General features: G+C 60.0%; 54 protein-coding genes and 3 tRNA genes (1 of these 57 cut by a window edge). 37 read left to right on the forward strand and 20 right to left on the reverse strand.

From position 1 onward, the window contains the following. The first annotated feature begins 183 nt into the window (after window positions 1–183). A complete protein-coding gene (gene sugE / locus WA302_RS19310; RefSeq protein WP_004929669.1) occupies window positions 184–501 on the forward strand; it encodes a quaternary ammonium compound efflux SMR transporter SugE in 318 nt (105 codons plus the stop codon). Here the strand turns inward: sugE and blc are convergent. From blc to frdA, 5 genes are all read right to left on the reverse strand, one after another. Next, entirely contained in the window at window positions 495–1,028 is a 534-nt protein-coding gene (gene blc / locus WA302_RS19315) for an outer membrane lipoprotein Blc (RefSeq protein ID WP_049295093.1), read from the reverse strand. The two genes, sugE and blc, sit on opposite strands and share 7 nt — an antisense overlap. A gap of 84 nt (window positions 1,029–1,112) precedes the next feature. Next, entirely contained in the window at window positions 1,113–1,472 is a 360-nt protein-coding gene (gene frdD, locus WA302_RS19320; RefSeq protein WP_004929672.1) for a fumarate reductase subunit FrdD, read from the reverse strand. Window positions 1,473–1,484: 12 nt separating this feature from the next. After that, window positions 1,485–1,877 (reverse strand): fumarate reductase subunit FrdC, encoded by a 393-nt coding sequence (gene frdC / locus WA302_RS19325; RefSeq protein WP_025305010.1) that lies wholly within the window; start codon window positions 1,875–1,877, stop codon window positions 1,485–1,487. A 14-nt stretch (window positions 1,878–1,891) separates the two neighbouring features. Next, entirely contained in the window at window positions 1,892–2,626 is a 735-nt protein-coding gene (locus WA302_RS19330; protein ID WP_004929676.1) for a succinate dehydrogenase/fumarate reductase iron-sulfur subunit, read from the reverse strand. Then, window positions 2,619–4,415, reverse strand: coding sequence for a fumarate reductase (quinol) flavoprotein subunit (gene frdA / locus WA302_RS19335; RefSeq protein ID WP_049209616.1), 1,797 nt, complete (start codon window positions 4,413–4,415; stop codon window positions 2,619–2,621). The genes WA302_RS19330 and frdA overlap by 8 nt, the downstream gene beginning before the upstream one ends. Before the next feature lie 385 nt (window positions 4,416–4,800). On the opposite strand from frdA, the gene epmA reads away from it, so the two are divergent. Continuing rightward, a complete protein-coding gene (gene epmA / locus WA302_RS19340) occupies window positions 4,801–5,778 on the forward strand; it encodes an elongation factor P--(R)-beta-lysine ligase (protein ID WP_025305012.1) in 978 nt (325 codons plus the stop codon). Between the two features lie 67 nt (window positions 5,779–5,845). Here epmA and mscM read toward each other — a convergent pair whose 3' ends face one another. The 3 genes from mscM to rsgA form a co-directional block, all read right to left on the reverse strand. After that, window positions 5,846–9,193: a miniconductance mechanosensitive channel MscM gene (gene mscM / locus WA302_RS19345; protein ID WP_049205242.1), complete on the reverse strand. Its 3,348-nt coding sequence runs from the start codon at window positions 9,191–9,193 to the stop codon at window positions 5,846–5,848. A 13-nt stretch (window positions 9,194–9,206) separates the two neighbouring features. Next, on the reverse strand, window positions 9,207–10,100 hold the full coding sequence (gene asd / locus WA302_RS19350; protein ID WP_025305014.1) for an archaetidylserine decarboxylase: 894 nt from the start codon (window positions 10,098–10,100) through the stop codon (window positions 9,207–9,209). Between the two features lie 76 nt (window positions 10,101–10,176). Beyond that, window positions 10,177–11,226: a small ribosomal subunit biogenesis GTPase RsgA gene (gene rsgA / locus WA302_RS19355; RefSeq protein ID WP_004929686.1), complete on the reverse strand. Its 1,050-nt coding sequence runs from the start codon at window positions 11,224–11,226 to the stop codon at window positions 10,177–10,179. A gap of 245 nt (window positions 11,227–11,471) precedes the next feature. On the opposite strand from rsgA, the gene orn reads away from it, so the two are divergent. From orn to WA302_RS19375, 4 genes are all read left to right on the forward strand, one after another. After that, the gene (gene orn, locus WA302_RS19360; RefSeq protein WP_004929689.1) at window positions 11,472–12,017 is read left to right on the forward strand and encodes an oligoribonuclease; all 546 of its coding nucleotides are present in this window, start codon (window positions 11,472–11,474) and stop codon (window positions 12,015–12,017) included. Window positions 12,018–12,209: 192 nt separating this feature from the next. Continuing rightward, window positions 12,210–12,285 (forward strand) — tRNA-Gly (locus WA302_RS19365). A 66-nt stretch (window positions 12,286–12,351) separates the two neighbouring features. Continuing rightward, window positions 12,352–12,427: transfer RNA gene (locus WA302_RS19370), tRNA-Gly, on the forward strand. Between the two features lie 54 nt (window positions 12,428–12,481). After that, window positions 12,482–12,557: transfer RNA gene (locus WA302_RS19375), tRNA-Gly, on the forward strand. A 311-nt stretch (window positions 12,558–12,868) separates the two neighbouring features. Here the strand turns inward: WA302_RS19375 and queG are convergent. Beyond that, the gene (gene queG, locus WA302_RS19380) at window positions 12,869–14,008 is read right to left on the reverse strand and encodes a tRNA epoxyqueuosine(34) reductase QueG (protein ID WP_197759415.1); all 1,140 of its coding nucleotides are present in this window, start codon (window positions 14,006–14,008) and stop codon (window positions 12,869–12,871) included. Between queG and nnr the strand changes: the two genes are divergently transcribed. From nnr to WA302_RS19460, 16 genes are all read left to right on the forward strand, one after another. Beyond that, window positions 14,007–15,521, forward strand: a complete 1,515-nt coding sequence (gene nnr / locus WA302_RS19385) for a bifunctional ADP-dependent NAD(P)H-hydrate dehydratase/NAD(P)H-hydrate epimerase (protein ID WP_261456581.1) — start codon at window positions 14,007–14,009, stop codon at window positions 15,519–15,521. The two genes, queG and nnr, sit on opposite strands and share 2 nt — an antisense overlap. Window positions 15,522–15,531: 10 nt before the next feature. Beyond that, entirely contained in the window at window positions 15,532–16,002 is a 471-nt protein-coding gene (gene tsaE / locus WA302_RS19390; protein ID WP_025305017.1) for a tRNA (adenosine(37)-N6)-threonylcarbamoyltransferase complex ATPase subunit type 1 TsaE, read from the forward strand. 7 nt (window positions 16,003–16,009) lie between these two features. Beyond that, complete coding sequence (gene amiB / locus WA302_RS19395) at window positions 16,010–17,821, forward strand: N-acetylmuramoyl-L-alanine amidase AmiB (RefSeq protein ID WP_049294707.1); 1,812 nt, start codon at window positions 16,010–16,012, stop codon at window positions 17,819–17,821. 22 nt (window positions 17,822–17,843) lie between these two features. Beyond that, entirely contained in the window at window positions 17,844–19,727 is a 1,884-nt protein-coding gene (gene mutL, locus WA302_RS19400) for a DNA mismatch repair endonuclease MutL (RefSeq protein ID WP_197836446.1), read from the forward strand. Further along, a complete protein-coding gene (gene miaA, locus WA302_RS19405; protein ID WP_025305020.1) occupies window positions 19,720–20,661 on the forward strand; it encodes a tRNA (adenosine(37)-N6)-dimethylallyltransferase MiaA in 942 nt (313 codons plus the stop codon). The genes mutL and miaA overlap by 8 nt, the downstream gene beginning before the upstream one ends. A gap of 114 nt (window positions 20,662–20,775) precedes the next feature. Further along, entirely contained in the window at window positions 20,776–21,084 is a 309-nt protein-coding gene (gene hfq / locus WA302_RS19410; protein ID WP_004933678.1) for an RNA chaperone Hfq, read from the forward strand. A gap of 98 nt (window positions 21,085–21,182) precedes the next feature. Further along, window positions 21,183–22,463, forward strand: a complete 1,281-nt coding sequence (gene hflX, locus WA302_RS19415; protein WP_004933675.1) for a ribosome rescue GTPase HflX — start codon at window positions 21,183–21,185, stop codon at window positions 22,461–22,463. Between the two features lie 68 nt (window positions 22,464–22,531). Further along, window positions 22,532–23,782, forward strand: a complete 1,251-nt coding sequence (gene hflK, locus WA302_RS19420) for an FtsH protease activity modulator HflK (protein WP_025305021.1) — start codon at window positions 22,532–22,534, stop codon at window positions 23,780–23,782. A gap of 3 nt (window positions 23,783–23,785) precedes the next feature. Beyond that, on the forward strand, window positions 23,786–24,790 hold the full coding sequence (gene hflC / locus WA302_RS19425) for a protease modulator HflC (RefSeq protein ID WP_004933669.1): 1,005 nt from the start codon (window positions 23,786–23,788) through the stop codon (window positions 24,788–24,790). Between the two features lie 63 nt (window positions 24,791–24,853). Continuing rightward, on the forward strand, window positions 24,854–25,054 hold the full coding sequence (locus WA302_RS19430; RefSeq protein ID WP_004933666.1) for a DUF2065 domain-containing protein: 201 nt from the start codon (window positions 24,854–24,856) through the stop codon (window positions 25,052–25,054). Between the two features lie 98 nt (window positions 25,055–25,152). Next, window positions 25,153–26,451 (forward strand): adenylosuccinate synthase, encoded by a 1,299-nt coding sequence (locus WA302_RS19435; RefSeq protein ID WP_025305022.1) that lies wholly within the window; start codon window positions 25,153–25,155, stop codon window positions 26,449–26,451. Between the two features lie 233 nt (window positions 26,452–26,684). After that, window positions 26,685–27,110 (forward strand): nitric oxide-sensing transcriptional repressor NsrR, encoded by a 426-nt coding sequence (gene nsrR / locus WA302_RS19440; RefSeq protein WP_025305023.1) that lies wholly within the window; start codon window positions 26,685–26,687, stop codon window positions 27,108–27,110. 59 nt (window positions 27,111–27,169) lie between these two features. After that, on the forward strand, window positions 27,170–29,644 hold the full coding sequence (gene rnr, locus WA302_RS19445) for a ribonuclease R (RefSeq protein WP_197836445.1): 2,475 nt from the start codon (window positions 27,170–27,172) through the stop codon (window positions 29,642–29,644). Window positions 29,645–29,705: 61 nt separating this feature from the next. Continuing rightward, window positions 29,706–30,437, forward strand: coding sequence for a 23S rRNA (guanosine(2251)-2'-O)-methyltransferase RlmB (rlmB, locus tag WA302_RS19450; RefSeq protein ID WP_197836444.1), 732 nt, complete (start codon window positions 29,706–29,708; stop codon window positions 30,435–30,437). A 116-nt stretch (window positions 30,438–30,553) separates the two neighbouring features. Then, the gene (locus WA302_RS19455) at window positions 30,554–32,182 is read left to right on the forward strand and encodes an isovaleryl-CoA dehydrogenase (protein WP_264383781.1); all 1,629 of its coding nucleotides are present in this window, start codon (window positions 30,554–30,556) and stop codon (window positions 32,180–32,182) included. Between the two features lie 66 nt (window positions 32,183–32,248). Then, window positions 32,249–32,647: a DUF350 domain-containing protein gene (locus tag WA302_RS19460; RefSeq protein WP_016929354.1), complete on the forward strand. Its 399-nt coding sequence runs from the start codon at window positions 32,249–32,251 to the stop codon at window positions 32,645–32,647. On the opposite strand, the gene WA302_RS19465 is transcribed toward WA302_RS19460, so the two are convergent. Next, window positions 32,644–32,919: a DUF1471 domain-containing protein gene (locus WA302_RS19465; protein ID WP_025305027.1), complete on the reverse strand. Its 276-nt coding sequence runs from the start codon at window positions 32,917–32,919 to the stop codon at window positions 32,644–32,646. The genes WA302_RS19460 and WA302_RS19465 overlap by 4 nt on opposite strands. A gap of 123 nt (window positions 32,920–33,042) precedes the next feature. Then, window positions 33,043–33,351 (reverse strand): biofilm peroxide resistance protein BsmA, encoded by a 309-nt coding sequence (gene bsmA, locus WA302_RS19470; protein WP_025305028.1) that lies wholly within the window; start codon window positions 33,349–33,351, stop codon window positions 33,043–33,045. A 127-nt stretch (window positions 33,352–33,478) separates the two neighbouring features. Between bsmA and yjfP the strand changes: the two genes are divergently transcribed. Both yjfP and WA302_RS19480 read left to right on the forward strand, forming a co-directional pair. Next, a complete protein-coding gene (gene yjfP / locus WA302_RS19475) occupies window positions 33,479–34,231 on the forward strand; it encodes an esterase (RefSeq protein WP_025305029.1) in 753 nt (250 codons plus the stop codon). Between the two features lie 123 nt (window positions 34,232–34,354). Then, on the forward strand, window positions 34,355–34,729 hold the full coding sequence (locus WA302_RS19480) for a hypothetical protein (protein ID WP_099817061.1): 375 nt from the start codon (window positions 34,355–34,357) through the stop codon (window positions 34,727–34,729). A 99-nt stretch (window positions 34,730–34,828) separates the two neighbouring features. Here WA302_RS19480 and WA302_RS19485 read toward each other — a convergent pair whose 3' ends face one another. Next, window positions 34,829–35,095, reverse strand: a complete 267-nt coding sequence (locus WA302_RS19485) for a DUF1471 domain-containing protein (RefSeq protein WP_043139300.1) — start codon at window positions 35,093–35,095, stop codon at window positions 34,829–34,831. Window positions 35,096–35,549: 454 nt separating this feature from the next. Between WA302_RS19485 and rpsF the strand changes: the two genes are divergently transcribed. The 5 genes from rpsF (at window position 35,550) to WA302_RS19510 (ending at window position 37,463) form a co-directional block, all read left to right on the forward strand. Further along, window positions 35,550–35,948, forward strand: coding sequence for a 30S ribosomal protein S6 (gene rpsF, locus WA302_RS19490; RefSeq protein WP_004933634.1), 399 nt, complete (start codon window positions 35,550–35,552; stop codon window positions 35,946–35,948). An 8-nt stretch (window positions 35,949–35,956) separates the two neighbouring features. After that, window positions 35,957–36,274, forward strand: coding sequence for a primosomal replication protein N (gene priB / locus WA302_RS19495; protein WP_049233092.1), 318 nt, complete (start codon window positions 35,957–35,959; stop codon window positions 36,272–36,274). Between the two features lie 4 nt (window positions 36,275–36,278). Next, window positions 36,279–36,506: a 30S ribosomal protein S18 gene (gene rpsR, locus WA302_RS19500; protein WP_000135199.1), complete on the forward strand. Its 228-nt coding sequence runs from the start codon at window positions 36,279–36,281 to the stop codon at window positions 36,504–36,506. 39 nt (window positions 36,507–36,545) lie between these two features. Further along, a complete protein-coding gene (rplI, locus tag WA302_RS19505; protein ID WP_004933629.1) occupies window positions 36,546–36,998 on the forward strand; it encodes a 50S ribosomal protein L9 in 453 nt (150 codons plus the stop codon). Between the two features lie 111 nt (window positions 36,999–37,109). After that, the gene (locus tag WA302_RS19510) at window positions 37,110–37,463 is read left to right on the forward strand and encodes a DUF488 domain-containing protein (RefSeq protein ID WP_025305032.1); all 354 of its coding nucleotides are present in this window, start codon (window positions 37,110–37,112) and stop codon (window positions 37,461–37,463) included. Window positions 37,464–37,466: 3 nt separating this feature from the next. On the opposite strand, the gene WA302_RS19515 is transcribed toward WA302_RS19510, so the two are convergent. Next, window positions 37,467–38,138, reverse strand: a complete 672-nt coding sequence (locus WA302_RS19515) for an OapA family protein (RefSeq protein ID WP_060433981.1) — start codon at window positions 38,136–38,138, stop codon at window positions 37,467–37,469. A 267-nt stretch (window positions 38,139–38,405) separates the two neighbouring features. Between WA302_RS19515 and fklB the strand changes: the two genes are divergently transcribed. Next, window positions 38,406–39,026, forward strand: coding sequence for an FKBP-type peptidyl-prolyl cis-trans isomerase (gene fklB / locus WA302_RS19520; RefSeq protein WP_004933618.1), 621 nt, complete (start codon window positions 38,406–38,408; stop codon window positions 39,024–39,026). Window positions 39,027–39,069: 43 nt separating this feature from the next. Here fklB and ytfE read toward each other — a convergent pair whose 3' ends face one another. Together ytfE and WA302_RS19530 are read right to left on the reverse strand one after the other, a co-directional pair. Beyond that, entirely contained in the window at window positions 39,070–39,735 is a 666-nt protein-coding gene (ytfE, locus tag WA302_RS19525) for an iron-sulfur cluster repair protein YtfE (protein ID WP_025305034.1), read from the reverse strand. Window positions 39,736–39,848: 113 nt separating this feature from the next. Then, window positions 39,849–41,801, reverse strand: a complete 1,953-nt coding sequence (locus WA302_RS19530) for a bifunctional 2',3'-cyclic-nucleotide 2'-phosphodiesterase/3'-nucleotidase (RefSeq protein ID WP_164063739.1) — start codon at window positions 41,799–41,801, stop codon at window positions 39,849–39,851. 255 nt (window positions 41,802–42,056) lie between these two features. Here WA302_RS19530 and cysQ point away from each other — a divergent pair, with 255 nt between their 5' ends. Then, window positions 42,057–42,797 carry a 3'(2'),5'-bisphosphate nucleotidase CysQ gene (gene cysQ, locus WA302_RS19535; RefSeq protein WP_004933611.1) on the forward strand — a complete coding sequence of 247 codons (741 nt, stop codon included), beginning with the start codon at window positions 42,057–42,059 and terminating at the stop codon, window positions 42,795–42,797. 1 nt (window position 42,798) lies between these two features. Here cysQ and WA302_RS19540 read toward each other — a convergent pair whose 3' ends face one another. Then, window positions 42,799–43,356 carry a YtfJ family protein gene (locus WA302_RS19540; RefSeq protein WP_025305036.1) on the reverse strand — a complete coding sequence of 186 codons (558 nt, stop codon included), beginning with the start codon at window positions 43,354–43,356 and terminating at the stop codon, window positions 42,799–42,801. Window positions 43,357–43,686: 330 nt separating this feature from the next. Here WA302_RS19540 and WA302_RS19545 point away from each other — a divergent pair, with 330 nt between their 5' ends. Next, window positions 43,687–43,893, forward strand: coding sequence for a DUF1107 domain-containing protein (locus tag WA302_RS19545; RefSeq protein ID WP_004933604.1), 207 nt, complete (start codon window positions 43,687–43,689; stop codon window positions 43,891–43,893). 69 nt (window positions 43,894–43,962) lie between these two features. On the opposite strand, the gene WA302_RS19550 is transcribed toward WA302_RS19545, so the two are convergent. Further along, window positions 43,963–45,294 carry a hemolysin family protein gene (locus tag WA302_RS19550; protein ID WP_004933603.1) on the reverse strand — a complete coding sequence of 444 codons (1,332 nt, stop codon included), beginning with the start codon at window positions 45,292–45,294 and terminating at the stop codon, window positions 43,963–43,965. A gap of 180 nt (window positions 45,295–45,474) precedes the next feature. After that, entirely contained in the window at window positions 45,475–46,116 is a 642-nt protein-coding gene (gene msrA, locus WA302_RS19555) for a peptide-methionine (S)-S-oxide reductase MsrA (RefSeq protein ID WP_043139288.1), read from the reverse strand. Between the two features lie 304 nt (window positions 46,117–46,420). Between msrA and tamA the strand changes: the two genes are divergently transcribed. The 3 genes from tamA to WA302_RS19570 are packed head-to-tail and all read left to right on the forward strand — an operon-like array spanning window position 46,421 to window position 52,304. Then, window positions 46,421–48,139 (forward strand): autotransporter assembly complex protein TamA, encoded by a 1,719-nt coding sequence (tamA, locus tag WA302_RS19560; RefSeq protein WP_169540592.1) that lies wholly within the window; start codon window positions 46,421–46,423, stop codon window positions 48,137–48,139. Next, window positions 48,136–51,954: an autotransporter assembly complex protein TamB gene (gene tamB, locus WA302_RS19565; protein WP_060433988.1), complete on the forward strand. Its 3,819-nt coding sequence runs from the start codon at window positions 48,136–48,138 to the stop codon at window positions 51,952–51,954. The genes tamA and tamB overlap by 4 nt, the downstream gene beginning before the upstream one ends. Window positions 51,955–51,956: 2 nt before the next feature. Next, window positions 51,957–52,304 carry a gamma-glutamylcyclotransferase family protein gene (locus WA302_RS19570; protein WP_025159589.1) on the forward strand — a complete coding sequence of 116 codons (348 nt, stop codon included), beginning with the start codon at window positions 51,957–51,959 and terminating at the stop codon, window positions 52,302–52,304. Between the two features lie 53 nt (window positions 52,305–52,357). Here the strand turns inward: WA302_RS19570 and ppa are convergent, their stop codons facing one another. After that, entirely contained in the window at window positions 52,358–52,888 is a 531-nt protein-coding gene (ppa, locus tag WA302_RS19575) for an inorganic diphosphatase (RefSeq protein ID WP_004933594.1), read from the reverse strand. Between the two features lie 261 nt (window positions 52,889–53,149). Between ppa and WA302_RS19580 the strand changes: the two genes are divergently transcribed. Continuing rightward, window positions 53,150–54,703: a methyl-accepting chemotaxis protein gene (locus WA302_RS19580; RefSeq protein ID WP_025305040.1), complete on the forward strand. Its 1,554-nt coding sequence runs from the start codon at window positions 53,150–53,152 to the stop codon at window positions 54,701–54,703. 45 nt (window positions 54,704–54,748) lie between these two features. On the opposite strand, the gene fbp is transcribed toward WA302_RS19580, so the two are convergent. Then, the gene (gene fbp, locus WA302_RS19585) at window positions 54,749–55,753 is read right to left on the reverse strand and encodes a class 1 fructose-bisphosphatase (RefSeq protein WP_004933587.1); all 1,005 of its coding nucleotides are present in this window, start codon (window positions 55,751–55,753) and stop codon (window positions 54,749–54,751) included. Between the two features lie 169 nt (window positions 55,754–55,922). Between fbp and mpl the strand changes: the two genes are divergently transcribed. Next, window positions 55,923–56,223, forward strand: partial view of a UDP-N-acetylmuramate:L-alanyl-gamma-D-glutamyl-meso-diaminopimelate ligase gene (mpl, locus tag WA302_RS19590; RefSeq protein WP_033636810.1) — the start only. The gene runs 1,079 nt beyond the window's last position; only the first 301 of its 1,380 coding nucleotides appear in the window; it begins with the start codon at window positions 55,923–55,925; the stop codon falls past the right edge of the window.

Consider the following 56,223-nt stretch of genomic DNA (forward strand, 5'->3'; position numbering starts at 1 on the left):
TACCCGGCGGCGTTCCGGCTGCGGAGAGCCGCCACATTTCTATCCCTTGCCTGAGCGTTAACGCTGCTGCTATCCTGCCGCAGTGCGGGTGAGGTTACCCGTCATGCGTCACCTCGCTAAACGGGACGACCCGTTTACGCGTCATTTTATCGGGGACGACCCCAGTGGTAGGGAGGCCGTCTCATGGCCTGGATTATTCTGCTTATCGCCGGTTTGCTCGAAGTGGTTTGGGCTATCGGTCTGAAATACACCCACGGTTTTACCCGGCTGACGCCGAGCATCATCACCATTGCTGCGATGGTGGTCAGCATGTTGCTGTTGGCCAACGCCATGAAAACGCTGCCCGCCGGCACCGCCTATGCGGTGTGGACCGGCATCGGCGCGGTGGGCGCGGCCATCATGGGCATGGTGCTGTTGGGCGAATCGACCAATATCGCGCGCATCATCAGCCTGTGTCTGATCGTGGTCGGCATTCTCGGGCTGAAGTTCAGCAGTCACTGATCGGCGGACTGTTGCACCCAGATCAGCTTGTCGGTGGCGAAACCGTAGCCTTTGGCCGTCTGCAATAAGCTGTCGCGTACGCTGGCGTCAAGCGTCGGCGTGCGCGACAGGATCCACAGATAGTCGCGGTTAGGGCCGCAAACCAGCGCGTAGCGATACTGCGGGTCCAGGGCAATCACGTTATAGCCGCCGTAGAAGGGGCCGAAGAACGACACTTTCAGCGCCGCGACCTGCGGTGAACCGATAAAGTAGGCTTTGCCTTCGCTTTCTTGCCATTGCTGTTTTTGCGCATTGAAGCCGCGATTGATGACTTTCAGCCCGCCGTCGGCGCGCGGGCTGTAATGGGCGGTCACCTGCTGCAAACCGCGTTCAAAACGATGATCCAGACGAGCGATCTCATACCAGGTACCGAGATAGCGCTGGCTGTCAAAGGGGGTCACGACCTTGATGTCTTTAGGCGGGGAGACGCTGCAGGCGACGGAGAGCAGGGCGGAAAGCATGACGCTAAGCTTTGACCATAAACGCATCGGTGACTCCTGTTTACCGGGGGCGAGTAAACAGTGTAGCCGATGAGAAAAGGGCGGCCAACGGGCGTTGGCCACCCGAGCGGTTTACAGAGTGACGACGCCGATGACGGTGACGACGCTGAGGATTGCCGCCAGACCGTAGAACACCCACTTGCCGGCCGGCACGTGGATCTTCAGATCGTGCATCGCATGGTGGATGCGGTGCAGGCCGCACCACAGCGGCAGAATGATCATCAGCAGTAGGAACAGGCGGCCGATCAGGCTCTGGCAGAACGCCAGCACGCGTTCGTAACCCAGCGCTTCACCGGGGAACAGCCCCAGCGGCAGCAGAATGCCGACCAGCAGCACGATAGCCGGCGCGACGATCGCGCCCCACATGCCGCCGGCGCCGAACAATCCCCAGAAAACCGGCTCATCGGAGCGTTTAGGTGCTTGATTTATCATGTTTCCTCCGGATTAGAACAGGGCCACGGCCAGGATGACCACGCTGACGACGATCGTGACGGCCCACAGCCCTTTCACGATGGGGCCCGGTCCCATTTTCTCGCTGTTGACCACGATATTGGCGGCCTTCGGCGCCAGATCGAACCAGGTTTTGGTGTGCAGCGCCGCCGCCAGCAATGCGACGACGTTGATTAACAGCACCAGCGGATTCTGCAAGAAACCGACGAAGCCGGCCCAGCTCTCGGCGCCGCCCTTCAGCGCGAACACGCCGTAGAGCAGCACGATGCTGAACCAGACCGCCAGCACCGAGGTGCCTTCGCGCAGCATGTAGAAACGGTAGAAGCCGAGCTTTTGCCACCAGGTGGGCGTCATGGTGCGCACATAGGGCTTACGTTGAGTTGTCATGGCAATTTTCTCCCTTATTGCGGCTTCAGCATGGCGATCATGAAGTCCTTGGCGCTCTCCACCTTGCCTTGCTGGATAGCGGCGGCGGGATCGACGTGTTTCGGACAGACTTCGGAGCAATAGCCGACGAAGGTGCAGCTCCAGACGCCGTTTTGGCCGTTGAGCTGCGGCATGCGCTGTTTCTTGCCGTGGTCGCGGTTGTCCAGGTTATAGCGGTGCGCCAGCGTGATCGCCGCCGGGCCGATAAACTCGGGGTTGAGGCCGAACTGCGGGCACGCCGCGTAGCACAGGCCGCAGTTGATGCAGCCGGAGAACTGGTGGTATTTGGCCATCTGCGCCGGAGTCTGCACGTTCGGGCCATCTTCCGGTTTGCGATCGTTGCCGATGATGTACGGTTTGATCGCCTCCAGGCTTTCGATGAAGTGGGTCATGTCGACCACCAGATCGCGCTCGATCGGGAAGTTGCCCAGCGCTTCAACCTTCATGCCGCCGACGTAGTCGCGCAGGAAGGTTTTGCACGCCAACTTCGGCACGCGGTTGACCATCATGCCGCAGGAGCCGCAGATCGCCATGCGGCAAGACCAGCGGTAGGAGAGGTCCGGCGCCAGGTTATCCTTGATGTAGCCCAGCGCATCGAGCAACGAGGTCTGTTCGTCGTAAGGCACGGCGTAAGTGACGAAATGCGGCTCGGCGTCGCTTTCCGGGTTATAGCGCATGACGTCGATCTTCAGGGTTTGCATCTCAGCCATTTGCCTGCTCCTTATTCTTTTTCTCCTGCGCTTCGGCTTCTGCGCCGTAGACGCGTTTGGCCGGCGGCAGCTTGGTAATTTTCACGTCGCTGTATTCGAGACGCGGCGCGCCCTGCGGGTTATGGAACGCCAGCGTATGCTTGAGGAAGTTGACGTCGTCACGCTCGGTGCAGCCTTCGTCCAGGCGCTGGTGGGCGCCGCGCGACTCTTTGCGGTTAAACGCGGAGTGCGCCATGCATTCGGCGACGTCCAGGCCATAGCCCAGCTCGATGGTGTACAGCAGATCGGTATTGAAGACGCTGGTGTTGTCGGTGATGTTGACGCGCTTGAAACGCTCTTTCAGCTCGGCCAGCTTATCGATGGTTTTTTGCATCAGCTCCGGCGTGCGGTAGATGCCGCAGCCTTCTTCCATCGACAGCCCCATTTCGTCGCGGATCTTCGCCCAGTTTTCGTTGCCTTCCTGCTTCATCAGGTTGCTCAGGCGGGTTTCGACGTCGCGGGTTTGTGCATCCAGCGCGCTGCCGTTGGCCGGCGCGGTCTCGAGCGCGCGGCGCGCGGCGTGTTCACCGGCGACGCGGCCGAACACCACCAGTTCCGCCAGCGAGTTGGAGCCGAGGCGGTTGGCGCCGTGCAGGCCGACGGAGGAGCACTCGCCGACCGCGAACAGCCCCTTGATGCGGGTTTCACAGTTCTGGTCGGTTTCAATGCCGCCCATGGTGTAGTGCGCGGTAGGGCGCACCGGGATCGGATCTTTCACCGGATCGACGCCGACGTAGGCCTTGGCCAGTTCGCAGATGAACGGCAGCCGCTCCAGCAGCTTTTTCTCGCCCAGGTGGCGCAGATCGAGGTAGACCACGTCGCCGCGTGGGGTGGCGATGGTGCGGCCGGCGCGCCATTCATGCCAGAAGGCCTGGGACACTTTATCGCGCGGGCCCAGCTCCATGTATTTGTTCTTCGGCTCGCCCAGCGGGGTTTCCGGACCCATGCCGTAGTCTTGCAGGTAACGGTAGCCGTCTTTGTTCACCAGGATGCCACCTTCGCCGCGACAGCCCTCGGTCATCAGGATGCCGGAACCGGGCAGGCCGGTCGGATGATACTGCACGAACTCCATGTCGCGCAGCGGTACGCCGTGGTGGAACGCCATGCCCATGCCGTCGCCGGTAACGATGCCCCCGTTGGTGTTGTAGCGATAAACGCGCCCGGCGCCGCCGGTGGCCATCACCACCGCGTTGGCGCGGATCTGCACGCGGGTGCCTTCCATCATGTTGAGCGCCACCAGGCCGCGCGCCTGGCCGTCATCCACCAGGATATCCAGCACGAAGTGCTCGTCGAAGCGTTGGATCTGCGGGTATTTCAGCGAGGTTTGGAACAGGGTGTGCAGCATGTGGAAGCCGGTCTTGTCGGCGGCGAACCAGGTGCGTTCGATCTTCATGCCGCCGAAGCGCCGCACGTTGACCGACCCGTCCGGTTTGCGGCTCCACGGGCAGCCCCATTGCTCAAGCTGGGTCATCTCGCGCGGGCACTGATGCACGAAGTGATCGACCACGTCCTGCTCGCACAACCAGTCGCCGCCGGCGACGGTGTCGTTGAAGTGGTAGTCGAAGGTATCGTGATCCTGGGTGACGGCGGCGGAGCCCCCCTCGGCGGCGACCGTGTGGCTGCGCATCGGATAGACCTTAGAGATCAGCGCGATTTTCAGTTGGGGATTGGCTTCCGCTGCGGCTATTGCTGCACGTAAACCAGCGCCCCCGGCCCCAATAATGGCAAGATCGGCGTTAAAGGTTTGCACTGCATTCCTCCAATGTTCTTGTTAAGAACGGCAAGTTAAATATCTATGCTTAAAATTTAGCGAACTCTTCGGGTGCTAACTAATTGAACCGATTAATGTTGCTTAAAGGTTAAGGATAGATATCTCCCACCAATAATGGGGAATTAACTATACCTAAAGTTAAGTAGTCGAAATTTGATGTGATCGATTGTTTTGTCGATTAACGCTCGACCAACAGGCTTGCCTGTTTTTTTGCGCGTTTGGCCTGCTTTACCCTTTTTAACGCGCTTTTGCCGCCCATTTATCGGAAATTGGCGTTATGGACGGTTGTGCATCGTGAAGAATTTGTTTGGCTGCAAGGATGCGAGTAGACTGCATCCCCTGTTTGATTTCGGAGTTAATTACCATGAGCGAAACGGCAAGCTGGCAGCCTAGTGCACCCATCGCCAATTTGTTGAAACGCGCAGCGATTCTGGCTGAGATCCGGCGTTTCTTCGCCGATCGTGGCGTGCTGGAAGTTGAGACGCCCACCATGAGCCAGGCGACGGTCACCGACGTTCACCTGTTCCCGTTCGAGACGCGTTTCGTCGGGCCGGGGGCGGCAGAGGGCCTGACGCTATACATGATGACCAGCCCGGAATATCACATGAAGCGCCTGTTGGCGGCGGGCAGCGGCCCGATCTACCAAATGGGGCGCAGCTTCCGCAATGAAGAAGCCGGGCGGCATCACAACCCGGAATTCACCATGCTGGAGTGGTACCGTCCGCACTACGACATGTACCGCCTGATGAACGAGGTGGACGATCTGCTGCAACAGGTGCTGGACTGCGAGAGCGCGGAGACCCTGTCCTATCAGCAGGCGTTCCTGCGCCATCTGGACATCGATCCGCTGTCGGCGGAGAAGGCGCAGCTGCGTGAAGCGGCAGCCAAACTCGATCTGAGCAACATCGCCGATACCGAAGAAGACCGTGATACGTTGTTGCAGCTGCTGTTCACCGTGGGCGTGGAGCCGCATATCGGCCGTGAAAAACCGGCGTTCGTGTACCACTTCCCGGCCAGCCAGGCGGCGCTGGCGGAGATCAGCACCGAAGACCACCGCGTGGCGGAGCGTTTCGAGGTGTATTTCAAGGGCATTGAGCTGGCGAACGGTTTCCGCGAGCTGACCGACGGCCGTGAACAACAGCAGCGCTTCGAGCAGGACAACCGCAAACGTGCGGAGCGCGGCCTGCCGCAGCAGCCGATCGACTACAACCTGTTGGCGGCGTTGCAGCACGGCATGCCGGAATGCTCCGGCGTGGCGCTGGGCGTGGATCGCCTGGTGATGCTGGCGCTGGGCGCCGAGAGCCTGAGCGAAGTTTTAGCCTTCCCAGTCGGGATCGCCTGAGTTTCAGGCGGTAAGAAAAGCAAAAAAGGCCGGCATTTGCCGGCCCTTTTTTTATCGCGAGAAACGCTTACAGCCCCCCGGCGTCGCGCTTGGTGTTCGGCGCCGGCGTGGACGGCGGCGTACGGCCGTTGTTGGTCAACCGCGACAGCGTCTCGGTGCGCACCTGGAACGGCGGGTACGGCAGCGTGATGCCGTGCTCGCGGTAGCCCGCCAAGATCAACTGGTGGATCTCGTGACGCAGCGGCATACGGTGGCCCATCTCGGCGGCGTAAATACGCATCTCGAAGATCTGGATGCCCTGTTGCAGATCGACCAGGTAAACCTCCGGCGCCGGGTTATCCAGCACCAGCGAGCAGCGCTCGGCGGCGTTCATCAGGATTTTGGTCACTTCTTCGCTGTTGGCTTCGCCCGGCGCCGGTACGGTCAGCACCACACGGGTCAGGGTGTCGGACAGCGACCAGTTGACGAACTGTTCGGTGATGAAGGCTTTGTTCGGCACGATGATCTCTTTGCGGTCCCAGTCCGAGATGGTGGTGGCGCGGGTGTTGATCTTGGTGACGGTACCGGTCAGGTTGCGGATCGTCACGGTGTCGCCGATGCGGATCGGTTTCTCGAACAGGATGATCAGGCCGGAGATGAAGTTGGAGAAGATCTCCTGCATGCCGAAGCCCAACCCCAGACTGAGCGCGGTAACCACCCACTGCAGTTTCGACCATTCGATGCCGATCCAGGCGAAGCTGAGCACCGCGCCGAACACCAGCAACAGGTACTTGGTGATGGTGGTAATGGCGTAGCCGGTGCCCGGCGTCAGATCCAGGTGCTGCAGCACTGCCAACTCCAGCAGCGCCGGCAGGTTGCGCACCAGCTGCATGGTGATGATCAACACCAGAATGGCGATCAGAACCGCGCCGAGAGTGATTGGATGGGCGGTTTCCACGCCGTTCACCGTCGAGGTCACGTCCCACAGCGAGATGTTTTCCAGGAAGGCGAACGCGGAGTGGATCTCCGACCACAGCACGATCACCGACACCAGTGCGATCAGCGTCAGGATCGAGCGCACCAGCCGCAGCGACTGGGCGCTGATGGTGTCCAGATCGAAGTCCGAATCGTCCGGATCGATGGCGCCTTCAGTGCTGTTCGGGGTGTGCGAGGTTTCGTCTTCGCCGCGGGCGCGCTGGGCCAGGATGTCGGCGCGGCGCTGTTTGGCGCGATCGAAGGCGATGCGCCGCCGTTGGATCAGCATCCAGCGGCGGATGATGTGGTAGATGACCAGCAGCAGGAACCAGATCGCCACCGAGGTTTCCAGGCGCGCCAACAGCGCCTGCGCGGTGGTGAGGTAACCGACGGTCGAGGCCAGTGCCGCCAATAGCGGCGCCGACAGCAGCAGCCCCCAGAAGGCGCTGTTGAGCATGTTGTCGCCGGAGCCGTTTTTATCCAGATACAGCGGGATACCGGCGCGCTTCAGGCTGTGGGTGACCAGCGCCAGCGCCAGACACAGCAGGATGAAGCACAGCCGTCCCAGCGTGTTGGCGAACTCGCGTTCTTTCAGGCTATCGAAAGTGATCAGCGCCATGATCAGCGGCACGATCAGCCAGATCGACATCTTGTAGTAGCGCATGGCGCGCGAAACCTGCTTCGCCGGCCAGCGGAAGTGCACGATGAACAGCCCCTGCGGATGGGCGAAGGCGGCGCAGATCATGCAGATCCACAGGATCGGCAGCGTGGCGGTCACCCCTTTGCCGATCGCTTCCGCCACCGGGTAGTTCCAGGCGCTCTGCAGGCCGTAGCCGAGCGCGGCCCACAGCACCGGCAGCGGCATCGCCACCAGAATCGACCAGAACACGGTGCGCACCGTCAGGAAGAATTCGTCCTGCGTCACCTTGCCGACGCGGCTGCTGGCGCGCTCGAGGAAGGCGTGATAGTGCTTGCGCGAACTGATGCTGAAAATCACCAGCAGCAGGGCGCCGAAGATCGGGATCAGCGTTTCGCGGCTGGTCACCATCATCATGAAGGCACCGCCGAGCTGCGACAGCGTGTCCAGCGACAGGACGCGCGTCAGATCGTGCGCCACGTTGAGCGGATAAGAGAAGTTGATCGGATTGACGTCCGGCACCCAGAACAGATAGCGGTGGGTGGCGTCGCGGATCTCGTTCAACGCTTCGATCAGCTGGGTGTTGGCCACCTTCAGCTTGGTCAGCTCGAGGATTTGGGTGTCGCAACCGGACAGCAACGAGTTGAGCAGTTCGCGCTGGGTGCGCAGCTGAGCATCGACGATGCGCTGCTCCTGGTTGGTCAGCGCGCTGCCGTCGTCGCGTTTGAATTCGCGCTGCGACAGTTTTTCCAGTTGATTTTCAAACTGCAGGCGCTGCACGCGCAGCTGGGCCATGTCGCCGTCCAGCTGTTGCGGCTTGGGCATTTCCGGCAGCGTCGCCACCTGGGCGCGCAGGGTCTCCCCTAACGCCGACGACGAGCCGAGCCACTGGGCCTGCTCGATGATGGTGCTCAGCGCCTGGCGCACCTGCAGCGTCTGCGCCGCCGCCTGCCGCTGCTGCGATGAAATCAGATCCATGCGCTGCGCCTGGCTGTTCAGCGCGGCGGACAGTTCGCGGTTGATCTGCAGCTGTTGGCTGAGGCTTTTTGGCAAATCGCCGTTCTGCTCGGCCAGCTGCTCGGTTTTTTCCAGCGCCAGTTCCGCTTCGCGTTGGCGCTGGGCGTTGAGGTTGTTGCGCAGCGCCTGCAGTTGAACGTCTATTTTCTCGTGGCGCTTTTTATAGACCTCGGCGCGCATGCGCGCCAGCTCTTGACGGTTGTTGGCCGACAGCTGCGCCAGCTCCAGCTCGTCCACTTTGGCTTTGCGCGCCGCGGCTTCGGTCTGCAGCAGGGCCAGGGCGGCCTGCGCGTACGGGGTGGTCGGGTTGGCGGGCTGCGCCTGCAGACGGCGCTGCACTTCGGTCAGCGCGCGGCGGGCGTCGGTCTGCTGCTGCGGCAGCTGGCCGAGCGAATCGCTGATTTCCCGCGTGCGATCCTGCTCTTGCTGCAGCAGGCGCGCCTGTTCCAGCAGCAGGCTGCTGGTTTGCAGGATCTGCTGTTCCAGCTCGGCGGCCGGCAGATCGTCGCCGTTCGGCAGGATCTTGTTGCTTTCCAGCACCAGCTGACGGCGCAGCTCCTGCGTCATCTTCGGGAAATCGTCGATCACTCTCTGATACTGCTCGGAGCGAGTCTGCGACTCTTTACGCTCCGTCAGCCAGTTGAGGGCGCTTTGCAGCGCCTCGGTGGTTTCCGCCTGATTCGGCGCGTTTTTGCTGCTTTCCGCCTGCTTCAGCTCCTGTTTGAGCTGGTTCTCGGTCGGCACGGGGGCGGCCAGCGCCGGTTGCCACAGCAGGCAACCGAGCAAAAGCGTGATGATCAGGCGCACGGCGTCGATTCCTTTAGAGCGGGGTCTGTGGTGTTTCAGCGGCGGCCGGGATTTCGGCGAAGGCCTCACCCATGCGGGTGACGGTGCCGTTATGCAGCTGCGGCGCAAACTGCACGCTGCCTGCGGTAAACAGGTTGATCACCGTGGAGCCGAGTTTGAAACGGCCCATCTCGGCGCCTTTTTCCAGCGCGATGGCGCCTTCTTCGCCGGCGGCCGGGTAGGTCCAGCGTTTGATGATGCCTTCGCGCGGCGGCGTGACGGTGCCGGCCCAGATGGTTTCGATGCTGCCGACGATGGTGGCGCCGACCAGGATTTGCACCATCGGCCCGATGTCAGTGTCGAATACGCAGATCACGCGCTCGTTGCGAGCGAACAGGTTAGGCACGTTGGCGGCGGTGAGCGGGTTGACCGAGAACAGATCGCCCGGCACATAGATCATTTCGCGCAGTACGCCGGCGCACGGCATGTGTACGCGGTGATAGTCGCGCGGTGCCAGGTAGGTAGTGGCGAACAGGCCGTTGCGGAACGGCTCGGCCAACAGGTAGTTGCCGGCCAGCAGTGCTTCCAGGCTGTAGTGGTGGCCTTTGGCCTGGAAGATTTGATCCTCGCGGATCGGGCCGAGCTGGCTGATGGCGCCATCGGCAGGCAGCGCCAGCCAGTTGGCGTCGGCGATGATCGGGCGCGCACCATCGCGCAGCGGGCGCACGAAGAAGTCGTTGAAGGTGGCGTAAGACGTCAGGTCCGGGTTTTGCGCTTCCTGCATGTCCACGCGGTAGTAGCGGGCGAAGGTTTTGACCACCAGTTGGGTCAGCCAGCCTGCCTGTTTGTCGGCGCCCCAGCCCGCCAGGCGGGTCAGCGCCAGCTTCGGTAGCCAATATTGCAGTTTAATCTTGATGCTATCCAGCACGTTAACCTCGTGAATCAGGGTAAAGGGCGCGCATTGTAACGAGGGCCTCGCCGTCGTCAATGCTCGCCCGTCAGTGTCAGTCTGCGGCGTCCGTGAAGTTCTTGCGAACCTTCACCTGAGCCATGCTTTCCAGAATGCGGTGATAGTTGTCGAAACGCTCTTCCGCGATATCGCCTTTCTCCATCGCCGCGCGGATGGCGCAGCCGGGATCGGTATCGTGGCGGCAGTCGCGGAATTTGCAACCGCCTAAATAATCACGGAATTCGACAAAGCCGCGGGTGATTTGTTCCGGCTCCAGGTGCCACAGGCCAAACTCGCGCACCCCCGGGGAGTCGATCACGTCGCCACCGTGCTGGAAATGGTACAGCCGCGCGGCGGTGGTGGTATGTTGCCCGAGGCCCGAGACGTCGGAAACCTGATTTACCAGAATTTGCTCTTCAGACGGCGGCAGCAGCGCGTTCAGCAGGCTGGACTTGCCGACTCCCGACTGGCCGGCGAAGATGCTGATGCGCCCGGCGAGCGCCTGTTCGAATTCCGCCATGCCTTCCCGCGTCTGGCTGGAGACTTCCAGCACCCGGTAGCCAATCTTGCGATAGATATCCATCATGCCGTCGACCAGCTTGCGCGCTTCGGCGTCCAGCAGGTCAATTTTGTTGAGCACGATCAGCGGCTCGACTTCGAGCGTTTCGCAGGCCACCAGATAGCGGTCGATGATGTTCAGCGACAGCTCGGGCAGGATCGCTGACACGATGACGATCTGATTGATATTGGCGGCGATCGGTTTCACGCCGTCGTAGAAGTCCGGGCGCGTCAGCACCGAGGTGCGCTCGTGCACCGCTTCCACAATGCCTTTTACCCCTTCATGGGTGCCCAGGCCGGGGCGCCACACCACGCGATCGCCGGTGACCAGCGAACGCAGCGTGCGGCGGATATTGCAGCGGTGCTGAGTGCCATCCGGCGCCTCAACGTCGGCGTGCATGCCGAAACGGCTGATGACGACGCCTTCCTGCGGCTCGCCCAGCTGGGAATCATCCGGTTCCGGTTTGTTATCAGCGCGTTTCAGACGGCGCTGATGGTTCGCCTGCACGCGGCGTTGCTGACCTTTGGACAGTTTGTTCTTACTCACTGCGCCTCACTTGAATCGGTTTTATACCTTTACGTATACGCACAGCTGCGGCGAGGGACTAGCCCCGGGCGCAGCCTTGAACCCGTCAGGGTATATGTCGCCGATGGCGACCAAAAAGACTATGATACACGCTATTTTATATTAAATAACCGTTGTTAGCCGCCGGCTGCGGCGCGTTGCCACCGGCGGCGCCCGTCGTCTCGTCCGCACAGCGTTTTTCTCTCGGCTTTTAGGCAGGAAACATCATGACAGGAAACGAAAATAACCTGATTTGGATCGATTTGGAGATGACCGGGCTGGATCCCGAGCGTGACCGCATTATTGAGATCGCCACGCTGGTCACCGACGCCAACCTGAACATCCTGGCGGAAGGGCCGGTGATCGCCGTGCACCAATCCGACGAGCAGCTGGCCTTGATGGACGAGTGGAACGTGCGCACCCATACCGGCAGCGGGCTGGTGGAGCGGGTGAAAGCCAGCCGCCAGGACGATCGCGCCGCTGAGCTGGAAACGATAGCCTTCCTGCAGCAGTGGGTACCGGCCGGCAAATCGCCGATCTGCGGCAACAGCGTGGGCCAGGATCGCCGTTTCTTGTTCCGTTATATGCCGGAGCTGGAGGCCTACTTCCATTACCGCTATCTGGACGTCAGCACGCTGAAGGAGCTGGCGCGCCGTTGGAAGCCTGAAATTCTCGGCGGCTTTAAGAAGCAGGGCACCCATCAGGCGCTGGATGACATCCGCGAATCGGTGGCCGAACTGGCTTATTACCGCGAACATTTCATTCAGCTTTAAGGCGATGACGGCCTCTGCGGGGAAAAAACGCCGTTTTTAGCCGCTTAATTCGCCAATCTGGCGCTTTAATCGGCAATCAAACAAAAATCGCGTTTTTTTGCTTTCAGGGGCTTGCGACAAAAAGGATTTCTCGTATAATGCGCACCCCGTACCGATGAAGAATTTCGTAACGTTCCACCATCGATACGCCGGGCGGGAATAGCTCAGTTGGTAGAGCACGACCTTGCCAAGGTCGGGGTCGCGAGTTCGAGTCTCGTTTCCCGCTCCAAATTCAACAATGTCGCGATGCGGCATGATGAATAAATAAAGCAGTATCAAGCAGTACCTATGCGACGCGGGAATAGCTCAGTTGGTAGAGCGCAACCTTGCCAAGGTTGAGGTCGCGAGTTCGAGCCTCGTTTCCCGCTCCAAAAATTCAAAGGTCACGCCAGTGTTTGGTGGCCGGATGCCAAAAGCATCTCAATGCGGGAATAGCTCAGTTGGTAGAGCACGACCTTGCCAAGGTCGGGGTCGCGAGTTCGAGTCTCGTTTCCCGCTCCAATTTTCTCTTCGTTTCAAACTCAAATCCAACGCCTTATTCGGCGCGGGTTTTTGTCCCGTTTTACACGCCTGGTAAAAATGTTGTAAACAGAGTTATCCACAGCCTCTGTACATAAACTCGCCTGCCTGAAAAATCAACGTCATACAAATTAAATATTTATCTATTTGATTTATATGCTTATTTATTTATCCCAAAACGTTATGCCGATCACTTGCTCTTTTTGTTGCAGTTGAAAGACAACGTGTTTTTATTTTTATGCACAAATCCACAGAGTGAGTCTTCCGGCGATACGCCTGAATGGCGTACGCCGTCAGGCATCCCTTGGCAAACCTTTTTCCACAGCCCGTATCAGCCGCTTTTTCTGCGCCGTCTGCACCTCGATACCCTGCGCTTCGCGGCGAGCGAGCTGTTGCGCCAGCGCCCAGTGGATATGTTCATCCAGCATGGCGTCTTGGCCCAAACGCGTGCGCAGTGCGAGCACGATGCTGTCTTCGTAGGGCGCATTGCCCAGCGCCACGGTGATATTGCGCAGCCAGCGCAGGTGGCCGATGCGGCGTATCGCCGAGCCTTCGGTGATGCGCAGGAATTTTTCTTCCGTCCAGTTGAACAGATCGAGCAGCTGCGGCGCATGCAGCGCGGCGCGGGGGCTGAAGTCGTCTTCGTCGGTGAGCTGAGAAAAGCGGTTCCACGGGCAAATCAGCTGGCAGTCGTCGCAGCCGTAGATGCGGTTGCCGAGCAGCGGACGGAATTCTTCCGGGATCGCGCCTTCCAGCTCGATGGTCAGGTAGGAGATGCAGCGCCGGGCATCGACGGTGTAGGGCGCGACGATGGCCCCGGTCGGGCAAGTGGTGATGCAGGCGACGCAGCGGCCGCACTGCTCTTCCTGCGGCTGATCCACCGGCAGCGGCAGGTCGATCAGCAGTTCGCCGAGGAAAAACCAGGATCCTGCTTCGCGGTTAAGAATTAGTGAGTGTTTACCAACCCAGCCGATGCCCGCCTTGGCGGCCAGCGCGCGCTCCATGACCGGCGCCGAGTCGACAAAGGGGCGGAAATTCAGTTCGCCGCAGTAGGCCTGGATCTGATCGCCCAACTTTTTCAGGCGCTGACGCAACAGCTTGTGATAATCGCGCCCCAGCGCATAGCGGCTGACGTAGCCCAATTGCGGGTTCTGCAGGGTGCTGGCGAACGCCGCCTTGGCCGGCAGGTAGTTCATGCGCACGCTGATCACCCGCAGCGTGCCCGGCAACAGCTCGTGAGGGCGTGCGCGCAGCATGCCGTGGCGCGCCATCCACTCCATCTCGCCGTGGTACTGTTTGTCGAGCCAGGCCTGCAGCTTCGGCTCTTCCAGGCTGAGATCGGTATCGCAGATGCCAACCTGCTGGAATCCTAGCGATTGCCCCCATTGCTTGATATGTTGGGCGAGTTGATGGAGATCGAGGGGGTGCGTCATGACGGGCCACAGTGAAAAAGCATACGCTGACAGTTTACCACACTCTGTCTGGCCTGCGGATTGGATCCGTCGTTCGGAACCTGCGGCGGCGGCCTCGCTCGGTCTTTCTCTTTACGATTTAATGCTGCGCGCCGGTCAGGCGGCCTACGTACTGGCGCGCGACACTTATCCCTCCTGCAACCACTGGCTGGTGCTCTGTGGCCACGGCAACAACGGCGGCGACGGCTATGTGGTGGCGCGTTTGGCGAAGGCGGCGGGCGTGCAGGTGACGGTGATCGCCTGCGAAGGCGCACGCCCTTTGCCGCCGGAGGCCGCAGCGGCTCGCGAGGCCTGGCTGGCTGCCGGCGGCGACATTCTGCCGGCGAACAGCCGCTGGCCGGCGTCTGTTTCGCTCATCATTGATGGCCTGCTAGGCACCGGCCTGGGCAGCGCGCCGCGTGCGCCCTACGACGCGCTGATCGAGGCCGTCAACCGCCATTCGGCGCCGGTGGTGGCGCTCGATATCCCGTCCGGCCTGCTGGCGGAAAGTGGCGCGACGCCGGGTCCGGTCGTGCGTGCCGCGCACACCATCACGTTCATTGGCCTCAAGCCGGGTTTGCTGACCGGGCAGGCGCGCGACTGGGTCGGGCAACTTCATCAGAATACGCTAGGCTTATCGGATTGGCTGGCGAAGCAACCGGAACAGATTCAGCGGCTTACCGCCGAGGCGTTGCCGCGCTGGCTGCATCCGCGGCGCCCCTGCGCCCATAAGGGCGAGCATGGCCGTCTGCTGCTGGTGGGCGGCGACCGCGGATTCGGCGGCGCCATTCGCATGGCGGCGGAAGCGGCGCTGCGCAGCGGGGCTGGGTTGGTGCGAGTGCTTACTCACATTGAGCACGTCGCGCCGCTGCTGGCGGCCCGGCCGGAGCTGATGGCGCAGGCGCTGGACGAGGCGACGCTTCGGCAGGCGATGCAATGGGCGGATGTGCTGGTGATCGGTCCGGGGCTTGGCCAGGCTGAGTGGGGCAAAAATACCTTGAACGTGCTGCAAACCAGCGATAAACCGGCCTTGTGGGACGCCGATGCGCTGAACTTGCTGGCATTAAATCCCGAGAAACGGCAGAATCGCGTGATGACTCCGCATCCTGGAGAGGCTGCGCGGCTGTTGAGCTGCAGCACTGTCGACATCGAGAGTGATCGCTTACTTGCCGTGCGTAAGCTGACGGCACGCTACGGCGGCGTGGCGGTGCTAAAAGGCGCCGGTACGCTGATCGCCGATGAGCAGGGGCAGATGGCGATCGCCGACGTCGGCAACGCCGGCATGGCCTCCGGCGGCATGGGCGATGTGCTGTCGGGCATCATCGGCGGTTTGCTGGCGCAAAAGCTCTCGCTGTATGATGCCGCCTGTGCGGGCTGCGTCGTACACGGCGCGGCCGGCGATCGCGTAGCGGAAAGACAAGGAACAAGAGGCATGTTGGCGACCGATTTACTGCCGGACATCCTTCATTTCGTTAACCCTGAGTGGGCAAAATAGACTTTATCGAATGAAAGAACTCGTTTTACCTCTGCCGGACGAGGCAGCGACTGTCGCTTTGGGCACCACTTTGGCCAAGGCCTGCGATCGCGCCAGCGTCATCTATCTCTACGGCGACCTGGGCGCCGGTAAAACCACCTTCAGCCGTGGTTTCCTGCAGGCGTTGGGGCATCAGGGCAACGTCAAAAGCCCAACCTACACGCTGGTGGAACCCTATGCCTTGCAGCCGCTGGCGGTGTATCACTTCGATCTGTATCGCCTGGCCGATCCGGAAGAGCTTGAATTTATGGGCATTCGCGATTACTTCGCGCAAGACGCCATCTGCCTGGTCGAATGGCCGCAGCAGGGCACTGGCGTGCTGCCGGAGCCGGATCTGGCGCTGCACCTCAGCTATCAGGGCGAGGGGCGAGAGGCGAAGATCGAGGCGATTTCCGCATACGGCAGCCAGCTGTTAGACCGCATTCATGGATCACAGGGATGATGCTGCAATGACGCATGTGTTGAAAAAATTTGCGGTCATCATGCTGATCGCCGTGCTGGGGCCGCTCGGCGCGTTGAACGCGCTGGCGGCGTCCTCGCTGTCCGATATCAAAGTGTCCAACGCCCAACGCGAAGCGACGGTGTCGGTGAGCTTCAATGGTCCGCCGGACTACGCGTTTTTCCCGCTTCACGGCCCGGAGCGCGTGGTGCTTGACGTCAACCAGAAAGGCAAGGTCGGCGGCCTGCCGCTCAATTTCAGCGGCCAAAACCTGGTGAAGAGCATTCGCTCCAGCGCGCCGAAAGACGCTCAGAGCGTGCGTTTGGTGTTTGATCTGACGCAGCGCGCCAAAACCCGCGTCGCCACCCGCCAGAACGGCGGCGTGCACACCGTAGTGTTCACTATCACGGCCGAAGGCAGTGCCAATACCGTAGTGCGTAAAGCGCCGGTTGCGGTCAATCCACCGCCGCGTCAGGCGCCCGTCACGGTCAGCCAGCCACCGCGCCAGGCGCCGGTGGCGGTGCGTGAAGCGCCGGAGCCGCCGCTGCGCAAAGCGCCGACGGGATCGAATCCGTTTACCAATAAACAGACCGTGGTTGCAGGCACCGCCACCGAGGTGACGCCGCGCAGTAGCCGCGTTTCCGCCGGTTCCGGCGATCGGGTGGTGGTAGCGATCGACGCCGGCCACGGCGGCCAGGATCCGGGCGCCATTGGCCCGAGCGGACTGAAAGAAAAGAACGTCACCATCGCCATCGCGCGTCGCCTGCAGGCGATGCTGGACGCCGACCCGCAGTTCAAGCCGGTGCTGACGCGTAACGGTGACTATTTTATTTCGGTGATGGGACGTTCCGACGTTGCGCGTAAACAGGGCGCCAACGTACTGGTCTCCATCCACGCCGACGCCGCGCCAAACCGCAGCGCCAGCGGGGCTTCCGTATGGGTGCTGTCCAATCGCCGCGCCAACAGCGAAATGGCCGGTTGGCTCGAACAGCATGAGAAGCAGTCCGAGCTGCTCGGCGGCGCCGGCGACTTGCTGGCCAACAGCCAGGCCGACCCTTATCTGAGCCAGGCGGTGCTGGATCTGCAGTTCGGCCACTCGCAGCGCGTTGGTTACGATGTGGCGGTGAAGGTGCTGCAGCAGCTGCAGAGCGTCGGATCGTTGCATAAACGCCGGCCGGAACACGCCAGCCTGGGCGTGCTGCGTTCGCCGGATATTCCCTCGCTGCTGGTGGAAACCGGATTTATCAGTAATAGCACGGAGGAGCGGCTGCTGGGCAGTAGCGCGTATCAGGAGAAGATTGCCAAGGCCATTCATAACGGCCTGCGCAGCTACTTCCTGGCGCATCCGCTGCAAGCCGACCCAAAGGTGGAAAACCGACCGCTGGACGTCGCAGCGGCGGTTAACACCTCAACACCAGACGTGCGCCAGCCTGAGCCTATCGTGAGCTCTGCTGGCGCGAGCCGCAGCGAAAGCGGCAAGACTCAGATCCACGTGGTGAAACGAGCGGAGACGCTGTCCGGCATCGCCGACAGCTACGGCACGACCATGGCGGCGCTGCGGGATCTGAACAAACTGAAAAAAGACGGCGTGTGGGTCGGGCAACGTCTGAAGGTGCCGGCGGGGAAAACCGCCGCCGTCACCGCCGTCGCCAAGGCGAAAACGCCGGCGAAGAAGCCGTCTAAACATAAAGTGGCCCGCGGGGACACGCTGTCCTCTATCGCTTCTCGTTATGGGGTCAGCGTCGGCGATCTGAAACGGGTCAATAATCTGAAGTCGGACGTCGCGCCGCTGGACCGGACGCTGACCATTCCGCAGGCCTAGCGCCACCGCTACAGGAGTCAGCATGCCTATCCAGGTGTTACCGCCACAGCTCGCCAACCAGATCGCCGCCGGAGAGGTGGTTGAACGCCCCGCGTCGGTCGTCAAAGAGCTGGTGGAAAACAGTCTGGACGCCGGTGCGACGCGCATCGATATCGATATCGAACGCGGCGGTGCCAAGCTGATCCGCATTCGCGATAACGGCTGCGGCATCGGCAAGGACGATTTGGCGCTGGCGCTGGCGCGGCACGCTACCAGTAAAATCAGCACGCTCGATGACCTGGAAGCGATCGTCAGCCTCGGTTTTCGCGGCGAAGCGCTGGCCAGTATCAGCTCGGTTTCCCGTTTGACCCTGACGTCGCGCACCGCCGAACAAAGCGAGGCGTGGCAAGCCTATGCCGAAGGGCGCGAGCAGGCGGTGACGGTCAAACCCGCCGCGCACCCGGTCGGCAGCACGCTGGAAGTGCTGGATTTGTTTTACAACACGCCGGCGCGCCGCAAGTTCATGCGTACCGAGAAAACCGAATTCGGCCATATCGATGAAGTGGTGCGGCGCATCGCGCTGGCGCGTTTCGATGTGGCGATCAACCTCAGCCACAACGGCAAACTGATCCGCCAATACCGGGCGGCGAAAGAAGAGAGCCAGCACGAACGCCGTTTGGGCAGCATCTGCGGCCCGGCGTTTTTACAGCATGCGCTGAACATCGACTGGCAACACGGCGATCTGAGCATCCGCGGCTGGGTGGCGGATCCGGCGGGGGCGCGCCAGCTGGGTGAGATGCAATACTGCTACGTCAATTGCCGCATGATGCGCGATCGCTTGATCAATCACGCGATTCGTCAGGCCTATCAGGATCAGCTAAAAGACGATCAGCAGCCCGCTTACGTGCTGTATCTGGAAGTCGACCCGCACCAGGTGGACGTCAACGTTCATCCCGCCAAGCACGAGGTGCGTTTCCATCAGGCGCGGCTGGTACACGATTTTATCTACCAGGCGGTGACCACCGTGCTGCAACAGGCCAGTCAGACACCGTCGCTGCCGCTGGCGGAAACGCCCGACGAAGCGCCCGCGCCGGTCTGGCAGCAGGAAAACCGCGTCGCCGCCGGCGGCAACCATTTTTCTCAGCCGGCGCCGCGTCGCGAAACGCCGTCATCGGCCGGCGCCGTCCGCGAGCGCGCGCCGCAGCCCGGTTGGCAAACGGCGGGCGGTTACCAGAAACGCGAAGGCGAGCTGTACGGCAAACTGATGCAGCCCGCCACCGAGCCACCGGCCGATGCGGCGCCGGAAGTTTCGAGCAAGCCGCCGCTGTTCCCGCCGGCGAAAGCCGCCGTGGAAACGCCGTTGGCGAGCGGACAACACAGCTTTGGCCGGGTGCTGATGATCCATCCGCCGTGCTACGCGCTGATTGAACAGCGCCAGCAGCCGGCGTTGCTCAATCTGACGGTGGCCGAACGCTGGCTGCGCCAGGCGCAGCTCAATCCGCCGACGGAAGGGCTGCGGCCGCAACCGCTGCTGATACCGATCAAGCTGACGTTGGATAAGAACGAAGCGGCGGCCATTGCACGGCATCAGGCGCTGCTGACGATGATGGGGCTGGATCTGCAGACGGATCACGGCCGTGTGACGCTGCGCGCAGTGCCTTTACCATTACGCCAACAAAATTTACAAAAACTGATACCCGAACTGTTAGGCTATCTGGCCGAACATCAGGAGATGTCGCCCGTGGTGCTGGCCACCTGGCTCGCTCGCCGTCTTGGCAGCGAACATGAACAGTGGAACACCTCGCAAGCGATACAATTGCTGACCGACGTTGAACGACTTTGCCCGCAGCTGGTCAAATCGCCACCGAGCGGACTTTTACAACCCGTTGATTTACAGGCCGCACTGGCGGCCCTCAAGCATGACTAACACTGAAATGACACCACGTCCCCCGGCTATTTTCATCATGGGGCCGACCGCCTCAGGCAAGACCGCGCTGGCGATCGCGCTGCGCGAACGCCTGCCGGTGGAACTGATCAGCGTCGATTCCGCGCTGATTTACCGCGGCATGGATATCGGCACCGCCAAGCCGAGCGCCGAAGAATTGGCGCAGGCGCCGCATCGGCTGATCGATATTCGCGATCCCGCCGAAGCTTACTCGGCCGCGGAGTTCCGCGCCGACGCGCTGAAGGAGATGGCCGATATCACCGCCGCCGGGCGCATTCCGCTGCTGGTCGGCGGCACCATGTTGTATTTCAAGGCGTTGCTGGAAGGATTGTCGCCGCTGCCCTCCGCCGATCCCGCGGTGCGCGAGCGCATCGAACGCCAAGCGGCGGAGCAGGGCTGGGAGGCGCTGCACCGTCAGTTGCAGGCGATCGATCCGGTCGCGGCAGTGAGAATTCATCCGAATGATCCGCAGAGACTGTCCAGAGCACTGGAAGTTTTTTTTATTTCGGGTAAAACTTTAACGGAACTGACTCAAATTTCGGGTGAATCGTTACCGTATCAAGTTCACCAATTTGCGATAGCGCCGACCAGCCGTGAGTTGATCCATCAACGCATCGAGCTGCGGTACCATCAAATGTTGGCGGCGGGTTTTGAGACGGAAGCGCGTGCACTTTTCGCACGGGGTGATTTGCATACGGACTTGCCCTCCATTCGCTGTGTCGGTTACCGCCAGATGTGGTCATACTTGTCTGGTGAAATTAGTTACGATGAGATGGTTTATCGTGGTATTTGCGCAACACGTCAGTTGGCTAAACGTCAGATGACCTGGTTACGGGGTTGGGAGTCGGTCCATTGGTTGGACAGTGAAAAGCCGGGAGAGGCTTTGGACTCGGTGACACAGGTTGTTAGTGCATAGGTTGGGTGATTGTGTACAATTGCTGAGTATTCAGCGCGCAAATTTTTTACGTCGTTTATTTTAGAGCCGACAGGTTCTTAGTTACAAACAACAAGCAAATAAGGAAAAGATAGAATGGCTAAGGGGCAATCTTTGCAAGATCCGTTCCTGAACGCATTGCGTCGTGAACGTGTTCCGGTTTCTATTTATTTGGTGAATGGTATTAAGCTGCAAGGCCAGATTGAGTCTTTTGACCAGTTTGTCATCCTGTTGAAGAACACGGTTAGCCAGATGGTGTACAAGCACGCTATCTCTACCGTTGTCCCGTCACGCCCGGTCTCGCATCACAGCAACAATCCGAGCGGCGGTTCAAGCAACTATCACCATGGTAACAATCCGTCTGCGCAGCAACAGCCGCAGCAGGAAAGCGATGACGCTGAATAAAGCGCGTTGCAAGTCAACCATGACGGGGAGCATAAGCAGCCGCGGGCTGTTTATGTCCCCCAAACTCACGGTGAGTGTCCGTTTGAGAGGTTGCACGCTTGTTTGACCGTTATGAAGCCGGTGAGCAGGCCGTACTGGTTCATATCTATTTCTCGCAAGACAAAGATACGGAAGACCTCAACGAGTTCGAATCGTTGGTTTCCTCAGCCGGTGTCGAAGCTTTGCAAGTGGTGACTGGTAGCCGCAAAGCCCCGCATCCGAAGTACTTTGTCGGCGAAGGAAAGGCCGAAGAAATTGCAGATGCGGTGAAAGCCAGCGGCGCGTCTGTTGTCCTGTTTGATCATTCCCTTTCCCCGGCGCAGGAAAGAAACCTCGAGCGCCTGTGCGAATGCCGGGTGATCGATCGCACCGGGCTGATTTTAGACATCTTCGCCCAGCGTGCCCGCACCCATGAAGGTAAGCTGCAGGTGGAGCTGGCGCAGTTGCGTCACATCGCCACGCGTCTGGTACGCGGTTGGACGCACCTGGAGCGGCAAAAAGGGGGGATTGGCCTGCGCGGGCCGGGGGAAACCCAGCTTGAGACCGACCGTCGCCTGTTGCGCGATCGCATCAGCTTGATTCTGCGCCGCCTCGAGCGGGTAGAAAAGCAGCGTGAACAAGGCCGACGCGCGCGGACCCGTGCCGATGTGCCGACCGTATCGCTGGTGGGCTACACCAACGCCGGCAAATCCACCCTGTTTAACCGAATAACGTCTGCCGAGGTGTATGCGGCGGACCAGCTATTTGCCACCCTGGATCCTACGTTGCGGCGCATTGACGTGCCGGACGTGGGGGATACCGTGTTGGCGGATACCGTAGGCTTTATCCGGCACCTGCCGCACGATCTGGTGGCCGCCTTCAAGGCGACGCTGCAGGAAACGCGCCAGGCGTCTTTGCTACTGCACGTCATCGATGCCGCAGATCCGCGCGTCGATGAGAACATCGAAGCGGTGAACACCGTGCTGGCGGAGATAGACTCGGATGAAATTCCTACACTGTTAGTGATGAACAAAATAGATATGCTGGACGATTTTGTGCCGCGTATCGACCGCAACGACGAAAACCTGCCGATCCGGGTGTGGCTGTCCGCCGCCAGCGGAGAGGGTATTCCGTTGCTGTATCAGGCGTTGACGGAGCGCTTATCGGGGGAGATCGCGCATTACGAATTGCGCTTACCGCCACGGGCAGGCCGTCTTCGCAGCCGTTTTTACCAGCTTCAGGCGATTGAAAAAGAGTGGAACGAAGAGGACGGCAGCATTGGCGTGGTGGTGCGAATGCCGATCGTCGAATGGCGTCGTCTCTGCAAGCAAGAACAGGACCTGATTGACTTTATCGTATGATCATATCCTGTTACATTTATGCTTCGCGAAAGCCTGAAGTACCCAATCACAGAATATGGAGCTAAAACATGGCGTGGAATCAGCCCGGTAATAACGGACAGGACCGCGACCCGTGGGGGAGCAGCAATAATAATGGCGGCAACTCTGGCGGTAACAACAAAGGCGGTCGTGATCAAGGGCCACCTGATTTGGACGATATCTTCCGCAAACTGAGCAAGAAATTGAGCGGTTTCGGCGGGGGCAAAGGCTCCAACAGCAATAGCGGCGGCACCGGCACCTCTGGTCCGGGCTTCAGCGGCCGCATTATCGGTATCGCGGCGGTTGCCGTGGTGGTGATCTGGGCCGCCAGCGGCTTCTACACCATCAAGGAAGCCGAACGCGGCGTTGTGACGCGTTTCGGTAAGTTCAGCCACCTGGTGCAGCCGGGCCTGAACTGGAAGCCGACCTTCATCGATGACGTGCGTCCGGTGAACGTGGAGTCCGTGCGCGAGCTGGCGGCGTCCGGCGTGATGCTGACCTCCGATGAAAACGTGGTGCGCGTGGAAATGAACGTGCAGTACCGCGTGACCAACCCGGAAGCGTACCTGTTCAGCGTCGTCAATGCCGACGACAGCCTGAGCCAGGCGACCGACAGCGCCCTGCGCGGCGTGATCGGCAAATACTCGATGGACCGCATCCTGACCGAAGGCCGTACCGTGGTGCGTAACGATACGCAGCGCATGTTGGAAGAGACTATTCGTCCTTACAACATGGGTATCACGTTGCTGGACGTCAACTTCCAGGCGGCGCGTCCACCGGAAGAGGTGAAGGCGTCGTTCGACGATGCGATCGCTGCGCGTGAGAACGAGCAGCAATACATCCGTGAAGCGGAAGCTTACGCCAACGAAGTTCAGCCGCGTGCGAACGGCCAGGCGCAGCGTCTGCTGGAAGACTCCAAGGCTTATAAAGACCGTACCGTCCTGGAAGCTCAGGGTGAGGTGGCGCGCTTTGCCAAGCTGTTGCCGGAATACAAGTCCGCACCGCAGATTACTCGCGAGCGTCTGTATATCGAAACCATGGAAAAAGTGCTGGGCCATACCCGTAAGGTGTTGGTGAGCGACAAAGGCAACAACCTGATGGTGCTGCCGCTGGATCAGATGCTGCGCGGTCAAGGCGCGGCAACGGAGAGCGGCAACAAGGATACCAGCCTGATTCGTCTCAATCCGAATCCTGCGCCGGCTGCCAACAGCAGCGCTCCGCGTACCAGCGGCGGTTCGATTATGGATCAGCGCCGGGCGAATGCGCAGCGTGACGACACCACTCGCGTAGGGAGAGAGTAATCAATGCGTAAGTCTTTTGTAGTTATTGTCCTCGCGGTGCTGGTGGTGCTGTACGCTTCGCTGTTCGTGGTGCAGGAAGGCCAGCGCGGCATCGTGCTGCGCTTCGGCAAGGTTCTGCGCGACGGCGAAAACAAGCCGCTGGTGTATGCGCCGGGTCTGCACCTCAAGATCCCGTTCATCGAGACCGTGAAGAACCTGGATGCGCGTATTCAGACCATGGATAACCAGGCCGATCGCTTCGTGACCAGCGAGAAGAAAGACCTGATCGTCGATTCCTATCTGAAGTGGCGTATCAGCGACTTCAGCCGCTACTATCTGGCGACCGGCGGCGGCGACGTCTCCCAGGCCGAAGTGCTGCTGAAACGCAAGTTCAGCGACCGTCTGCGTTCCGAAATCGGCCGTCTGGACGTGAAAGACATCGTGACCGACTCGCGCGGCAAGCTGATGTCTGACGTGCGTGACGCGCTGAACACCGGCACCGTGGGTGACGGCGAAGAAGTGGCGACCACCGAAGCCGATGACGCTATCGCCTCTGCGGCGGCGCGCGTTGAACGGGAAACCACCGGCAAACAGCCGCAGGTTAACCCGAACAGCATGGCGGCGTTGGGCATCGAGGTGATCGACGTACGTATCAAGCAGATCAACCTGCCGGCCGAAGTGTCCGACGCCATCTACCAGCGTATGCGCGCCGAGCGTGAAGCGGTAGCCCGTCGTCTGCGCTCGCAGGGCCAGGAAGAAGCTGAGAAACTGCGCGCCAGCGCGGACTACGAAGTGACCCGTACCTTGGCGGAAGCCGAGCGTCAGGCGCGTATCACCCGCGGTGAAGGCGATGCCGAAGCGGCTAAACTGTTCGCCAACGCGTTCAGCCAGGATCCGGACTTCTATGCCTTTATCCGCAGCCTGCGTGCCTATGAAGCCAGCTTCAAGGACAACCAGGACGTGCTGGTACTGAGCCCGGACAGCGATTTCTTCCGCTACATGAAGTCGCCTGATACCCTGCGCAAATAAGCGCGGCAGGCAATCTGACCGAGGGCCCGTTTACGCGGGCCCTTTCTCGTTTTTGGGGGATGCATGAACTCAACGATTTGGCTGGCGCTCGGGCTGGTCCTGGTGCTGGAAGGGTTAGGGCCGATGCTGTTTCCGCAGGCCTGGCGCAAAATGATTGTGGCGATGTCGCAGCTGCCGGACGCGACGCTGCGGCGATTTGGTGGTGGAATAGTGGTTGCGGGCTGCGTGATCTACTACATGTTGAGCGGCCGCACGGGTCTTTAAAGTCTAGCCCAAAATTTATGCAATCGTATGCTAAAAGTGCTGAAAATCGAAAATTACGGTGGTAGAATCCATTTTTAAGCAATCGGTGATTTTGAAAAATGGGTAAGAACGTCGTCGTACTGGGCACCCAATGGGGTGACGAAGGTAAAGGCAAGGTTGTAGACCTGCTGACTGAACGGGCTCAATATGTTGTGCGCTACCAAGGTGGCCATAACGCTGGCCACACTCTGGTAATCAACGGTGAAAAAACCGTCCTTCATTTAATTCCTTCAGGTATTCTGCGTGAAAACGTCACCAGCATCATCGGCAACGGTGTTGTTCTGGCGCCGGACGCGTTGATGAAAGAAATGGGTGAACTCGAAGCGCGTGGCATCCCGGTACGCGAACGTCTGTTACTCTCTGAAGCTTGCCCGCTGATCCTGCCTTACCACGTTGCGTTGGACAACGCGCGTGAGAAAGCGCGCGGCGCGAAAGCGATCGGCACCACCGGTCGCGGCATTGGCCCGGCTTACGAAGATAAAGTGGCTCGTCGCGGCCTGCGTGTCAGCGACCTGTTCAATAAAGAAACCTTCGCCGTTAAGCTGAAAGAGATCGTCGATTACCACAACTTCCAGCTGGTCAACTACTACAAAGTTGAAGCCGTCGATTATCAGGCGACGCTGGACTACGTACTGTCTATCGCCGACATCCTGACCGCCATGGTGGTTGACGTTTCCGAACTGCTGGACGGCGCACGCAAGCGTGGCGACCTGATCATGTTCGAAGGCGCTCAGGGCACCCTGCTGGATATCGACCACGGTACTTATCCGTACGTGACCTCTTCCAACACCACCGCCGGCGGCGTGGCTACCGGTTCCGGCATTGGCCCGCGTTATGTGGACTACGTGCTGGGTATCGTGAAAGCCTACTCCACTCGCGTGGGTGCAGGCCCGTTCCCAACCGAACTGTTCGATGAAACCGGTGAGTACCTGTGCAAGCAGGGTAACGAGTTCGGCGCCACCACCGGCCGTCGTCGTCGTACCGGCTGGTTGGACGCGGTAGCGGTGCGTCGTGCCGTGCAGATTAACTCCCTGTCCGGCTTCTGCCTGACCAAACTGGACGTCCTGGACGGCCTGAAAGAAGTGAAGATCTGCGTGGGCTACCGCATGCCGGACGGCCGCGAAGTGGACACCACTCCGCTGGCGGCTGAAGGTTGGGAAGGCATCGAGCCTATCTACGAAATCATGCCGGGCTGGAGCGAAACGACCTTTGGCGTGAAAGAGCACAGCAAGCTGCCTCAGGCTGCGCTGAACTACATCAAGCGCATCGAAGAAGTGACCGGCGTACCGGTAGACATCATCTCTACTGGCCCGGACCGCAGCGAAACCATGATCCTGCGCGACCCGTTCGACGCATAATCAGGCTTTGCGGCATTAAACAAACCGGGCGCGTCCCGGTTTGTTTTTATCCTGACTCCCTCCGATTGCGGTTTCACGTCAAAAAATCCTTTCATAAACTCGCCTTAGGGCGCGGGATCCGCTAAATAATTAGCGACGAACTCTCCGGCTGGTTTATTATCCAATGAGTAATCTTTTGAATAGCGCCGAAAAGCGGCGTATCAGACGGGTAAAGTGATACCCAGAGGTAAGATGTGCAGTTAACAAGTTTTACTGATTATGGCCTGCGGGCGTTGATCTACATGGCCTCGTTGCCGCAGGACAAGATGACCAACATCTCGGAAGTGACTGAGGTTTATGGCGTGTCCCGCAACCATATGGTGAAGATCATCAATCAGTTGAGCCGGGTCGGTTTTGTCACGGCGGTGCGCGGCAAGCATGGCGGCATTCGTTTGGGTAAACCGGCCGAGAGCATTCGCCTCGGTGACGTCGTGCGGGCGCTGGAGCCGCTTGCGCTGGTTAACTGCAGCAGTGATTTTTGCCACATCACCCCTGCCTGCCGATTGAAGCAGGTGCTCCAACAGGGCGTACAGAATTTCCTTGAAGAGCTGGATAAGCATACGTTGGCCGACATGGTCGAAGACAATCCGCCGCTCTACAAGCTATTGCTTGTCGAATAAAACGACGTTGAGAAGACAAGGCTCAACGTCATCCTGCTGATGACAACGGAGGAACCGCAATGTCACAAGATCCATTCCTGGAACGAGAAGCAGAAAAATACGAATCCCCTATCCCCAGCCGTGAATTTATCCTGGCCCATTTGGCGAAACGAGAAACGCCGGCCAGTCGCGAAGAACTGGGCAACGAATTGGGCCTCAGCGGTGAAGAGCAGCTGGAAGCGCTGCGTCGCCGCCTGCGCGCCATGGAGCGCGATGGCCAGTTAGTGTTTACCCGCCGCCAGTGCTATGCGCTGCCGGAGCGTTTGGATCTGCTGCGCGGCACGGTGATCGGCCACCGCGACGGCTACGGCTTCCTGCGCGTTGAAGGCAGCAAAGACGATCTGTACCTGTCTGCCGAACAGATGAAAATGGCGATCCACGGTGATGTGGTGCTGGCGCAGGCGCTGGGTGCGGACCGTAAAGGGCGCCGCGAAGCGCGCATCGTGCGCGTGCTGGTGCCGAAAACCAGCCAGATTGTCGGCCGCTTCTTCATGGACGCCGGTACCGGCTTCGTGGTGCCGGACGACAGCCGTCTGAGCTTCGATATTCTGATCCCAGCCGACAGCGTCAGCGGCGCGCGCATGGGCTTTATGGTGGTGGTGGAGCTGACTCAGCGCCCGACCCGCCGTACCAAGGCGGTCGGCAAGATCGTCGAGATCCTCGGCGACAAAATGGGCACCAGCATGGCGGTGGACATCGCGCTGCGCACCCATGAGATCCCGCATACCTGGCCGCCGCAGGTGGAAAAGCAGGTGGCCGATCTCAGCGAGCAGGTGCCGGAAGCGGCCAAGAAGGGCCGCGTCGATCTGCGCAAACTGCCGTTGGTCACCATCGACGGTGAAGATGCGCGCGACTTCGACGACGCTGTGTACTGCGAGAAAAAACGCGGCGGCGGCTGGCGCCTGTGGGTCGCGATAGCCGACGTCAGCTACTATGTGCGTCCACGCACCGCGCTGGATGACGAAGCGCGCAGCCGTGGCAACTCGGTCTACTTCCCGTCGCAGGTGATCCCGATGCTGCCGGAAGTGCTGTCCAACGGACTGTGCTCCCTGAACCCACAGGTCGATCGCCTGTGCATGGTATGCGAGATGACCATCTCTGCCCAGGGGCGCCTGTCCACGGCCAAATTCTACGAGGCGGTGATGAGCTCGCACGCCCGCCTGACCTACAACAAGGTGTGGCACATTCTGCAGGGCGATCAGGAGCTGCGCGAGCATTACCACCCGCTGGTCAAGCACCTGGAAGAGCTGCACGCGATGTATAAGGTGCTGGATAAGGCGCGCGCCGAGCGCGGCGGCATCGCGTTTGAAACCGAAGAAGCCAAGTTCATCTTCAACGCCGAACGCCGCATCGAGCGCGTGGAGCCGACGGTGCGCAACGACGCCCACAAGCTGATCGAAGAGTGCATGATCATGGCCAACGTGGCGGCCGCGCGCTTCGTCGAGAAACGCAACGAGCCGGCGCTGTACCGCGTGCACGATCGTCCGAGCGACGACCACATCTCTGCGCTGCGCAGCGTGCTGAGCGAGCTGGGGCTGACGCTGGGCGGCGGCAACAAGCCGCAGCCGAAGGACTATGCGGTGCTGATGGATGAAGTGACCGAGCGCCCTGACCACGAAATGCTGCAAACCATGCTGCTGCGTTCGATGAAGCAGGCGATTTACGATCCGGAAAACCGCGGTCACTTCGGCCTGGCGCTGGCGTCTTACGGCCACTTCACCTCGCCGATCCGCCGTTATCCGGATCTGGCGCTGCACCGTGCGATCAAATACCAGCTGGCTAAAGAACACGGCGAGCCGAAAGAGCGCTGGACGCCGACCGGCGGCTGGCACAGCGAATTCGAAGAGATGCTGCAGCTGGGCGAGCACTGTTCGATGACCGAGCGCCGCGCGGACGAAGCGACGCGCAACGTCGCCGACTGGCTGAAGTGCGACTTCATGCAGGATCACGTCGGTGAAGTGTTCAGCGGCATCATCTCCAGCGTGACCGGCTTCGGCTTCTTCGTGCGCCTGAACGATCTGTTTATCGACGGGCTGGTGCACGTATCAACGCTGGATAATGATTACTATCGCTACGATAATATCGGCCAGCGCCTGATCGGCGAGTCTTCCGGCACGGTCTATCGCCTGGGGGATACGGTGGAGATCCGCGTGGATGCGGTGCATATGGACGAGCGCAAGATCGACTTCGCGCTGGTATCCAGCACCCGCAAAGCGCGCGGTGAAGGCAAAACCGAGCGCGATCGCGCCAAGAAGGGCGGCCAGCGCACGCTGCGCGACAGCGGCAACGCGGGGCGCGGCAAGCGCCGCGGCGGCAAACCGCCGGCCAACTTCGAACCGGACAGCGCCTTCCGCAAGCAGGATGACACCAAGCCTGCGGACAACGTGAAGAAGGCGAAAAAGAAAGCCAAGAAAGCGTCCGACAAAACGCGGAAAATCGCGGCGGCGACCAAAGCCAAACGCGCAGCCAAGAAGAAAGGTGCCGAGCAGGCTTAACCTGCCGCACATCGTTATCATCGGCCGGTTATCGCCGGCCGCACGAATTTAAAAGAGCATCATGAGCGAAATTATTTACGGCATCCACGCCGTCAAAGCCCTGTTAGAGCGCGATCCGCAACGCTTCCTGGAAGTGTTTATCCTGAAAGGCCGCGAAGATCGCCGTCTGCAACCGCTGATCGCCGAGCTGGAAGCGACCGGCATCGTGATCCAGGTGGCGAACCGCCAATGGCTGGATGACAAGGTTGAAGGCGCGGTGCACCAGGGGATCATCGCCCGGGTGCGCGAAGGGCGTCAGTATCAGGAGAACGATCTGCCAGGCCTGCTGGAAAGCGTGGCGACCCCGTTCCTGCTGGTGCTGGACGGCGTGACCGACCCGCACAATCTCGGTGCCTGCCTGCGCAGCGCCGACGCAGCCGGCGTGCACGCGGTGATCGTGCCGCGCGACCGTTCCGCCCAGCTGAACGCCACCGCCAAGAAAGTGGCCTGTGGTGCCGCCGAAAACGTGCCGTTGATCCGCGTGACCAACCTGGCGCGTACGCTGCGTCAGCTGCAAGAGATGAATGTCTGGGTGGTGGGCACCGCCGGCGAAGCCGACCATACGCTGTATCAGAGCAAAATGACCGGCCCGATGGCGCTGGTGATGGGCGCGGAAGGCGAAGGCATGCGTCGCCTGACTCGCGAACACTGCGACGAGCTGATCAGCATCCCGATGGCCGGCACCGTCTCTTCGCTGAACGTGTCGGTCGCCACCGGCATCTGCCTGTTCGAAGCGGTGCGTCAGCGCGGCTGATTCTTCTGACGGGGGCCCCGTGCCCCCGTTAATTCCCCCTCTTGTGATCCCGCCTGCGGCAGAAATCTCTGCGCCGACCATACTTATCCCTGACGCTTTTTTCAGGGAGCACTCTCATGGTCTGGACTACGCACACCGTTTTTAACCAACCCAAGCCGCTGGGCAACAGCAACCTGTTTCTCTCCGATACGCCGCTGCGCGAAGCGTTGCAGCGTGAACAAGGCGGTTGGGACGCCGAGGTATTGGCCTCGCTGGGCCAGCAGCTCGGTACCCAGGAGTCGCTGGAGCTGGGGCGGCTGGCTAACGCCAACCCGCCGGAACTGTTGCGCTACGACGCCACTGGCCAGCGGCTGGACGACGTTCGCTTTCACCCCGCCTGGCATATTCTGATGCAGGGCCTGATCGCCAATCGGGTGCACAACCTGCCCTGGCAGGAGGATGCGCGCATCGGTTCCTTCGTGGCGCGCGCCGCGCGCTTTATGCTGCATGCGCAGGTCGAGGCCGGCACGCTGTGCCCGGTGACCATGACCTTCGGCGCCACGCCGCTGTTGCTGCAGGCTTTACCGGCCGAGTTTCGCTCCTGGCTGACGCCGCTGCTGTCGGACCGTTATGACGCTCACCTGCTGCCGGGCGGGCAAAAGCGCGGTCTGCTGATCGGCATGGGCATGACGGAGAAACAGGGCGGCTCCGATGTCTTGAGCAATACCACCACCGCCACGCCGCTCGGCGCGCGCGGGCCGGGCGAAGCCTACCGGCTGGTGGGGCACAAGTGGTTCTTCTCAGTGCCGCAGAGCGATGCGCACCTGGTGCTGGCGCAGGCCGAAGGCGGGCTGTCCTGCTTCTTCCTGCCGCGCATTTTGCCGGACGGCAGCCGCAACGCCATTCGCCTTGAGCGGTTGAAAGACAAGCTGGGCAACCGCTCCAACGCCAGCAGCGAGGTGGAGTTTCAGGATGCCGCGGCCTGGCTGCTGGGCGATGAGGGCGACGGCGTGCGGCATATCCTGAAGATGGGCGGCCTGACCCGTTTCGACTGTTCGCTGGGCAGCCACGGCCTGATGCGCCGCGGGCTGTCGGTGGCGCTGTATCATGCGCTGCAGCGGCAGGCGTTCGGCAAGCTGTTGATAGAACAACCGCTGATGCGCCAGGTCTTGGCGCGCATGGCGCTGCGGCTGGAAGGGCATACTGCGTTGCTGTTCCGGCTGGCTCGCGCCTGGGAAAGCCGCAGCAATGAAGGCGAACTGATCTACAGCCGTCTGCTGACCCCGGCGGCCAAATACAGCATTTGCCGCCAGGGCATGCCGTTCATCGCCGAGGCGATGGAGGTGCTGGGCGGCATCGGTTACTGCGAGGAGAGTGAACTGCCGCGCCTGTACCGTGAAATGCCGGTGAACAGCATCTGGGAGGGCTCTGGCAACATCATGTGTCTGGACGTGTTGCGCAGCCTGCACAAACTGCCGGGCGCGCTCGAGATGTTGCAGTTCGAGCTGCAGCCGGTGCGCGGCCAGAATCGGTTGTTCGATCGCGCCTGGCGGCAGTGGCAGCAGCGTGCCCGGCAACCGCGTGAAGAGATGGGGCGGCTGCTGACCCAGCAGCTGTTCGACCTGTGCTGCGCCGCGCAGCTGCTGCAGCACGCCAGCCCGCAGATCGCCGACGCCTGGTGTCATCTGACGCTGGATCACCGTGGCGAGAGCCTGCTGTCGGCCGAGGTGTGCGAACTGCTGCTGAACCGCGCCATCGGCGGTTAGGGAAAAGGGTGGCGCCCGGCGGCGAAAACCTTTTTAATTCAGCCTCACTCCGACAGGAAAATGCACATGGATATTCTCAGCGCGTTGGCGGCGTTTGCCTCTTACTTCTTCAGCGGCTTCGCCATGATTTTGGTGTTTCTGTTCGTCTATACCCGTATCACCCCGCACGATGAATGGGCGCTGATCAAGGCCGATAATCAATCCGCCGCCTTTGCTTTCATCGGCGCCTGCCTGGGGTATGTGATCCCGCTGGCCAGCGCGGCGATCAACTCGATCAGCCTGCTGGATTACCTGCTGTGGGGCGTGGTGGCGCTGGTGGTGCAACTGCTGCTGTTCGCCGCCGTGAAGATCTACATGCCGCGCATCAGCGAAAAGATCGAAGCGAATCACCTGGCCGCCGGGATTTTCCTGGGGGGCGTCTCCGTTAGCGGCGGCGTGTTGAATGCGGCTTGCATGAGCTATTAAAGGTATAAGATGGCGGAGGCGCGCCAGCCAAGCGGGTGCGCCTGTTCTTCCATCCGCAGGATGCGGTAATAGCTGGCGCCGTGTTGGTCGGCGGTGCGGGCAATGGCCAGTTCCGCTTCCTGCGGCGAACCGGGCAGATCGTTGAAAGTGATCTCGGCGATTTCACTGAGCGGCGTCACGCGATCGGCGGGCGCCAGCTCGGCGGACTGTGCGCCGGTGCTGAGCAATCCCATGGAAAGCAAGAGGGAGGTGAGTGCGGTGGAGCGTTTCATGGCGTTCCCCTTCGTCAGATCCTGAATCGACACCCGCAACATGCGGCATGCTGTCCCTCAGTGTGCAACACCCTTCTTCAGCCAGTGCAAAGCCAGTGTAAATCTGCTTAAAAAATCCCCGCCTTAACGATACAGGATCGCCTGGGAATACCATTGGCCCGGCACGACGGTTTCGCTGTTCATGATGATCACGTAATAACGGGCGCCGGCGGCGGTGGCCTTGCGTTGGATCTCCGCTTCCACGTCCATCGGACTGCCGCGCACCACGGCGGTGATGGTGCCCATTTTCGCCAGTGCGGCGGTCTGCGCGCGGACGATCTCCTGCGCCTGTGCGGTGGGGGGCGGTGGCGGTTTCGGCGTGGTGGTCATGATGCCGCAGGCGGAAAGCTGTGCGGCCAGCGTCAGGGCGATGAGTGTGCGGACTAGCGTCATGGTGACCTCGAAAGAGCCGGTGCGATGGCTTCAGTGTAACGCAATATAAGCTGTAACAGATTGAGCTAACGCTGCTTCGCGCAAGTTTGTCATGATTAAGGCCAACAGGTGGAGTGAGGATGAACGGATGATCGAAATTCATGACGAGCGAGTGGGCGATATCGCGGTGATCCATGCGGTGCCGGCGGGGCAGTATCATCGGCCGCTGCCGACGGTGTTCTTCTGCCATGGTTATACCTCGTCGAAAGAGGTGTACGCCTACTTCGCCTATGCGCTGGCGCGTGCCGGTTTTCGGGCGGTGTTGCCGGATGCCGATCGGCACGGCGAGCGATTCGACGGCGATGAGGCGCAGCGCCTGGCGTCATTCTGGGAGATCCTGCGCAGCAATATCGACGAACTGCCGCAGATCAAGGCGCATTTCGAGCGGCTTGGCCTGATCGTCGACGGCCGCATTGGCGTCGCCGGCGCCTCAATGGGCGGCATGACCGCGCTGGGCGCCTTCGCGCGCTTTCCGTGGATCCGGGCGGCCGCCAGCCTGATGGGCTCAGGCTATTACCGTGCGCTGGCGCAAACGCTGTATCCGCCGTTGGGCGAAGAGGGCGAGGCACTCTCGCCGGCGGCGTTTGCGGCGCGCACCGCCGTGTTGGCGGAGTATGAGCTGGAAGGGCGTTTGGAGACGATCGCCGGGCGGCCGCTGCTGCTGTGGCACGGCGAGACGGACGACGTGGTGCCGGCGGCGGACAGCCTGCGTTTGGCGGCTGAACTGCGGCAGCAAGGCGCAGATGGCCGCTTGACGTCGCTCGTCGAGCCGGGCGTGAAGCACCGCATCACGCCGCTGGCGCTGTCCGCTACCACCGATTTCTTCCTCCGCGAGCTGTAATACGCATCCGGGCGCGATGCGTGGAATTGCGCCGCTCTCTGCGGGCTGTTTCGGTCATTGTTTGACGCATGGCGGAGGAGAATGTCAGCGTGAATTCTTTCAGGGCAGCAAGGAGCGGAGAGCATGATAAAGGGTATCAGCAATACGGCCGAGACAGCGCGCGGGCTGGTGGGAACGATGAAAGTGCGCGCCGATCTTAACTCAGCGGCCTTCAGCGAGATGTTGGGGGCAGCCGACGGCAAGGTGCGGCAAAACAAGGTGGATCCGCTGTCGCGCATCACCGTGCAGACGGTGCAAAACCTGACGGCGCTGTTTGCCTTCGCGCCGAAAGCGGCGGCCACTCACACCGCGGCGGCCGGTACGCTCTCCTTCGAGCAGCGGGTGACGCTGACGCAAAGCGCCGAGCTGCTGCAAACGCGGACAAACTATCTGCGGATGGCGCTGCAATTGCACAATCCGGGCAAAGCGTTCAGCGCGCCGGCGTTGCTCAAGCTGTGACAGGTGAGAAAGTGGAGCGCCCGACAAGCGGCGCTCCGGCGAGGATTGAGCGGGCTTTCTGATGAAGCCCTGGGGATTTCCCTGGCGTGGCGCGTCTTTTTAGCGGTACAGCTCGGCGCTGACGTGCATCGTGCTGTTGTCGCCCGGTTCGTGCAGGGCGATGATGCGATAAGAGGTCGCGCCGCGTTGATCGGCGATTTTACTGACCTGGCTGCTGGCGTCATCCGGCGAAACCACGTTCTGGTTCAGGGTGACGAAGCCAACGCTCTGGCGTTGATCGGCCTGGTGCGAGCTAATCTCCGTCGCGGCCATCACGTTGGCGGAGAACAGGGCGGCCAGCGCCGTCGCGAGAATAATGCGTTTCATAGTGCCTCTCTTAACCCTTTGCCGTTACGGCCTGACAGCGAGTGTCGCTGCGGCAAAAAGTCATTTATCTGCATTGAATAACCTGAAATCTTTTTCGTCGCGCTGTCTGCGGCGGATATGGTTAATTTTAGTCCGTTACTGCGGATTAAAAAGTGGGGTGTTTTGATGACCTCTTTCAAAAAAAATGAAATAGATTTGTGACTCAGCGCTGATTTCATTGAAAGATTTTTGAAACCCATGGATCGGCGTACATAGGTTCACCCACGAGCAAATCGTGCTATTTCCCATAGCGCCTCGCATTAACGCGAATAAAACCCACGCAGTCCTTGAGTTTCCCGCCCTGCGTCAGTATGATTACGCGTCATTTTTCAGCCGCACACTAAACACGTTCCTTGCTTCCATGGGCCGCGGTTGACCCTGACAGGAGGCTGAATAATCCGTAAGGAGCAATTCGATGCGTCATTACGAAATCGTTTTTATGGTCCATCCTGACCAAAGCGAACAGGTTCCGGGCATGATCGAGCGTTACAGTGCTACCATCACTAACGCGCAAGGTCAGATTCACCGTCTGGAAGACTGGGGCCGCCGTCAGCTGGCTTATCCGATCAACAAACTGCACAAAGCTCACTACGTTCTGCTGAACGTTGAAGCGCCGCAGGAAGCGATCGATGAGCTGGAAACTAACTTCCGCTTCAACGACGCCGTTATCCGCAGCATGGTTATGCGCGTTAAGCACGCGGTAACTGAAGCATCTCCGATGGTTAAAGCGAAAGACGAACGTCGTGGCGATCGCCGCGAAGACTTCGCTAACGAAACCGCAGATGATGCAGATGCTGGGGATTCTGAAGAGTAATTGCCGTCGTGACGGCTAATCGTCTGGTCTTGTCGGGCACTGTGTGCAAGGCGCCGGTTCGAAAAGTGAGTCCTTCCGGGATACCGCACTGCCAATTTGTGCTAGAGCACCGTTCGCAGCAGATGGAAGCCGGATTCAGCAGACAAGCATGGTGCCGAATGCCCGTGGTTGTCAGCGGACAACAGTCACAAGCACTAACTCAAAGATTAACGGTCGGCAGTCAGATTACCGTGCAAGGCTTTGTAAGCTGCCATCAAGGGCGCAACGGGCTGAGCAAATTGGTTCTGCATGCCGAGCAGATTGAATTGATAGATTCTGGAGACTAGCCAAATGGCACGTTATTTCCGTCGTCGCAAGTTCTGCCGTTTCACCGCGGAAGGCGTTCAAGAGATTGACTATAAAGACATCGCTACGCTGAAAAACTACATCACCGAAAGTGGTAAAATTGTACCGAGCCGTATCACCGGTACTCGTGCAAAATATCAGCGCCAGCTGGCCCGTGCTATCAAGCGCGCGCGCTACCTGTCTTTGTTGCCGTACACTGATCGTCATCAGTAATCGGCCACTGTCCATTAACGACTTTGAGAGGATAAGGTAATGCAAGTTATTCTGCTTGATAAAGTAGCAAACCTGGGCAGCCTGGGTGATCAAGTTAACGTTAAAGCGGGCTACGCTCGTAACTTCCTGGTACCACAGGGCAAAGCTGTTCCTGCTACCAAGAAAAACGTTGAGTTCTTCGAAGCACGCCGTGCTGAACTGGAAGCCAAACTGGCTGACGTTCTGGCTGCTGCTGAAGCTCGCGCAACCAAGATCAACGAACTGGGTTCAGTGACCATCGCTTCCAAATCTGGCGACGAAGGTAAACTGTTCGGCTCTATCGGCACCCGCGACATCGCTGACGCAGTGACTGCGGCAGGCGTTGAAGTTGCCAAGAGCGAAGTTCGTCTGCCGAACGGCGTTCTGCGTACCACTGGTGAGCACGAAGTGCACTTCCAGGTACACAGTGACGTGTTCGCACAGCTGAATGTAGTTGTGGTTGCAGAAGCGTAATTTACGCTGCTGTTAACCCGGTTAAAACGCCAGCCTCGCGCTGGCGTTTTGCTTTTCTGCGCCCGGCAAAACGCGCTACGCTTGAAGACGGGATAAAAAGGAGAGCGAGCGATGGCAAAGATTATGCTGCAGCGGGTTTATGACTTCAGCGCGCCGGCGCCGGAACACTGTTATCTGATAGACCGGCTATGGCCGCGCGGTATCAGCAAGGAGCGGCTGACGGGCGTGCAGTGGCTGAAACAGGTGGCGCCGGATGACGAACTGCGCAAGTGGTTCCATCAGCATACCGACCAGTGGACAGTCTTCGAAGAGCGTTACCGCCAACAGCTGGCTACCAACGACGCCTGGCAGCCGCTGGTGGCGCTCTTACGGCAGGGGAAAACGCTGACGCTGCTGTATGGCAGCAAGGACACCGAGCACAACCAGGGCGTGGTGCTGCGCGAGTTTTTGCTGGCGCAGCTGTAGGGATTAGCGTTCCCGGCGGTAGCTGCCGTCGGCCTGGCGGCGGAACAGCGCCTGGCTGTTGTCCACGGTGGTGACTGACAGCGCGTTAATCACGCCGTTAGCGTCGCGTTCGATACGCACTTCCTGGCCGGCTTTCATGTTGCTCAGCGGCTTGTCGCCGCCTTCCACCTGCGCCATGGCAAACACTTCATTTACCGGCAGATTGTTATCGCGAAACAGCTGGGCCAGGGTCTGGCCTGGCTGGATTTGGTAACGCTGCCAGTTGCCTGCCGGCGTCGGTTCGTTGGCTGAAGTGGTACCGCCGTCGTTTTGCAGATCGGCCTGCAGTGGCACGCTGGTTTCTTGGTGGGAGACCGGGAACGGCTGTCTTTCGGGCGAATAGGGCCACAGCAACGCCAACAGTAGGATGATGCCGAAGATCAGCACCCAGCGGCGGTGAAAGTAGGGCAGCGGCTCCATCCAATGGAAACCGTCCGGCAGATGCCAGACTTTGGCCAGCAGCGCTTTGACCTGCTGCATTTTGTCGTTGGCCGGCGGTGGCTCCGATGGCGGTTCCGCGCCTTCAGACGTGGGTGCGGCGCCCGGTTTCAGGCGCTGGCTGACGTTCAGCCAGGTGCGCAGCAGCGGCTGGTAGATGCGGGTGGTTTTCCTTCTCCTGGGCGCGATTCTGCCCATGGTGACCTCTCTTCGACGGCGTAATAATGAGCGCGGCGCGGCAAGCGCGTTGCCTGCCCGATATCCTGCTTTCAGTATAGTCCGCTAACTGATTGAAGTGAAAGGCGGCTGAGCGGCAGGGCCGGCGTTTGCGGCTGCGGGCGTTAACAGAAGGTTATTGTTTCTTTTTCTACGACAAAAGTCATCATTCTCCACACAAGATTTTACCCGGCATTGACGCGCTGTTATGCTGCGCTTTCGACTTTTTACAGACTTAAGGAAAACCCCATGACAACCCCTTCTTTTGACAGCGTTGAAGCGCAAGCAAGTTACGGGATTGGTTTACAGGTCGGCCAGCAGCTGCAAGAGTCCGGGCTGGAAGGTTTGCAACCGGAAGCTTTGCTGGCGGGTCTGCGCGACGCGCTGGAAGGGAATGCCCCGGCGGTTCCGGTAGACGTGGTGCACCGTGCGCTGCGTGAAATCCACGAGCGTGCGGATGCGGTGCGCCGCGAGCGCCAGCAGGCGATGGCCGTTGAAGGCCAGAAATTCCTGGACGACAACGCTAAGCGCGACGACGTGACGCTGACCGAGTCTGGCCTGCAGTTCTCCGTACTGGAGCAGGGCAACGGCCCAATCCCGTCCCGTCAGGATCGCGTGCGTGTGCACTACACCGGTCGTCTGATCAACGGCGACGTGTTCGACAGCTCGGTCGAGCGTGGCCAGCCGGCAGAATTCCCGGTCAGCGGCGTGATCCCAGGCTGGATTGAAGCGCTGACCCTGATGCCGGTCGGTTCCAAATGGCAGCTGTATATCCCGCACAACCTGGCCTACGGCGAACGTGGCGCAGGCGCGTCCATCCCGCCGTTCAGCGCGCTGGTGTTCGACGTCGAGCTGCTGGAAATCCTGTAATCCTACCGAAGATTGCTCTGGGCGCCTTTATGGCGCCCTTGTTTTATGCGCCGCTCAGCGCGCGCGGGAACAGCAGATTGTTTTCCAGGCTGATGTGCTCCATCAGATCGCCGATGAACTCGTCGAGGCCGTTGTACAGCGCCCGCCAGGTGGTGCAGGCGCCCTCCGGTGGCGTCACGTTATCGGTGAGGAACTTCACCACCTCCAGTTGTTCACCCGCCTCGTCATGCTCATGTTCCATCACTGAGATCGGTCCGGCGGCCTGCGGCCCCATGCCTTGTTTGATCAGCGGGAACAGGATCTGTTCCTCTTTCATCATGTGATTCTCCAGATCCAGGCGGATCAGGTTCAGCTGCTTCGCCAGTCCGCGCGGGCAGGTGGGTTTGTCACCGTGCACACGTTCGACTTTTTCCGCCATCAGCACCAGTTCGGCCAGCTGCTCGCGGTGCCGCTGATGAAAGCGCGGCAGAATGTAATCAATTACTTCACCGAGCGGCGCCGTGCGCCAGTCCCGACTCTGCTCCGGTGTGGCGGCCAAGGCGGCCAGTTCGTTTTCCAGTGTGTCGATATCCAGCCCTTTGCGCTCGGCGGCGCGTGCCAGCGATTGCCGGCCTCCGCAGCAGAAATCCAGCTGATGCTGGCGAAACAGGCGGGATGCCCGGGGAATGGCGATAGCGAGCGCGCCAAGGGATTGATTGCGGTAATCCATGGTAGTGCCTCTTTAAACGAAGGGATTTTATAACATGCATTTTAAATGCAATTTAAAGGGCGCGCCAGCGGGAAAATAGAGGTGATGGCCGGGGGAGTGCCCCGGCCTGGTGATTATTTCGCGCTTAAATCGATGCGATAGACCGCGAAACCGATACGGTCATTGCCTTCGGTGGTCATCGGGTATTGGGCGTGCTCTTTGATAAACGCCGTCGCTTTGTCCGAAGGCGAGGTCTCGAAGCGAATATCCAGCGGCTGCTTGCTGCTGAAGTTAGCCAAACGCCAATTGTTGTCCGCCTGCGGGCGCACCGCGCCATGCCGCTGGGTTTCGGCGCTGATGTAGGTCGCCAGCACCGAGCGGTTTTCATCCGGCGAAGCGAAGGCGATATGTTTGTCGCCGGTGCCGGCAAACTTGCCGCCGTAGGCGCGATAGTTGTTGGTGGCAACCAGGAAGGTGGCGTTCGGATCGATAGGCTTGCCGTTAAAGGTCAGCTGTTTGATACGCTCCGCCTTCTCGTTGATCAGCTGGCATTCGCCGTCGTAACGCGCCGGCTGGCTGACGTCGATCTGGTAGTTGACGCCGTCGATCACGTCGAAGTTATAGGTGCGGAAGCCGTCCCAGTTGATCAAGCCCTGCGGCTTGGCGCTGTTGACGTCGATCTGGTTGAACTGGCCGGCGGAGCACTCCAGCCACTCTTTCACCTCTTTGCCGCTGGCCTTCACCACCACCAGCGTATTGGGGTAGAGATAGAGATCGGCGGCGTTGCGGAAGGTGAGCTGGCCTTTTTCCACTTCGACGAAGCTGGCGGGATCGTTCTTGCGGCCGCCGACCTTGAACGGCGCCGCCGCCGACAGCACCGGCAGATCGGCCAGGTCCGGATCGCCCTGGATGTAATGTTCGACGTAGGCCTTCTGCGCATTGTTGACGATCTGTACCGTCGGATCGTCCTGCACCAGCGCCAGGTAGCTGTACATGTTGCCGTCGGATTTACCGATCGGCTGGCTGACGAACTCGCGCGTGCCTTTGTGATCGTCCGCCAACACTTTCACCAGCGCGGCATCTTCCGCCGCCAGCGATGTCTTGTTCTCTTTGTCATAGATCGGCCGTGCTTCCGCTTTGGCGGCGGTCACTTTCCAACTGCCGTTATCGTTGTTGAGCTGCAGATCGACCACGCCGAGATGATCGCCCCATTGGCCCGGCATCACCGCCGGTACGCCGTTCAGCAGGCCTTTGTCGATATCCGCGCCTTTGATGTTGGCGAAGTCTTTGCTCGGGAACACCGCATGGGCGTGACCGAACATGATGGCGTCGATGCCCGGCACCTGGCTGAGGTAGTAGACTGAGTTCTCCGCCATTGCCTTGTAAGGCTCGCTGGACAGCCCGGAATGCGGGATCGCCACCACCAGATCGGCGCCCTGTTTACGCATTTGCGGCACGTAGCGCTTGGCGGTGGCGGTGATGTCGTCCACCGTCACCTTGCCCTGCAGGTTGGCTTTGTCCCACACCAGGATCTGCGGCGGCACGAAGCCGATATAGCCGATGCGCAGCGTATGCGCCTTGCCGTCACGGTCTTTCACCGGCGTATCGACGATGATGTACGGCGTGAACAGCGGTTTTTGCGTTTTGGCGTCGATGACGTTGGCGTTGATGTACGGGAATTTGGCGCCGGCGATGGCGTTCTTCAGATAGTCCAGCCCGTAGTTGAACTCATGGTTGCCGATGTTGCCGACGACGTAGTCCAGCGTGTTCATCGCCTTATAGACCGGGTGCACGTCACCCGGTTTCAGCCCCTTGGCTGCCATGTAGTCGCCGAGCGGGCTGCCCTGAATGATGTCGCCGTTGTCCACCAACACCGCGTTGGCGGCCTGCTGGCGCGCCTGTTGGATCAGGCTGGCGGTGCGCACCAGGCCGAATTTGTCGGTCGGCGTGTCCTTGTAGTAATCGAAGTCCATCATGTTGCTGTGCAGATCGGTGGTTTCCAGCACGCGCAGATCGACGGTCGCCGCCTGCGCCGAGGCGCACACCAGCAGCGCAAGCGCAGACAGCGTCAGTGGATGCTTCATCATTTGGGGTTCTCTCCATTCCATTATTCGAGTGTTATCGCAGAGGGAAATGTAATTAACACTGCTTGCCACAGTAAACTGTGAAGTGTGGCAGAAAACGGGAGCAGGTAACGCGGGGAAGTTCACAGTTGTGCCCAACAAGATCTGAGGATTTCCCGTGGTTTAGCCGGTTGAGATGGATATTCGGCGTAAAAAAAACTAGTCTGCTAGCAGAGACAGAGGGAAATTTCCCACGGAGATGCAGAGTTGAGGTGCATGATGTTAGAGCGAATTTGCCAACTGTCCCGCGAGGCGGGGGCGGCGATCATGGCGGTGTACGACGGTGAACAACCGCTTGATGTCGCACAGAAAAAAGATGACTCACCGGTGACGGCGGCCGATCTGGCGGCGCATCACATCATCAAGCGCGGCCTGGCGGCCCTGACGCCGGAGGTGCCGCTGCTGTCGGAAGAGGATCCGCCGGCGTGGGAAGAGCGCCGCAGCTGGACGCGCTACTGGTTGGTCGATCCGTTGGACGGCACCAAAGAGTTTTTGCACCGCAACGGCGAGTTCACGGTCAATATCGCCCTGATTGAAGACGGGCAGGCGGTGATGGGCGTGGTGTATGCCCCGGCGATCGACGTGTTGTATCTGGCGGAGCGCGGCAAGGCCTGGAAAGAAGAGAAGGGCGTGCGGCAGGCGATCGGCGTCAGCAACGCGCATCCGCCGCTGGTGGTGGTGAGCCGCTCGCATATCGACGACGAGCTGAAAGATTACCTTCAGCAACTGGGCGAGCACCAGACCGTGTCCGTCGGTTCCTCGCTGAAGTTTTGCCTGGTGGCGGAAGGCAAGGCGCAGCTTTATCCGCGCTTTGGGCCGACCAACATTTGGGATACCGCCGCAGGGCATGCGGTGGCGGTGGCTGCCGGGGCGCAAATTCACGATTGGCAGGGCAAGCCGTTGCTCTATACCCCGCGTGAATCTTTCCTCAACCCCGGCTTCCGGGTGTCGCTGTTCTGAGTTAGTTCGCCAACAGCTGGTGCAGTTTGGATATCACCTGCTGCACCTCTTCCGGCGTCAGCGCGCCGTCTTTAGCAAACTGAATGCGCCCTTGCTTATCCAGCACCACGATGGCTGAGCCTTTCGGCTGCAAATCCCAGGCCTTGCGCACGTTACCGTCGCTGTCGACGATAAACTGCGACCACGGGAACTCCTTCTTGCTGTCTTCAATGCTGCTGCGCACGAACATCGCGGTGCCCATCAGGGCATCGTCGGTGTTGACGATTGTCGTCGTTTGGTAACGATCGTGTGGTAGCTTCGCTTTCTTGATCGCTTCAATCAGTGGGTCGTTCATGTCTTTGGCGGAGCTGCGGCCGGCAATATGTTGTATCACTCGCACTTTTCCACTGAGCTGCGCGCTGTTCCAGTTTTGGTAGCTAAAATTACCGTCAGCGTAGTTGAGCTCTCCTTTGTCGCTGACGCCAACCGGCGCTACGCGCTGCTGGAGCTGGAAGTTGTGCGCGGAAGCGAAAAGTGGGGCGAGCAGCAGGGATACCATCAGCATGCGACTTGTTTTCATGCTTTCTCCTTGTAATGGGGGGAATTTGTGCGACAGCACTTCGACAGCCTAAAGCATAGGATGTGATAAGAGGTCTGTCCTGTTAACCGGATCGCAGATTTTCCCTTGGTTCGCTAATCATCAGATTTTGAAGGGATATCCTGAAAACGTTATAAATTATCATATACAATTCTGTCAAAAAGTGTAAATCCAGCGTAGATAACCAGGCAGAAGTGAACGTTCTGGTCTTTACTGGGTCTACTACATGCAATCAAGTTGCGTTCTGAATTTCGAGGCTGCCACCTTTGGCGGCTCGCTGAGCGCATGGATCAACGGGAGGAGCGTAAAAGAATGAGAATCTTCCAGCGTTATAACCCTTTGAAAGTGGCAAAGTACGTTAAGACCCTGTTTCGTGGAAGGCTGTATATCAAGGACGTAGGCGCATTTGAATTCGACGAAGGGAAAATCCTGCCGCCGAAGATTCGCGACAAGCGCCATTTCAGCGTGATGTCTGAAGTGAACCGTCAGGTGCTGCTGTTGCAGACCGAGATGGGGTGAACACCTCGCTGACAGCGGTAAAAAAATGCGGCCCCGATGGGGCCGCTGATGTTTCTGTCCTTCGCGCCGTCAGGCCGCCGGGGTGTCGTCTGGCGCTTTCGGCAGCACCGCCGCCGGTTTGTCGCTCAGCCGGGTGACCAGCAGCTGGTCTATCTTGTAGCTGTCGATATCCACCACCTCGAACTTGTAGCCGGCGTATTTGACGAAGTCGGTGCGTTTCGGGATCTTGCGCAGCATATACATCATAAAGCCGCCGATGGTCTCGTAGTTGCCCGCCTGCGGGAATTCGTCGATGTCCAGCACGCGCATCACGTCGTCGATCGGCGTGCCGCCTTCAATCAACCATGAGCTTTCGTCGCGCGCCACGATCTGTTCTTCCTGGCCCTGGCCGACCAGATCGCCCATCAGCGTGGTCATCACGTCGTTAAGGGTGATGATGCCCACCACCAACGCATATTCATTGAGGATCACCGCGAAGTCTTCGCCGGCGGTTTTGAAGCTTTCCAGCGCTTCGGACAGCGTCAGCGTATCCGGCACGATCAGCGCCGAGCGGATCTGCACGCCGCTGCTCAGCACCAGGCTCTGGTTACCCAGCACGCGGTTCAGCAGGTCTTTGGAATCGACGTAACCCACCACCTGATCGATATGGCCGTCGCACACCAGGAACTTGGAGTGCGGATGGGTCGAGACCTTCTCCTTGATGCTCTCTTCGCTTTCGCGCAGATCGAAGTACACCACGCTTTCGCGCGAGGTCATCGAAGACGGCACGGTGCGCGATTCCAGTTCGAACACGTTTTCAATCAGCTCGTGCTCCTGCTTGCGCAGCACGCCCGCCAGGGCGCCGGCTTCCACCACCGCGTAGATGTCATCGGAGGTGATATCGTCCTTACGCACCATCGGCAGCTTGAACATGCGGAAGATCAGGTTGGCCATGCCGTTGAAGAACCACACCAGCGGGCGGAAGATCATGATGGAGAAACGCATCGGGTTGATGATCCGGACGGCGACCGTCTCTGGTGCAATCATACCGATGCGCTTCGGGGTCAAATCGGCGAACAGGATAAACAGGCTGGTCACCAGCACGAAGGAGCAGATGAAGCTGACCTGTTCTGCCAGTTCAGGCGACAGGAAGCGATCGAACAACACCTTGAAGGTGGGAGAGAAAGCCGCGTCGCCGACGATACCGCCGAGGATGGCCACGGCGTTCAGGCCGATCTGCACCACGGTGAAGAAGATGCCTGGGGTTTCTTGCAGCTTGAGCACTCTGGCGGCGTTGACGTTACCTTCGTCGGCCATCAGCTTCAGTTTGATCTTGCGCGAGGCGGCCAGAGAGATTTCCGACAGTGAGAAGAACGCACTCACCGCGATCAGAAAAAGAATCAGTAAAATACTGTTTAACATAATCTATCCATACGTGCCGACGGGATGACGGCGCTCTTGAGGAAGGGTAGTACATAGTAAAAAAAGCAGCGATAACAACCAGAAGGGAAGCTATCGGGCCGCAGAAGCGGCCCGCATAGTATAGCAGTTGCCCCACAGGGGCCGCCAGCGGTTAAAAAAGTGCCGCCGGCCGGCATCAAATCAGCCCTGCGGCGGCAGGCAAACGCCGATGCCGCCCAGCCCGCAGTAACCTTCCGGGTTTTTGAACAGGTACTGCTGATGATCGTCTTCCGCATAATAGAACGGCAGCGCCGGCGCGATCTCGGTGGTGATGACGCGCTTGTCGCCCGCCGCGTCCATCGCCTGCTGGAAGCGTTGCAGGCTGCTTTCCGCCTCGGCCTGCTGCTCTGGGCTCAGCGTATAAATCGCCGAGCGGTACTGAGTGCCGACGTCGCCGCCCTGGCGCATGCCCTGCGCCGGATCGTGATTTTCCCAGAATACCTGCAGCAGCTGTTTGTAGCTGACGACCTGCGGATCGAACACCACGCGCACCACTTCGGCGTGGCCGGTCTGGCCGCTGCACACTTCGCGGTAGGTCGGGTTCGGCGTATAGCCGCCGCTGTAGCCGGCGGCGGTGCTGTAGACGCCCGGCTGCTGCCAGAACAGACGCTCGACGCCCCAGAAACAGCCCATGGCGAAGATCGCCACTTCCATGCCTGCCGGCACCTGGGTCATCGAGTGTTCGGTGACCACGTTGAGCGTTGCGACAGGCATTGGCGTGGTGCGGCCAGGCAGCGCGCTTGCCTTATCGACGGTTTGTGATTTATCAAAAAATGGCACCACGGTTGACTCCTGTTGTCACAGTAAGAATTGACCCTACATGGCGGCGGTTCGGTTGTATCTCACCGCGTCTTTGCCCACAATAAGTGGCAAGTTGGATTTTGTATAAGCTTAACGCAGTATTTTGAGCGCCAAAAGTGAAGAATTCGCCTGTTGCGCGGCGGTGGCAAAGCGCGGCGGGTGGCGTCCGGAATAAGGTTGAAGAGGGCTGCCGTCATGATAGCGCGGAGTCTGCCCTGGCCCCGGAGCAAACACCATAACAGGAAAGTAAAATCAATAAGGAGAACACGTGCCAAAGTACCCGGTCATGTGCTTGATATCTGTGTTGCTTGCGGCACCTGCGGCCTATGCGGCGAACGTGCGGCTGCAGGTGGAGGGGTTAAGCGGAGAGTTGGAAAAAAACGTCCGAGTGCGGCTGTCGTCGATCACGCCTGAAGAGGTCGGCACCGACGGCCGCTTCCGCGCGCGGGTGGATGAGGCGGTGCGCCAGGGGCTGCGCGCGCTCGGCTATTACCAGCCGACCATCGAGTTTACGCTGGACGACCGACCGGGAATGTCGCGCCCGGTGCTGCATGCCAAGGTCAATCCGGGCGAGCCGGTGCGTATCGCCGGCGCCAATATCGTGCTGGAGGGCGGCGCGAAGACCGATGAAGACTACCTGACGCTGGTAAAGAAGGGGCGGCCGACCATCGGCGAGATCCTCAACCACGGCAAGTATGACAGTTTCAAAGGCTCGCTCACCGGCCTGGCGCTGCGCAAAGGCTATTTCGACGCCGACATGACCAAAAGCCAGCTCGGCGTGGCCGAAGATCTGCACAAGGCGTTTTGGGACATCGATTTCAACAGCGGCGAACGTTACCGCTTCGGCAAGGTGAAATTCACCGGTTCGCAAATCCGCGAAGACTATCTGCAAAATCTGGTGCCCTTTCATCAGGGGGATTACTACAGTTCGGAGGATTTGGCCGAGCTGAACCGCCGTTTGTCCGCTACCAACTGGTTCAACTCGGTGGTGGTGTCCCCTGATTTCAACGATGCCAAAGAGAACAAGATTTTGCCGTTGGACGCGCTGGTAACGCCGCGTACGCGCAATACCATCGAAACCGGTATCGGTTACTCCACCGACGTCGGCCCGCGGGTGAAAGGCACCTGGAAAAAGCCCTGGCTCAACGATCGCGGCCACAGCCTGGAAACCAGCGCCAGCGTGTCGGCGCCGGAGCAGCAACTGGATCTGACCTATAAGATCCCGCTGCTGAAGAATCCGCTGGAGCAGTATTACCTGCTGCAGGGCGGGCTCAAGAACGTCGATCTTAACGACACCAAATCCGTGACCTCCAAAGTGGTGGCCTCGCGCAACTGGGATCTCTCCAGCGGCTGGCAGCGGGCGATCAACCTGACCTGGCGCTGGGATAACTTTACCCAGGGCAACGTCAGCAACACTACCATGCTGTTGTACCCTGGCGTCAGCTTCAACCGCACCCGTTCACGCGGTGGCCTGATGCCGACCTGGGGCGACAGCCAACGCTACTCCATCGACGTGTCCGACACCACCTGGGGCTCCGGCGTGGACTTCGCGCTGATGCAGGCGCAAAACGTCTGGATCCGCACGCTTGCCGACAAGCATCGTTTCGTGGCGCGCGGGCAGGTGGGATGGATAGAAACCAACGACTTCGACAAGGTGCCGCCGGATTTGCGCTTCTTCGCCGGCGGTGACCGCAGCATTCGCGGCTACAAGTACAAAGACATTTCGCCGCGCGGCGACGATGGCAAGCTGACCGGCGCCTCCAAGATGCTGACCGGCTCGCTGGAGTATCAATACAACGTGACCGGCAAATGGTGGGGGGCAATGTTCGTCGATTCCGGTGAAGCGGTGAACGATATCAAGAAAAGCAACTTCAAGACCGGCGCCGGTGTCGGCGTGCGCTGGCAGTCGCCGGTGGGGCCGGTGAAGTTGGATATCGCCGCGCCCGTGGGAGACAAGGACACTCACGGGATGCAGTTCTACATCGGTTTGGGGCCTGAACTATGAGCCTGGTTAAAAAGATTTGTCTCGGATTTCTGGTCGTCCTGCTGTTGCTGATCGGCGGGCTGGCCTTTCTGGTGGGCACTACCACCGGTTTGCATATGGTCATCAACGGCGCGGCGCGCTGGGTGCCGGGGCTGGAGATCGCCGGCGTCAGCGGCGGCTGGCGCGATCTGACGCTGAAGGGCGTGAAGTATCAGATGCCGGGCGTGACGGTCAACGCTGGGCAATTCCATCTGTCCCTCGATCTCTCCTGCTTTAAACGCAGCTCGCTGTGCGTCAACGCCTTGACCGCTCAGGACGTGGACGTGGCGGTGAACACCAAAGAGATGGCGCCCTCCACGCCGGTGGAGGAGAGCAGTGAGCCGACCACCAATCTCAGCACCCCTTATCCGATCACCCTGCGCCTGTTGGCGCTGAACAACATCAAGGTCACCGTCGACGACACCGCCATTTCTCTGGCCGAGTTCCGCACCGGCGCACAGTGGCAAGAGCGCGCGCTGACGCTGATGCCAACCAAGATCGGCTCGTTGCTGATCGCCTTGCCGAAAACGCCGCAAAATCCGTTGCCGGAAGCGGTGCAACCGGCGGTTGAGGTAGCGAAAAAGGTCGGTGAACAGGTTACCGACGCGGCGAAACCGGCGCCGCAGCCGGAAGAGAAGCCGCTTGGCGAAACGCTGAAGGAACTGTTCGCCAAACCGCTGTTGCCGGATCTGCCGGACATCCGCCTGCCGCTGGATATCACCGTCAAAGAGATCAGCGGCGAACAGCTGCGCTTGACCGGCGATACCGACGTGCTGATCACGAGTCTGTTGCTGCAGGCCAGCACGCAGGATCAGCATATCCAACTGGACAACTTCGACGTGAAGTCGCCGCAGGGCACGCTGTCGGTGCAGGGGCAGGCGACCCTGACCGGCGACTGGCCGGTGGCCCTGACCGCCAACAGCGCGCTGAACATCGAACCGCTGAAGGGCGAGAAGGTGAAGCTGAACATCGGGGGCGGGTTGCGTGATGAGCTGAAGGTCGCGCTGAACCTGTCCGGCCCGGTCGGCGCCCAGCTCGATGTGCAAACCCGGCTGGCCGAAGCCGGCCTGCCGCTGGCGCTGACGTTGCAGAGCAAACAGCTGAAATGGCCGCTGAGCGGCGAGGCGCAGTACCAGGTCAACGATTTTCGCCTGCGCTTTAACGGCAAGGCGACCGACTATGCGCTGTCGACACGCGCCAATCTGAAAGGCCAGGATCTGCCGCCGGCGGTGCTGACGCTGGACGGCAAAGGCAACGTTGAGCAGTTCAAGCTGGAGCGCCTGCGGCTGGCGGCGCTGCAGGGCAATACCGATCTCACTGCGCTGGTGGACTGGAGCAAGGCCATCAGCTGGAACTCGCAATTGACGCTGAGCGGCATCAATACCGCCAAGCAGTGGCCGGAATGGCCGGCGAAGCTGGATGGCAAGATCACTACGCGCGGCAGCCTGCACGGCGGCAGCTGGCAGCTGCAGGTGCCGGTGCTGCAGCTGGACGGCAACGTGAAGCAGAACAAGGTCACGGCGCGCGGTACGCTGAGCGGCAACGCCGCCGGGCAGTGGAAAATCCCCGGCATCGATCTGACGCTGGGGCGCAACCAGCTGAACGTCAAAGGGCAGCTGGATGAGAAAAGCTGGAACCTGGACGCCAACATCGACGCGCCGCGTCTGGACGGCGCGCTGCCGGGCCTGGGCGGCACCGCCAAAGGGCTGTTGAAACTGCGCGGCAATCTGCAGGCGCCGCAACTGCTGGCGGATTTGACCGCCTCCGGCTTGCAGTGGCAGGCGCTGCGCATCAACCGCGTGAAAATAGACGGCGACGTGCGCTCCACGGATCAGATCCAGGGGCAGTTGGCGGTACGCGTCGAGCAGCTGAAGCAGGACGCGCTGGAAGTCAGCCTGCTGACCCTCGACGCCAAAGGCAGCGAGAAGCAGCATCAGCTGCAGTTGAAGATCGACGGCAAACCGGTCTCCGGCCAGCTGGCGCTGCAGGGCAGCTTCGATCGTCAGCAGCAGCGCTGGCGCGGCAATCTGAACAATACCCGCTTCGATACGCCGGTAGGGGAGTGGCGCCTGACGCGCGCCATCGCGCTGGATTACCTGAACACCGCGCAGAAAATCAGCATCGGGCCGCACTGTTGGCAGAACCCGAACGCCGAGCTGTGCGTGCCGAAGACCATTGAAGCCGGCCAGAGCGGCCAGGCTAGCGTGGTGCTCAATCGGTTCGACCTGGCGATGATCAAGCCGTTTCTCGGCCCGGAAACCGCCCTGAGCGGCGTGTTCACCGGCCGGGCCGACGTCAGCTGGAAACCAGGCGGCGCGCTGCCGGAGGCGAAAGTCACGCTGGCCGGCAACGGCGTCAAGGTGGTACAGCAGGTGCAGGGCAACGCGCTGCCTATCGCTTTCGATACGCTGACCCTCAACGCCGGCCTGAACAACGGTCGCGCGCAGGCCGACTGGCGGATCAAACTGACCAACAACGGCCAGTTTGACGGCAATATCCAGGTGGTGGATCCGCAGGTGCGGCGCACCATCAGCGGCAACGTCAATATCACCAACATCTCGCTGGCGCTGATCAACCCGGCGCTGATGAAGGGCGAAAGTGCAGCGGGCATGCTGAACGCCAACCTGCGTCTGGGCGGCAGCGCGCAGAAGCCGCTGGTGTTCGGGCGTCTGGCGTTGGATCGGGCGAAGGTGCAGGGGCACTGGATGCCGTTCGATATGACCGACGCGCGGCTGGCGGTGAATTTCAACGGCATGACCTCGACGCTGGAGGGGCTGCTCAGCACCACCCGCGGCCAGCTGAATCTGGCGGGCGATGCAGACTGGCGTGACATCAACGCCTGGCGTGCGCGCATTGCCGCCAAGGGCGACAAGCTGCGGGTGACGGTGCCGCCGATGATCCGCATCGACGTGTCGCCGGATCTGGTGTTCGAAGCCACGCCGCAGCTGTTCTCGCTCAACGGCAAGGTCGATATCCCTTGGGCGCGCATTACGGTGCAGGAGCTGCCGGAAAGCGCGGTGGGCGTCTCTTCCGACGAGGTGATGCTGGACGATCAGCTGAAGCCGATTCAGCCGAAGACCGCTTCGATCCCGATCAACAGCAACCTGATGATCCACGTCGGCAATGACGTGCGGCTGGACGCCTTCGGCCTGAAAGCCCGCTTGAAGGGCGATTTGAAAGTGGTACAGGACAAGAAAGGGCTGGGCCTCAACGGCCAGATTGACATCCCTTCCGGTCGCTTCCATGCTTATGGTCAGGATTTGATCGTGCGTAAAGGGCAGCTGATGTTCTCCGGCCCGCCGGATCAGCCGCTGCTCAATATCGAAGCGATCCGCAACCCGGAATCCACCGAGGACGACGTGACCGCCGGCGTGCGTGTGACCGGCCTGGCGGATGCACCGAAGCTGGAAGTGTTCTCCGATCCGGCCAAATCGCAACAGGAAGCCTTGTCTTATCTGCTGCGCGGCCAGGGTTTGAGCAGCTCCGGCGCCGACGGCAACGCCATGACGTCGATGTTAATCGGCATGGGGGTTGCACAAAGTGGTCAACTTGTGGGTAAAATCGGCGAGGCATTCGGCGTGAGTAATTTGGCTCTGGACACTCAAGGGGTTGGCGACAATTCCCAGGTTGTCGTGAGCGGCTATGTCCTCCCAGGCTTACAAGTAAAATATGGGGTGGGCATTTTCGACTCGCTGGCCACGCTGACGTTGCGTTATCGCCTGATGCCTAAGTTGTATCTTGAAGCGGTGTCTGGTCTCGACCAGGCATTAGATTTGCTCTATCAGTTTGAGTTTTAGCGATGCGAATAATTGTCTACGGCAGTTTACGGCGCAAACAGGGAAACAGCCATTGGATGACCAACGCCCAATGGCTCGGCGAGCACGAGCTCGAAGGCTATCAGATTTATAATCTGGGCCATTACCCGGCGGCGATCCCTGGAGAGGGCACGATACATTGCGAGGTGTATCGTATTAACTCATCGATTCTGGCAGAGCTGGACGAACTGAAAAGCAACACCAAGGACTATAAGCGCGAGCTGATTCAGACGCCTTATGGGAGTGCGTGGATCTACCTGTACAAACACAGCGTGGACGGTTACCCGCGAATTACCAGCGGTGACTGGCTGAAGCGTCTCGAAGAACAGTAAGAAAAAAAACACCGCTCAATGAGCGGTGTTTTTTCATCGGACGGCGGCTGGAATTACTTCTTGGCAGCGCGTTCGAAGGAGGCGATGATTTCCGCTTTAGCCGCGGCAGCGTCTGCCCAGCCTTCCACTTTCACCCATTTGCCTTTTTCCAGATCTTTGTAGTGCTCGAAGAAGTGAGCGATCTGGGCTTTCAGCAGTTCCGGCAGGTCGTTCACGTCTTTCACGTGATCGTACTCTTTGGTCAGCTTGCTGTGTGGTACCGCAACCAGCTTGGCGTCTTCACCGGCTTCGTCGGTCATCTTCAGTACGCCAACCGGACGGCAGCGGATCACGGAGCCCGGCTGCAGCGGGTATGGGGTTGGGACCAGCACGTCAACCGGGTCACCGTCCAGAGACAGGGTGTGGTTGATGTAGCCGTAGTTGCACGGGTAGAACATCGCGGTGGACATGAAACGGTCAACGAACAGCGCGCCGGTTTCTTTGTCGATTTCGTATTTGATTGGATCGGCGTTGGCCGGGATTTCGATTACTACGTAGATGTCTTCCGGCAGGTCTTTGCCAGCAGGGACCAGATTCAAGCTCATGTCGGTTTCCTTTAATCATCAAACCAGAAATGGAGTGGCGGCTATTATAGCGGACTCTTTTGCGATTTCCTGCCCTTTTCATCGTCGAAAACCCAGTGTGCCGGCGCAGGGATAATTTCCAGATTAATCCCGCCGCGGCATGAAGTTTTGCCTTCGCCTGCCGATAACTTCAACAAACAATAATGAGCCAGCAAAGCTGGCTCCGCGTTTTGCCACCCCTACTACGTCTGATCTCACAATTTCTGAAGCCGGGAAGAACTCATGCTAAAAAAGATTACGGTGAAGGCTGGGCTGATCGCCTTGCTGAGCCTGATGACCATGTTGCTGATCATGGTCAGCGTTATTGGCGTCAACGCGATTAACGAAGGATCGCGCTCGATCCATACCTTGAACCAGATCCTCGGTGAAGAGCTGGGCTCGCTGGCCAACAGCTCCAACCTGACGCTGCGCGCCCGAACCGCCGCTTCGTTGGCGGTGCGCCAACGGGAGATCGGCCAGATCGATGTGTCCGACGCCACCGTGGGCCGCATCTACGGTTACCTCGATCAGTCAAACAAGGAAATGGCGCGTTTTGTCGGCGTTGGCACCGTGACCGATCGCGGCCGCGAACTCTCCAATCGTCTGCAAAACAGCTATCGCGCCTACCTCGAGCAGGGCGTGAAGCCGATGGCTGCCGCCATCAAGGCCGGCAAAATCGATGAGTATTACCATATTCAGGAGACCCGCATCTCTGCGCTGAGCATCGCGTTTGAAAAGGATCTCAGCGATTTCCGCAGCTTTGCCATGAAGCTCGGCGAAAAGCAGGTGTATGACGCGGAAAACAACGCCAGCACCAAGATCTCGTTGATCGTGGTGGCGGGCCTGCTCAGCGTGCTGCTGGCGGTGCTGGCCTGGTTCGCGCTGCGCGTGATCATTTTGCGCCCGTTGGACGAGTCCATCGCGCAGTTGGAACACATCGCCGGCGGCGATCTGACCCATGAGATCCGCGGTGAGGGTGATACCGAGATGGGCCGCCTGGTGCGGGCGATGCAGCGTATGCAGCAGGCGTTGGCCAGTTCGGTCAGCAAAGTGCGCGATGCCAGCAGCCAGATCGACACCGGTTCACGCGAACTGGCGGCCGGTAACCTGCATCTGGCGCAGCGTACCGAAGAGTCGGCCGCTTCGCTGGAAGAGACCGCCGCCAGCATGGAACAGCTGACTTCGACGGTGAAAATGAACGCCGAGAACTGCGAGCAGGCCAACCAACTGGCGCTGAGCGTGTCCGATATCGCCAACCAGGGCAGCGACGTGGTCAGCCAGGTGATGAGCAAGATGCAGGCGATCACCGACAGTTCGCGCCGCATCGCCGACATCATCAGCGTGATGGACGGCATCGCCTTCCAGACCAATATCCTGGCGCTGAATGCGGCGGTGGAAGCGGCGCGCGCCGGTGAGCAAGGCCGCGGTTTCGCGGTGGTGGCCGGTGAAGTGCGCAGTCTGGCGCAGCGTAGCGCCCAGTCGGCGAAAGAGATTAAAGGGCTGATTGAAGCGTCGCAGAACCGGGTGCAGGAAGGCGAACAGATGGTGGAGTCGGCCGCGCAGACCATGAGCGGCATCACCGGTGAAGTGGGCCGGGTGACGGCGTTGATGCGTGAGATCTCGGCGGCGACGCGCGAACAAAGCAGCGGTATCGAACAGGTAAACCTGGCGGTGGCGCAGATGGATCAGGTGGCGCAGCAGAATGCGGCGCTGGTGGAAGAGTCGGCGGCGGCAACGCGCTCGCTGGAAGATCAGGCTCAGCTGCTGGCGCAGAGCATGGCGGCGTTCAAGCTGTAAGGCGATAAGGGTTCGGCGCGGTGCCGAACCCTTGCCAGAAACGCGTTACTCGTCCGGGTTTTCGGCGATGAAGCGTTCTGCGTCTTCTACCATCGACTTGGTGCCGACGAAGAATGGCGCGCGCTGGTGCAGTTTCACCGGCGTGATGTCCAGAATGCGGTTTTTGCCGTCGCTGGCTTTACCGCCGGCCTGTTCGGCCAGGAACGCCATCGGGTTGCATTCGTACAGCAGGCGCAGCTTGCCTTGCGGATGGCTGGCGGTGCTTGGGTAGATGTAGATGCCGCCTTTCAGCAGGTTGCGGTGGAAGTCCGCCACCAGAGAACCGATGTAGCGCGAGGTGTAAGGGCGCTGCGTCGCTTCATCCTGCTCTTGGCAGTACTTGATGTATTTCTTCACGCCGAGAGGGAACTTGATGTAGTTGCCTTCGTTGATGGAATACATGTTGCCGCTCGCCGGGAAGCGTACTTTCTCGTGGGAGAGGCAGAACACGCCCAGAGACGGGTCGTAAGTAAAGGCGTGGACACCGTAACCAGTGGTGTACACCAGCATGGTGGACGAACCGTAAACCACGTAACCCGCTGCGACCTGGGCGCTGCCCGGCTGCAGGAAGTCTTCTTCGGTCACCGGTGTGCCGACCGGCGTGATGCGACGGTAGATAGAGAAAATCGTACCGACCGAGACGTTGACATCGATGTTGGACGAACCGTCCAACGGATCCATCAATACGACATACTTGGCATTTTCAGCTCGCTCGCCGTCGAATATCACGATTTCATCTTCTTCTTCGGAAGCGATACCCGCAACTTCACCACGCGCTTTCAACGCCGCTTTCAGTTTTTCGTTCGCGTACAGGTCCAGTTTCATCTGAACTTCGCCCTGTACGTTGGACACCCCGCTGGTCCCCAGAATATCAACCAGGCCAGCCTTGTTGATGTCGCGGTGGATGATTTTGGCGCCCAGTTTAATGGCAGAAAGTAACGCGGTCAGCTCGCCGGTGGCGTGCGAGAAGTCGTGCTGTTTCTCGACGATAAATTCGCCTAACGTTTTCATGACACAATCCCTGAATCTACGGATGGATAGCGGCCTGTTAACAAACCGCCAACGTTTTCGCGAGCAGTGTAGCCCAAAGATGCGCGCCATTCATAGGCAAATCCATTTCTTCTGGACGATTCTGAGCGTTAGAATATGCCGACATTCGATGCACTCACATGAGAAACCTATGCGCATTCACATTCTTGGGATCTGTGGCACCTTTATGGGCGGGCTGGCGATGCTGGCGCGTTCACTGGGGCATGACGTCACCGGTTCGGACGCCAACGTCTATCCGCCGATGAGCACGCTGCTGGAGAACCAGGGGATCGATCTTATTCAGGGTTATGATCCAGCCCAGTTGGATCCGGCGCCGGATCTGGTGATCATCGGCAACGCCATGACGCGCGGCAACCCGTGCGTGGAGGCGGTGCTGGAGCGTGGTATCCCTTACGTTTCCGGCCCGCAGTGGCTGCACGACGCCGTGTTGC

It is taken from the genome of Serratia sp. 201 (assembly GCF_037027545.1).
Classification (GTDB): Bacteria; Pseudomonadota; Gammaproteobacteria; order Enterobacterales; family Enterobacteriaceae; genus Serratia; species Serratia bockelmannii.

Bases quoted from the DNA above. Each gene is read 5' to 3' on its own strand.
- sugE (WP_004929669.1), top strand. From the start codon at position 184: ATGGCCTGGATTATTCTGCTTATCGCCGGTTTGCTCGAAGTGGTTTGG.
- blc (WP_049295093.1), bottom strand. From the start codon at position 1,028: ATGCGTTTATGGTCAAAGCTTAGCGTCATGCTTTCCGCCCTGCTCTCC.
- frdD (WP_004929672.1), bottom strand. From the start codon at position 1,472: ATGATAAATCAAGCACCTAAACGCTCCGATGAGCCGGTTTTCTGGGGA.
- frdC (WP_025305010.1), bottom strand. From the start codon at position 1,877: ATGACAACTCAACGTAAGCCCTATGTGCGCACCATGACGCCCACCTGG.
- WA302_RS19330 (WP_004929676.1), bottom strand. From the start codon at position 2,626: ATGGCTGAGATGCAAACCCTGAAGATCGACGTCATGCGCTATAACCCG.
- epmA (WP_025305012.1), top strand. From the start codon at position 4,801: ATGAGCGAAACGGCAAGCTGGCAGCCTAGTGCACCCATCGCCAATTTG.
- orn (WP_004929689.1), top strand. From the start codon at position 11,472: ATGACAGGAAACGAAAATAACCTGATTTGGATCGATTTGGAGATGACC.
- nnr (WP_261456581.1), top strand. From the start codon at position 14,007: ATGACGGGCCACAGTGAAAAAGCATACGCTGACAGTTTACCACACTCT.
- queG (WP_197759415.1), bottom strand. From the start codon at position 14,008: ATGACGCACCCCCTCGATCTCCATCAACTCGCCCAACATATCAAGCAA.
- tsaE (WP_025305017.1), top strand. From the start codon at position 15,532: ATGAAAGAACTCGTTTTACCTCTGCCGGACGAGGCAGCGACTGTCGCT.
- amiB (WP_049294707.1), top strand. From the start codon at position 16,010: ATGACGCATGTGTTGAAAAAATTTGCGGTCATCATGCTGATCGCCGTG.
- mutL (WP_197836446.1), top strand. From the start codon at position 17,844: ATGCCTATCCAGGTGTTACCGCCACAGCTCGCCAACCAGATCGCCGCC.
- miaA (WP_025305020.1), top strand. From the start codon at position 19,720: ATGACTAACACTGAAATGACACCACGTCCCCCGGCTATTTTCATCATG.
- hfq (WP_004933678.1), top strand. From the start codon at position 20,776: ATGGCTAAGGGGCAATCTTTGCAAGATCCGTTCCTGAACGCATTGCGT.
- hflK (WP_025305021.1), top strand. From the start codon at position 22,532: ATGGCGTGGAATCAGCCCGGTAATAACGGACAGGACCGCGACCCGTGG.
- hflC (WP_004933669.1), top strand. From the start codon at position 23,786: ATGCGTAAGTCTTTTGTAGTTATTGTCCTCGCGGTGCTGGTGGTGCTG.
- WA302_RS19430 (WP_004933666.1), top strand. From the start codon at position 24,854: ATGAACTCAACGATTTGGCTGGCGCTCGGGCTGGTCCTGGTGCTGGAA.
- WA302_RS19435 (WP_025305022.1), top strand. From the start codon at position 25,153: ATGGGTAAGAACGTCGTCGTACTGGGCACCCAATGGGGTGACGAAGGT.
- rnr (WP_197836445.1), top strand. From the start codon at position 27,170: ATGTCACAAGATCCATTCCTGGAACGAGAAGCAGAAAAATACGAATCC.
- rlmB (WP_197836444.1), top strand. From the start codon at position 29,706: ATGAGCGAAATTATTTACGGCATCCACGCCGTCAAAGCCCTGTTAGAG.
- WA302_RS19455 (WP_264383781.1), top strand. From the start codon at position 30,554: ATGGTCTGGACTACGCACACCGTTTTTAACCAACCCAAGCCGCTGGGC.
- WA302_RS19460 (WP_016929354.1), top strand. From the start codon at position 32,249: ATGGATATTCTCAGCGCGTTGGCGGCGTTTGCCTCTTACTTCTTCAGC.
- WA302_RS19465 (WP_025305027.1), bottom strand. From the start codon at position 32,919: ATGAAACGCTCCACCGCACTCACCTCCCTCTTGCTTTCCATGGGATTG.
- bsmA (WP_025305028.1), bottom strand. From the start codon at position 33,351: ATGACGCTAGTCCGCACACTCATCGCCCTGACGCTGGCCGCACAGCTT.
- yjfP (WP_025305029.1), top strand. From the start codon at position 33,479: ATGATCGAAATTCATGACGAGCGAGTGGGCGATATCGCGGTGATCCAT.
- WA302_RS19480 (WP_099817061.1), top strand. From the start codon at position 34,355: ATGATAAAGGGTATCAGCAATACGGCCGAGACAGCGCGCGGGCTGGTG.
- WA302_RS19485 (WP_043139300.1), bottom strand. From the start codon at position 35,095: ATGAAACGCATTATTCTCGCGACGGCGCTGGCCGCCCTGTTCTCCGCC.
- rpsF (WP_004933634.1), top strand. From the start codon at position 35,550: ATGCGTCATTACGAAATCGTTTTTATGGTCCATCCTGACCAAAGCGAA.
- rpsR (WP_000135199.1), top strand. From the start codon at position 36,279: ATGGCACGTTATTTCCGTCGTCGCAAGTTCTGCCGTTTCACCGCGGAA.
- rplI (WP_004933629.1), top strand. From the start codon at position 36,546: ATGCAAGTTATTCTGCTTGATAAAGTAGCAAACCTGGGCAGCCTGGGT.
- WA302_RS19510 (WP_025305032.1), top strand. From the start codon at position 37,110: ATGGCAAAGATTATGCTGCAGCGGGTTTATGACTTCAGCGCGCCGGCG.
- WA302_RS19515 (WP_060433981.1), bottom strand. From the start codon at position 38,138: ATGGGCAGAATCGCGCCCAGGAGAAGGAAAACCACCCGCATCTACCAG.
- fklB (WP_004933618.1), top strand. From the start codon at position 38,406: ATGACAACCCCTTCTTTTGACAGCGTTGAAGCGCAAGCAAGTTACGGG.
- ytfE (WP_025305034.1), bottom strand. From the start codon at position 39,735: ATGGATTACCGCAATCAATCCCTTGGCGCGCTCGCTATCGCCATTCCC.
- WA302_RS19530 (WP_164063739.1), bottom strand. From the start codon at position 41,801: ATGATGAAGCATCCACTGACGCTGTCTGCGCTTGCGCTGCTGGTGTGC.
- cysQ (WP_004933611.1), top strand. From the start codon at position 42,057: ATGTTAGAGCGAATTTGCCAACTGTCCCGCGAGGCGGGGGCGGCGATC.
- WA302_RS19540 (WP_025305036.1), bottom strand. From the start codon at position 43,356: ATGAAAACAAGTCGCATGCTGATGGTATCCCTGCTGCTCGCCCCACTT.
- WA302_RS19545 (WP_004933604.1), top strand. From the start codon at position 43,687: ATGAGAATCTTCCAGCGTTATAACCCTTTGAAAGTGGCAAAGTACGTT.
- WA302_RS19550 (WP_004933603.1), bottom strand. From the start codon at position 45,294: ATGTTAAACAGTATTTTACTGATTCTTTTTCTGATCGCGGTGAGTGCG.
- tamA (WP_169540592.1), top strand. From the start codon at position 46,421: ATGTGCTTGATATCTGTGTTGCTTGCGGCACCTGCGGCCTATGCGGCG.
- tamB (WP_060433988.1), top strand. From the start codon at position 48,136: ATGAGCCTGGTTAAAAAGATTTGTCTCGGATTTCTGGTCGTCCTGCTG.
- WA302_RS19570 (WP_025159589.1), top strand. From the start codon at position 51,957: ATGCGAATAATTGTCTACGGCAGTTTACGGCGCAAACAGGGAAACAGC.
- ppa (WP_004933594.1), bottom strand. From the start codon at position 52,888: ATGAGCTTGAATCTGGTCCCTGCTGGCAAAGACCTGCCGGAAGACATC.
- WA302_RS19580 (WP_025305040.1), top strand. From the start codon at position 53,150: ATGCTAAAAAAGATTACGGTGAAGGCTGGGCTGATCGCCTTGCTGAGC.
- fbp (WP_004933587.1), bottom strand. From the start codon at position 55,753: ATGAAAACGTTAGGCGAATTTATCGTCGAGAAACAGCACGACTTCTCG.